Origin of the sequence: Oceanobacillus sp. M65, from assembly GCF_052246275.1 — a bacterium.
GTDB classification, from domain to species: domain Bacteria; phylum Bacillota; class Bacilli; order Bacillales; family Amphibacillaceae; genus Oceanobacillus_B; species Oceanobacillus_B jordanicus.
Map to the genome: position 1 here is coordinate 57,672 of NZ_JBQQCJ010000002.1, position 57,671 is coordinate 115,342.

The window sequence follows — 57,671 nt, forward strand, 5'->3', positions numbered from 1 at the left end:
TGCCAAGCGAAGCAATGCTTTAGTCGTGGCACCTAATGAGCTTGCAGAGTACTTAGGCAATAAAGGATTGAGGACACACCCCATGCATATAGGTGGGAAGCACACTTTTGAATTTGGCCAAGTAAAATTCACACAGGCATTCCACGGTTCTGCCTACACGCAAGAGGATGGATCAACCGTCTACACTGGTATGCCAGCAGGTATCTTATTAACAATTGATGGTAAGACCATTTATCATGTTGGGGATACAGGATTATTCTCAGACTTAAAATTAATTGGTGAAATGAACGACATAGATGTCGCATTTGTACCAATTGGTGATAACTTTACCATGGGACCAGAAGACGCATTGGTTGCAGCAAAATGGATAAACGCTAAGACAACAGTGCCAGTGCATTACAATACCTTCCCAGTGATCGAGCAAAATCCAGCCACATTTGCTGAGAAAGTGAGTGTAGGAGAAGGGAAAGTAATGAAAATTGGGGATGTTTTGGAGATTTAACTAGGTGCTATAAGAAAAGCCAGGGAGCAGGTGCTCTCTGGCTATTTTAGTTGATAGATATTATACCCTCCAGGAGAGAAGCATTGCTTAGCGGGGTCCAGAACTTTTAAATTAGAGTATAATGGTTTTTTAAACTCTGCCTCACCCTTAATACACATTGTACCTGCTCCCCATTCTGGGGTTATTGGACCATCAAATGTAGCATTACCTTCTACTATAATTATCGAGTTTTCTTGGAAGTGAAGCGATTTGTGGAATCGTGCGTCTCCTTTAATTTCCAATGTAGCATTCCCCATCATGTTAACATTGTTAAAAAAATCCCCATCTTTTCCTACCTTAAGGCTATTATTTTCTTGTAAGTTAAGATCCTTTTGAGACGAAAATGACCCATTAACATCCAAAGAGGCATTTCCCATAAGTTTTAAGCCGTTCTTAAAATTGGCATCTTTTCCGATTTGGGTAGTAGTGGACTCTTGTAATACCATATTTTCTTCAGCTATTAAATGACCGTCTATAGAAAGGTTACTTGCCCTCTTTATAGTTGCTGGACCACTGAGCTTAGCACTTTTCTTTACAATTAAATTGGCATTTTGTTCGAGGTTTAGCGATTGGTCGGTGAACAAATTATGTTCAACTGTAAATTTTATTTTCTGAAAGATAGATATGTTGTTAATAAACCAAGCACTACCGTCATGGACGGTAGGATTTAAACAAGAATTCCATTCACCTATTTGGTAACGGCTGAATTTAGTATTACCATAATAGTCACAATCTCCCTCTTCTCCAGGTGAATAATCTTCTTCGTCATTTTCTACATCATCAATATCATCGCTGTCTTTTAGTTGAATAGCTAGATTATAAGGCTCCGATTTGTTCCAAGTCGTTTCAGTTGTATATGTTTCATCGGTCTTACTTTTGACAGTTAGTTTAACCTGCATTGGCTTTGAATTATTAGCGTTTGTAAAACAACCATTTTCCTCTATTAATTCTTGATCACCATTTGTTAAGTTAATAGAAACTACTTCTAGGTCACCGTGTCTTCCGTCATAACAAATACTACGACCTTCCGTAAACTGATTTCTCATCTCATTAAGTAAAACATTGGTATTTTGTTTTAACGATATATTAGCACTTGCCTCTTTTTCACTGCCTAATAGTTGCGTTAAGACACCAGCAGATAATGTGATGACAATTGCTAATAAACCAAGTGCAGCAAGGAGTTCAACAAGTGTAATCCCTTTTTCATTATGAAGTTGTCGAAAATTCATATTTTCACATCCAATTAAGTGCTATAATAGGATAAAAGTCACACATGAGGCGTGAATATTGATATGTACAATAGAAATTTTAATAATAATAGTGGTTTTACCCTTATAGAAATTATAGCATCAATCGCCCTGATTGCACTAGTTATAACTTTACTCTTGCCAATATTACCACAAATTTCGCAGTGGACTAATAATACGGAGAATGAACTTACTTCTAGTAATTTAGTAGGTCAAGTGGCCTATGATGTTAAAAATGATAGAGTAGAAGATTGGTATCCTACCCCTGTCAAAGAGTGTAAAGGGGAGGAAAAGGGAGTTTCATATAAGACCTACACATTAAATAATATAAATTACCAGAGTACTATAGGTCTTTGTAAAGAGGCATCTGTTAATCTGTATCGCGCAGAAATAAAGGTTTATGGGGAAAACAATAACCTTATTAGTGAGTCTTATACATATATAAAAAGTGAGGAAAAACCATGAACTTGAAAGGTGAAAGAGGCGCGGCGCTAGTCCTAACTCTTTTAATGATTACATTACTGCTCTTATTCGTAACGTTGTTGTCTGGACAAGTTATTCAAACAACAAAACAAGTTACGACAACAGAAAAACGTATTGATGCAGAGTTAGTTTCGCAAATGGGGATAGATTATGTGCAATCTGTTTTAGAAACGTATGAATATAATGAGGTCCAAGATGTAATGGATTATTTGTCAACAAAATTGGATGAGTACTTGCAAATTTCAAAAACGGGAAATCCGATCCTTATATTGGATGAAGCCAGGCAGTTCGAAATTGAACTACCAGACCCTCTTCCTAAGGTTATTGAAGGAGAAGATTTAGAAGTTACCTATATAAGTATTGGTAGATCAATGGGTCAGACTATAGAAACTAACGATACTATTACGATAACCTTTGAAAGGGATGAATAATTTGATCACACGTAAACGTCTTGGAGACCTGCTACGTGACGCGGGACTGGTTACAGAACAACAAATAAACGAAGCGCTTGAAAATAAAAAAAGCAACCAAAAACTTGGTGATGCCCTCCTCGAGCATAGCTTTATAACAGAAAAGCAATTGATTGAAGTGCTGGAATTCCAGCTAGGCATTCCACATGTGTCGCTATATCGATATCCAATCGATGAAAATGTCCTGCAATTTGTAACAAGGGAGTCTGCTCAGCAAAATTTGATTATGCCATTGCAGATTAGTGGTACGGAACTAATGGTTGCGATGAAGGATCCAATGGATTATTTTGTTATTGATGATTTGGAAATGGAAACAGGTTTTAGCATTTCTCCTGTTATCGCTGCCAAGGATGATATCTTATTTGCGATCAATAAATACTACTACAAAAACGAACCGGAAATGATCGATAACAATAAAAATGGGGAAGCGGAAGCTCCGATTATTCAGTTGTTTGACCAGTTGCTTACTACTGCTGTTCAGTTAAAGGCGAGTGATATACATATCGATCCACAGGAAGCAGCCGTTCAAGTCCGTTATCGAATTGATGGGAAGCTACAAACAGAGAAGATTGTTGCCAAGCAGATGCAAAATGCCTTGATTGCCCGGATAAAAATTTTGGCAGACTTAAATATTACGCAGACGAGGTTGCCGCAGGACGGAAGAATTAGAACGACGGTTGGTCTAACACCAGTTGACCTACGAATCTCTTGTCTACCAACAGTGTACGGAGAAAAGGTTGTTATTCGAATACTGGATTTAAATCAAGCATTAAAGAAAGTTAATGAGTTAGACTTCTCGCAAAGCAACCTCAAAAAATATGAAGATTTAATAAGCCGTCCTTCAGGTCTTGTGCTCTTAACAGGCCCTACAGGTTCTGGAAAAACTTCGACATTGTATGCTGCACTTCATCAATTGAATTCAGAAGCGGTTAATATCGTGACAGTAGAAGACCCTGTGGAGTATCAATTAGAAGGAATTAATCAGGTACAAGTGAACAGTTCTGTTGGATTATCTTTCTCAAATGGCTTGCGTTCGATTTTACGACAGGACCCGAATGTAATCATGGTAGGGGAAATTCGTGACCAAGAAACAGCAGAAATCGCAATCCGCGCTTCCCTAACAGGTCACCTTGTTTTTAGTACCCTTCACACCAACAGTGCAGTTGATGCGATTCCGCGTTTAATAGATATGGGAATTGAACCATATTTAGTTGTGTCTTCTTTATCAGGTGTCGTAGCCCAAAGGCTTGTTCGCAAGCTTTGTAGAGATTGTTTAATAGAGCGGCCTGCAACAGATATGGAAAAGGAGATCTTTGAAAACAATGGAATGAGCGTAGAACACGTCTATGATAGTGAAGGTTGTTCCGTTTGTCATCAACGCGGTTATCGTGGAAGAATTGCAGTTCAAGAGGTGCTTGTAATCGATGATGCAATTCGCGGAATGCTATTGAATAATAGCTCTATGGCTGACATAAGAGCCTATATGAAAACGCAGGGAACAGCATTCCTGATGCAGGATGGATTTGAAAAAATTAAAGCTGGAAAGACGTCAATGGAAGAGATTATGCAAGTTTCCATCCGATTGTAAGGGGGAGAGAGAATGCGTAACAAAATTGAAGGATGGCTTACAGAAGCATATAACAACAATGCATCAGATGTGCATTTAACAATTGGGAAAGCCCCCGTTTTCCGAATAAATGGCAAGCTAGTTGAACAGGACAAGCCCCGGTTAAAACCAACAGAAACGACGCAAATTGTACAATCTATTATACCGGAAACTTTATGGGAAACGTTAGAGACGACGAGAGAGTTAGATTTTTCTTATGGCATTCAAGGAGTTTCCCGATTCCGGATAAATGCCTTTTATCAGCGCGGGGAGTTATCGTTAGCAATTCGAATTATTCCGAACCGTATTCCATCAATTGAGGAACTGAACCTTCCTTTAGTAACAAAGGAAATTGTTCAGGAACCACAAGGTCTTGTTCTTGTTACGGGGCCGACAGGGAGTGGTAAAAGCACGACACTTGCTTCCATGATTCATTACATTAATCAGACAATGCAAAAACATATCATTACATTGGAAGATCCGATTGAATATATGCATACTCATAATCAATCAATTATTGATCAACGTGAGGTTGGATTTGATACAAAGAGTTTTGTAAATGGCTTAAGGGCTAGCTTAAGGCAGGATCCGGATATCATTTTACTTGGAGAGATGCGTGACCTTGAAACGATCTCTACAGCTATAACAGCAGCGGAGACAGGTCATCTCGTTCTTGGAACGCTACATACAACAGATGCCGTTTCTACAATAGAGCGGATTATTGATGTGTTTCCACCAGCTCAGCAAACGCAAATACGTATTCAGCTGTCAACGATTTTAAAAGCGGTAATTTCTCAGCGTCTATTGGTCACAAAGGACCATACAGGAAGAAGGGCAGCAACAGAGGTGCTTCGAAATACTTCCGCTGTAAAGAACCTTATTCGAAATGAGAAATTGCATCAAATCCAAAATGTATTACAAACTTCAAAAGATCATGGAATGCATACATTAGATATGGAATTGAAGCGACTTCTGCAAGAAGACCAGATTTCCATGGAAGCAGCAGCACCGTTTATGCAAGGAAGGAGCTCCTAGTATGGACTTTCAATATGTCGGCAAACGGATGTCGGGTGAACGAATTAAAGGGAAAATTGATGCCGATTCAAAGCATCGAGCTCTTAGCGAATTAGAAAAACAAGGGCTTTTAATTACACGAATTGAAGAAACGAAACCGTGGAATAAAGATATTATTTTAATTAAGCGTGTAAAAAACAAAGACTTTGTTCTGTTCCTGAGACAATATTCCACACTGATTCATGCTGGGATTACCATAACGGATGCTACAAATACGATGTCAAAACAAACCGATAATTATGCGCTTCGTACGGCCTTAGATGATATGCTAAAACAATTAGAGCAGGGTGTCTCGCTATCTACTGCAGCAGAGAAACACTCCAATGTTTTTCCTAAACTACTTGTAAATATGATTCATGCTGGAGAAGTAAGTGGGAAACTAGATGAAATTCTAAGCCAAATGGCTGCTTATTACGAGAAAGAATATCGCAATAAGCAAAAAGTCGTCTCCGCATTGCTTTATCCAAGTGTGGTAGGTGTCATTACATTATTTTTAAGTGTGTTTTTACTAGTATTTATTGTCCCGCAATTTGTAACTATGTTTAATTCGTTTGGGGAAGAAATACCTCCGTACACGCAATTTATTTTAAGTCTTAGTGATTGGCTTGGCGTTTATTGGTGGAGCATTGCTCTCCTTATAGTATTACTAGTTTTTTTCGGGAAATATATGTTACGATATGATAGTTTTCGCTATCAGATAGATACATATAAGCTACGTTTTCCTTTTCTTGGGGTTCTTGCGCACAAGGGAGCACTGGTCCGGATGACGCAAACATTAAGCACATTGGTTAACAGTGCAGTTCCTATATTGGAAGCAGTAGAGATAACAGAAAAAGTTGTTGGGAACAAAGTGATACAAGAGGTATTGCATGATTCTAAGGAAAGCCTAAGTGAAGGTGAGTCGATCACAAAACCAATGAAAAACCACTGGGTGATTACTCCACTAATCATTCAAATGATGCAAATTGGTGAGAAAACAGGAACTTTGGATCAAATGCTAGCAAAAGCGGCTTCTTTTTATGAAGAAGAAGTAGAACAATTATCAAATAGAATTAAAACGTTAATAGAGCCGCTTATGATTATTGTTCTTACGTTCATAGTAGGTGGTATCATAACCGCTGTTGTTATACCGATGTTTTCTATGTTCGAAAATTTACAATAAAAATGTGGTAATTTGTAATTTTGTATAATATAATAGTACTAGGTAAATAGACGGATGCTATGAAGGATTATCTCTATTTGGGCACTTTGATAATCCGGAGCAAGTAGTGCAACCGACCTGACTGTGTTACTAAATATACATATTTAGAGAGGCGGGGATTTTTATGCTTACACGCATGAAAAAAATGTTGAAAAAAGAAAAAGGATTTACGTTGGTAGAGCTTCTAGCTGTTATTGCTATTTTAGCTATTATTGTGGCGATCGCTGTTCCTACGATTGGGAATGTGATTGATAATTCAAAAGCCGAAGCTACAACAGCGAATCAAGAGTTGGTTGAAAATGCTGCAAGGCTTGCTGATGTTTCGGGTGTTGGACCTGCTGATTCTGAAGCGGGTTATACAATGAAAGAACTAGTAGATGCAGGATTCCTAGACGTTGATCTTGAAGATTTTGAACTTAAAGGTAATGTGAAAATTACAACAAGCGATGATGGCGGAAAAACTTTTAAATACGAATAATTAATATAATTAAAATACAACAATGCAACGCCCTTGCCCCAAAGCAGGGCGTTTTCTTCAATTATAAACATCTTTAACATGAAGGAGTACATAAATGGAAAGTGTCATGATTCTGTTATTTTTTGCTTTAGGCTTGCTCTTTGGGTCTTTTTTTAATGTGGTCGGACTGCGGATTCCAAAGAAAATTCCTTTTGCGAATGACCGTTCCAGATGCCCAAACTGTGACCATCAACTGGCCTGGTATGATAATATACCGCTTTTATCATTCGCCTTACAGCGGGGTAAATGCCGATACTGTAGAAAACCGATTTCCACCATTTATCCAGTTGTTGAGGCACTGACAGGCGTGCTTTTTGCACTTAGTTACATACAAATTGGATTGGACAAGGAAATCGTTACAGCATTGTTGCTCGTTTCTTTGCTTATGATCATCCTTGTGTCAGATCTTGCTTATATGCTTATACCCAATAAGGTTTTATTATTTTTCTTGCCGTTCCTCGCTATCATACGCTTTCTTGAACCTCTGGAACCGTGGTGGGACAGTCTAGTAGGCGCTATTGCTGGTATGGTAATTATTGCACTAGTTATTATGATTAGCAGGGGCGGTATGGGCGCAGGGGATATGAAGCTTTTTGGTGTGCTAGGTATTGTGCTTGGGTTACAAGGCACTCTTCTAGCTTTCTTTCTATCCTGTATCATTGGAGCAATAGTCGGGCTGTTGTTAATCGTGCTAAAAGTAATCGACCGAAAGCAGCCGGTTCCCTTTGGGCCGTATATCGTGCTCGCTTCCCTGATAACTTACTTCTATGGTGAGAGATTAATAGACTGGTATATTACAATACTCTAATAAGGGCGTGACAGTATGGGATTTATGTCGAATGGCAGGGTTAATATCGTGATTACGAACCGAAAATTACGGTATACCTATCATAAAAGCAATAAAATGGAAGGGTTGCAAAAACACGGAGAGCTAGAGCTTCCTCCATCTGTCTTAGAAGAAGGCAAGATAATGGATAAAGCTTTATTTTCTGAGCTCATCAGACAGCTTGTACATGAGCATAAATGGAAAAGAAAAAAGCTTTTATTTGCGGTACCTGATGACACGGTCGTAATCAGGCAATTAGAAGTGCCAGCAGCTTTATCAAGAGAAGAAGCGAAAGGCTATATCGAGACACAGCTGGGAAATAGTATTTATTTACCTTTTTCCAATCCTGCTATCGCGATAGATTTTCTTGAAAAACAGGATGACAAGCAACATGTTTTACTGTTTGCTTATCCAAAAGAAAAGATAACGGATTATGTTGATGTTTTTGAACAGCAAGGACTGCGTCCCGTGGTGGCAGATTTGACCTCCTTGTCTGTATATCGGTATTACATGGCCACGAGGCAGGAAACAACACAACACCATATCCTTCTCGTTCACTGGAATGAAGATGCGCTTGTATTAACGGCCTTCAAAGAAAACAAGCCTGTATTTACAAGGAACATGAAAGTGGAACAAGCAACAGAGGAAGTAGATATTGAGCGAACTATTGATGAGTATTTAATTGAAATAAATCGCATCATTGATTTCTACCAATATTCCATTACAAAAGGGGATGCCCAAATAGAACTTCTTTTATTATCTGGTGATTATCCTGGTTTACCAATATTGAAACAAAGATATATAGAGTCAACCTTAGAGGTAGAGGATTTTACAAATGGCGAGCTACCTTCAAAATACACAGACGTTCTTGGTCTGGCAATGAAAAATGAGGTTTAAGCAACATGACTACGGAAATTAATTTTATTAAAAAGCAACCAAATAAGAAGCTATTCCTAATGCTTTCTACAGGTGTGTTTTTGCTTCTTGCCTGTTGTATATTGACCGCTTTATTATTCCAGAAAAATAGCGTGGAGAAAGAAATTTCTGCTTCTGAAACCTATCTAACAGGGTTGGAGATTAAAATTGCTGAGCAGCAACAAGACACTGCGGGAACAAGAGAAATGGAGCAACTGCTTAATGAGATACAAGGAATTAAAGGAGAAGCCACGCCTATAATACCTCTTTTCCACGTTGTGTACGGATTATTTGGTGGAGCCGAACAACTAGTAAGCTATGAAAATGTTTCTGCAAATTCATTTGTTGTGACAGCAAGTTATCCAAGTATGGACGATGTGGCAAAGTTTATCGCTGAGCTATCAGATTTAGCGTATGTGTCAGAAGTACAGTTAACGAGTGTCATCACATTGGAAGAAAACTATGAAGCTGTGTTAACAGTTCAATTGCAAGAAGAAATTCTAATGGAGGAGCTGGGCACACATGATGAAGTCATTGAATAAAAAGCATATATTTGTGTTGGTCGGCTCTCTAATTGTACTCGGCCTCGTATATTTATTAGGATATCAACTTATGGTTAAACCACAGAAAAGTGAAGCGGATAGTTTACATAGCCAGGTATCCATGTTTGAAAAACAAGTTACTGCCAGCAACGGTAAAACGGAAAAAGATGTAACGGAAGATTTTACGACTATTACTCAGTTGGTTCCTGATTATTTAGCAATGGATTCCTTATTACGCGAGATACAGAAGTTGGCAAATTCAAATGACATACGTATTGATTATATAGGTGCAATGAACGGAAATACGGAAGATACCGACGTTACGGAAGAAGAGACAACAGGGGTTGAGGAAGCTACCTATACGATGGAGGTCACTGGTAAAAGTGTGGAGAAAGTAAATCAGTTTTTAGATGCCTTACTTGAAGGGGAAAGATTAATTACAATCGAAACATTAAATTTGAACCAGGACGGAGATTCGTTATTTGCATCGATTTCCTTTTCTACTTACTATGCGGAATAGCCTCACAGAGGGCTATTTTTTTTAACCTTTTTTCACCGCTGCATCTAAGATTGATCAAGTTCTGTTTTGTGGTCTTTTTTCATACATTGGTCAATAGGAGGAGATACTATGCGAAACTATGCTATTTTAAGGCTATTGTTAGCGGGATTTTTGCTTTATTTTGCTTGGCCGGTAATTCCCTATGCAAACACGACAGTGGAAATGGTGTTTTGGGGAGGATGGCTCGGCTTTCTGTTCTTAGTTGTTGGAGCTAACTTTGCAACGTTTTTACAAATGACCAAACCACCAATTATGGAACAGCAAGAATCAGGGCGGCGCAAGTCCCATAATTATTGAGTTTCACTAGGAACAACTGTATAATAAAAGTTAAATATCGTACTAGTACAGTTGAAAGTTGGTGGGACACCATTGGCAACGAAACATGAGCAGATTATTCAGCATATCCTGTCCCTATCTGTTGGCCATAAAATTTCAGTCAGGCAGATTGCAAAAGAACTAGGTGTAAGTGATGGGACAGCATATCGTGCAATTAAAGAAGCAGAGAACCAGGGGATTGTTAGTACCATAGAACGTGTGGGGACCATTCGAATTGAAAGAAAAAACAGAGAGAACTTCGAAAGGCTTTCCTTTGCAGAAGTAATTAACATTATTGATGGACAAGTTCTTGGTGGAAAGACAGGACTACACAAAACATTAAATAAATTTGTTATCGGTGCTATGCAGCTTGACGCCATGATGCGCTATACAGAGGCTAACTCCCTATTAATCATCGGGAATCGTGTCGAAGCGCATGAATTGGCATTAAATGAAGGTGCTGCAGTATTGATTACCGGTGGATTTGATACAGAGGAACATATAAAGCGACTAGCAGATGAAAAAGAATTGCCGATCATATCCACAAGTTACGATACATTTACTGTAGCTGCCATGATTAATCGGGCCATCTATGACCAACTAATCAAAAAGGAAATTGTCTTTGTTGGGGATATTTTCACCCCTTATGAAGCATCTTGGTTTCTAAAGGCAGGGGACACAGTTGGCGAATGGTATGAGTTAAATGAACAATCTGGCCATACGAGATTTCCAGTTATTGATGATAGCAATAGGGTATTAGGAATGGTTACTTCAAAAGATGTGGTAGCCAAAGAAGCTAGTCTGTTAATCGATAAGGTTATGAGCAAGAACCCACAGGTCGTGCAGGCAAAAACGTCACTTGCCTCTGTTGCGCATATGATGGTATGGGAAGGCATCGAGGTCGTCCCGGTAGTTGACCAAGCCTCTCGTTTGCAAGGGGTTATCTCCAGGCAGGACGTTCTAAAAGCACTGCAGCAAATTCAGCGGCAACCACAGGTTGGAGAGACCATTGACGATATAGTGTCACGGACGTTAATTGATTCTGAGGAAGATAAACCGGTGTACCATGCAGATGTAACTCCGCAAATGACAAATCAACTTGGAACGCTCTCTAATGGAGTGTTTACTTCCTTAATCACAGAAGCGAGCAGTCGACTGTTAATGCATTACAAAAAAGGTGATTTAGTAGTTGAAAACCTCACCGTATATTTTTTAAAGCCAATGCAAATCGACAGCAAGCTTGTGATTAAACCAAAGTTGTTAGAAGCAGGCAGAATGTATGCGAAAATAGAAGTGGAAGTATACAATGAACGGAAAATTGCAGGGAAAGGCTTAATCATGGCCCAATTGATTGATCGTTAGTAATGTCCAAATTAAAAAGCTGACTCTATTCGTCAGCTTTATGACCTGCAGGATTTAACCGCCTGTATTCATTTTTATAATGTCTTGCTTCCTTAAACCCAGTGTAAAGTTGAAAACCGCCTAGTGCGAAGAATAAGATACCGATAAAAAGAGATAATTGAGTTTGATAATACACATATTGATTAACACCAAAGAATAACACGAAGCTACCTAGGCACATACGGGATCGTGCGTTAAAATAAACCTGTGTGAGACGATCCTTTGTTTTTAAGATCGCAACCTTGTAGTACACATAGAACACAACGGATAGGATGATAATAACCGGGAAAATAAACATGAAATCACTCCTAGAAAGTATGTATACGGATAAACCGTTTTACTTATTAAAATGCGACTAAACCAGATCCAGCCCGGTGGACTGACTGATGCATCTTTATATATTGTAACTTTTTTGTATCGGTTTAGCCAGAAAGAAATGAAAACTGTGGAGGTAACAAAATGTCGATTCAGCAAATTATAGACACAATTAAGGCCTATGACACTATCATAATTCATAGACACGTCCGTCCCGACCCAGATGCGCTAGGCTCTCAAGGTGGGTTAAAAGAAATCATTCAAGCATCCTTTCCAGAAAAAAAGGTATATGCAGTAGGAGAAGTAGACGCCTCCTTGGGATTTTTATTGCAAATGGATGTCATACCTGATGATACGTATAAGCAGGCACTTGTTATAACCTGTGATACAGCCAATACTGATAGAATAAGTGATTCCCGCTATAATCTCGGCGACAAATTAATTAAAATTGACCATCATCCTAATACAGATCCATACGGTGATCTACGCTGGATAAATACGGAAGCAAGTTCTACAAGTGAAATGATTTATGAGCTGTACCTACATGGAAAAGAGAAAGGCTTGCAACTGAATGATAAATCAGCAGCTTCTCTTTATGCTGGCATTGTAGGCGATACGGGAAGGTTCCTATTTCCGAGTACAACAAAGAAAACCTTTCAATATGCCTCTGACCTTGTAACGTATGATTTTGACAGAACGGCACTTTATGACGGAATATATAACGTTAAGCAGCATATTGCAAGACTCCGTGGCTATGTTCTCCAACGCTATGAACTATCACCAAATGGCTTAAGTACAATTAAACTAACCAAGGACAATCTAGACTCTTTTCAGGTGGAACCAGTTGAAACAGGGCAACTTGTAGGTATCCTAGGCGAAGTGGAAGGAATAAAAGCATGGGTGTTTTTTATTGAGGAAGAGGACTTAATCCGTGTAAGACTAAGATCTAAAGGGCCGATCGTAAACGAGATTGCCGCAAAATATAATGGTGGCGGTCATCCAATGGCTTCTGGGGCAACTGTATACAGCTGGGAAGAAGCAGAACAGGTTGTACAAGATTTAGAGGAAGTTTGCAAGGCATTTAAATCATAGACAGAACAATTAGGGGAAGCATATACTGCTAAGCCGAAATAAGCCAGACGAATTCGACTGTATCTGAAGTTCGAATACGTTTGGCTTTTCTTTGGAGTTTAAGTATAGTTACATTTTTCAGGGATGAGTGGAATAATCCAGCAGCCTTTTTGGGTTTCGTCATAGTGAACCCGTAGTTGTTCCTTTTCAATTCCGCGTTTTAGAATTCTAATAAGTTCGCGGGATTCAGCGTATGCAGTGTGGCCATTTCTTAATTGAGCTAGCTTTTCATCTCTCATTTTATAATAAGGCATGATGAGCATCTTATAACCATCCCCCTTTTAAGATTAGTATATGAAAAAGGATAGGTAAAAGGTGTCTCTCTCTTGATAATAAAACCAAATTGTATTCGGGGTGCTTCCTTTATCTCCAACATGAAGGTGGTTCGTCACGTTAAACTAGAGGTTAAGGCCCTGGCGTTCTTCACTTTGACTTTTAATTCACGGTTTCTGCTTCTAGAAAGACTTTGACTGTTTCAGATATAGTTAGTTTTCGAACGGTAAATTGGTAACGAAGATCATCTATGGTATATTCCTTATTTTCTATAGCTGAAATGAGGAGTTGGTCGATTTCGTCGACAATGGAGACACTTTGCCCCGTAATATGACTTATTTCATCCTTTACCAATTCTTCAAGTTTTGGAACAACTAGACTGTCCAATGAAATTTCCTCCGCATTTTCGATGGTTATATCTATCACCGAAACAGTAACGGGAGTTTTTAAGTTTTCCGTATCCTTTAAGAGTGCCTCGTTTTGATTTTTCAAGTCATTAACTTGGGAGGTAAGTTCAAGATTTTCTTTTAGCTGATTTTCATACATGGTGCCATACATAAAAATAAAAATAATGTATGCGATAATCCCGCCGACAAGTGCCCCTGCAAAGAAACGTTGCCATGTTTTCTTCTTATGGTAAGGTGGAATATGCATTAGGATACTTCCTCTTGGATGAGCCATTCAATGAGCATGACTGCAGTCTTAACGCCACCCATGGCGCATAGTATCAATACAATTTGTCGAAAGATATCCATGGTTGAACCATCAAAAATTCCTCTTTCAAAATTGCTAAGTGCATCAAATGTTCCCCCAATTGCTGCAGCGATTGCCCAAATACGCAGTTTTTTTGCAATAGTAGCGATAGCCGATAAAGGAGCATCCCCTGTAGCGAATTCCCCAATACTTCCGATAATAGATCCGCCTACCATTACACCAAAGGCGATAAAGAAGCAATGTATGGCAGTAGCGAAAAAACGTTCTTCCATGAAAACGACTCCTTCCGAAGGCATGTCCTTACCATTTTATGAGGAGATTGGAGACGTTATGATAAATAATCAGCATATACGTATGCATGTTCTATAGAGATTGTTATAATAGGAATGAGAGAATAGAAGGCGGGATACTATGTCATATACGCATTTGCAAGTTAGAAGTGGCTATAGTTTTTTTAATAGCACCATCACGATAGAAAAGTTAGTACAAAGAGCAAGTGAACTAAATTTTGATGCGATCGCGTTAACAGATGAGAATGCCCTTTATGGCACTATCCCTTTTTATAAGGCATGTAAGGAGAAGGGAATCAAGCCAATTATTGGGATGATCATACAAATAGAAGATGAAGAAAACAACCAGGAGCAATGTGTGTTGCTGGCAAAAAGTAATAAGGGTTATCAATCGCTTATTAAAATAAGCACCTGGATTCAACAACAAGACAAGGAAACGATCGATGCGGAAACGCTGCGCCATCTAGCGCAAGATGTTGTTGGGATATTCACGCTAAGTAACTCCACATTTAGAACACGTGTTGAAAACGAAACGTTTGAACAATTAGAGTCCTACATAAAAAAATGGGAGAGCCTCTTTGAAAAAGAAGACTTTTATTTAGGTATACAAGATATTCGAATTTCAAATGAAGAAAAAATGCATTCTGTTCTTAAGGCCCTAAATGAACGAGCTGGTGTAGCAGTTACTGCAATACATGACGTACGCTACTTACATGCACAGGATGATATTGTATTTGATTGCTTGCAGTCAATGAAAAATGGTGAGAGTTGGGAATGGGAAGGGAGCCAGAACGGTTCAGGCAACTCAGAGCGATATCTTACATCATCTGAGGAGATGGAAAAATCTTTCCATTCCTTTTGGCCAGAGGTTTTACTTGAGACAGAAGCGATAAAACAAAAATGTAATGTCTCGATACAATTTGGAAAGCCGCTGCTTCCATCGTTCCCAGTACCAGATCATACGGATGCGCAAACGTATTTAGAGACTAAATGCTTTGAAAACCTAAATAAGAAATATAACCCAGTTACAGAAGAAGTTAAAAATCGACTTGAAGATGAGTTACGCATTATTGCAGAGATGGGATTTAGTGATTATTTTCTGATCGTAGCTGATTTTATTCAATACGCCAAAGTTAATCGAATTATGGTTGGGCCGGGTAGGGGATCGGCAGCAGGTTCTTTAGTGGCCTATTTACTGGAAATTATCGATGTTGATCCGATAAAATATAACTTGCTGTTTGAAAGATTTCTAAATCCTGAAAGACGGACAATGCCAGACATCGATATTGATTTTTCAGATACGAGGAGAGATGAAGTAATTGAATATGTCCGAGGTAAATATGGAGATGACCATGTAGCACAAATTATTACATTCGGTACTTTTGCAGCAAGATCAATTCTTCGAGAAGTAATGAAGACGATGGAAATAGATCATCAGGATACAGCATATATATTAAAACATATCCCATTACAAGCTAAGTTACCGATCCCAGAGCTTGTAAAGCAGTCAGCGGAGCTTGTTTCCTATATAAAACAGTCTCCTCAATTAAAAACATTGTTTTCCATAGCGGCTAGATTAGAAGGATTACCACGACATGTCTCTACACATGCTGCCGGAGTTGTCATTAGTGAAGAAGCTCTTGTGGAACATATTCCGTTAAGACCTGGGACAGGCACCACAAAGCTGACACAGTTCCCAATGAATGAGCTTGAAGAGTTAGGACTGCTTAAAATTGATTTACTAGGTTTACGAAACCTATCTCTTATCGAGCGGGTAGTCCGGAGCATTCATTTTTCCTACAAAAAGCAGGTTGACGTACATAACCTGGAACTAGGAGATGCCAAGACTTTTTCCTTGCTTAGAAATGGAAAAACAAATGGCGTCTTTCAGCTTGAGTCACAGGGAATGCAACAGGTGCTACGTAATTTGCAGCCTACTTCTTTTGAAGATATTGTTGCCGTGAACGCCCTTTATCGTCCAGGTCCGATGGAGTACATTCCAACCTATATAAAGCGTAAGAATAACAAAGAACAGATTAGTTATCCGCATCCGGATTTAGCGCCGATTTTAGCAAATACGTATGGTGTCTTAGTTTATCAAGAACAGATTATGCAAATTGCCAATAAAATTGCGGGCATGTCCTTAGGCGAGGCGGATGTTTTACGGCGTGCTATTAGTAAAAAGCAGGAACATGTATTACAACAGCAAAAGGAAATTTTCGTACAAGGCTGTCTGCAAAACGGCTACGACAAAGCAGTTGGTGAGGAGATTTTTGCCTGGATTGTTCGCTTTGCAAATTATGGATTTAATCGTAGCCACGCTGTGGCATACAGTATAATATCCTATCAGCTTGCCTTCTTAAAAGCACACTATCCAGCTGCCTTTTTTACCGAGTTGCTGAGTTCTGTAGCCAATCAGCAGGAGAAAATGCATCAATATATTCAAGAAATTAAAGAGCTCGGAATACAGCTCGCAGCGCCATCTATTAACTTTAGCTTTGGTCGCTTTTCTGTAGAAGGTTCTGGTATCCGTATGGGACTTTCTTCTATTAAAGGGGTTGGCAATCAAGTTGTGCAGGAGATCATTCGTGTAAGGAAGGATGCCCCGTTTAAAGACTTGTTCGATTTTTGTCTGCGTGTGTCCCATAAAATCGTGAACAGAAAGACGTTGGAACTCCTTATTATGGCTGGAGCCTTTGATGAAACAAAAGCGAATAGAGCAAGTCTTCTAGCGTCAATCGATCGTGCGCTAGAGCAAGGAGAGCTTTTCAAAGAATTTCAAGACCAGCCGAGTCTGTTTCAAGATAAGATTGAACTCGAGGCAGATTATGTCGAAATAGAGGATTTTAGTCCGCTGAAAAAGTTGTCAGATGAAAAAGACCTTCTTGGAATTTATATATCCAGCCATCCTCTGCATACCTACAGGGATTCGCTTAGGAGAAATGGTTATTTGTCTATTTCTGCAGCATTAGCTCTAGAAGCTAAAAAAGAAATACAGTGTACCGTGATGATTCAACGCATCAAAACAATCCGCACGAAGCGTGGAGAAAATATGGCATTTCTTACGCTTAATGATGAAACGGGCGACATGGATGCAGTTGCGTTTCCAGAGCTATATCGAAACTCTATGAAATTAATGGAAGAAGAGAATGTGGTTATGGTTAAAGGAAGAGTGGAGGAGCGGAATGGAACGAAGCAATTACTGCTAAGTAACTTAACGTCTTTCGAAGAAGTAGCATTAGAGAAAACGGAGAAAGAAGAACGACTATTTATCCGTACAGCGGGCGAGGAAAATGAGGAAGACTTAAAAGCTATCCGGGAAATTGTGAAGGAGCACCCCGGTGCTGTACCCATCATTGTCTTTCGGCAAAAACAACGAAAATCTTACAAGCTTGATAGTGAATACTTTGTAGATCCCTCGTACAAATGCGTACAAGCTTTAAAACAATATTTTGGCGATGAAAATATTGTACTCGACAAATCAGCAAAATAAACTATACTTTACAGAGTTTTACCATCTGTTATAATGTAATGGTTAAGGGTGGTCTGACCACTTTACGGCAATTTCTACTGCTAACAAAGGAGCGATAATCTAATATGGCAAGCTTAAGAGACGAAGCATTGCATATGCACAAAGTGAACAAAGGGAAGCTTACTACCCAATCTAAGGTACCTGTTACAAATGCAGAGGAACTTAGTTTGGCCTATTCTCCAGGTGTAGCTGAACCTTGTAAGGAAATCTATGATCGCAAGGAAACAGTCTATGATTACACAATGAAAGGGAACATGGTTGCAGTAGTCAGTGACGGATCTGCTGTATTAGGATTGGGAAACATTGGACCAGAAGCTGCATTGCCGGTAATGGAAGGGAAATCAGTCCTTTTCAAAAGCTTTGCAGGGGTGGATTCATTTCCTATCTGCCTGGCGACACAGGATGTAGAAGAAATTGTTCAAACAGTAAAATTAATGGAGCCAACCTTTGGCGGGATTAATTTAGAAGATATCGCCGCACCGAATTGCTTTATTATTGAAGACCGGCTAAAGAAGGAAACGAACATTCCTATTTTTCATGATGATCAACACGGAACAGCAATTGTAACAGTTGCTGGATTAATTAATGCACTTAAACTAGTTGGAAAAAGTTTCTCCGATATCAAAGTCGTTGCGAACGGAGCAGGTGCTGCTGGGATTGCAATTATTAAACTTTTATATAATTTTGGTGTACGTAATATGATTATGTGTGATTCGCGTGGGGCTATATTTGAAGGGCGTTCCTATGGCATGAATGATATTAAAGAACGCGTCGCGACTTTTACAAATCAAGAAAAGAAAGAAGGCAGTCTAGAAGAAATACTAGAAGATGCCGATGTCTTTATTGGAGTCTCTGTTGCAGGAGCTTTATCAAAAGAAATGGTAAGTAAAATGAGTGATGATGCCATTATTTTTGCCATGGCAAATCCAGAGCCAGAAATTATGCCAGAAGATGCGAAAGCAGCAGGTGCTAGAGTAATTGGTACAGGCCGTTCTGATTTTCCTAACCAGGTAAATAATGTGTTGGCTTTCCCGGGGATCTTCCGTGGAGCTTTAGATGTTCGTGCGACTCGAATTAATGAGCGTATGAAAGTAGCTGCTGCTAATGCGATTGCTTCCTTGATTACCGAAGAAGAACTCAATGAAGATTATGTTATCCCTGGACCATTTGATTCCCGAGTGGCACCAATTGTTGCTAAATCAGTAGCGCAGGCTGCGATGGAGTCTGGTGTTTCCAGAATTGAAGTTGACCCAGAAGAAATAGCAGAAAAAACGAGAAGGTTAACGCAAATAGATAATAAATAGGCGGTAGAAGGAGTGGGTCAGGTCTGTGGCTATGTCATCGAAGCAAAAGGTATACCAGGGCGTGTTGCAGGAAATACGTCAATACATTGATCAACAACACTTAATGCCCGGTGATAAACTTCCTTCAGAAAGAGAGCTAGCTGATACACTGCAGGCAGGCAGATCCTCCGTAAGGGAAGCATTGCGAGCAATGGAACTGCTTGGTCTAATCGAGACAAAAAGGGGGGAAGGTACGTTTCTTAGTACGTATCGACCCTATCAAACTGTAGAGCTATTATCATCATTCATTTTAAAAGAGGCAAGAACAAGGGAGGACTTGTATCTAGCCAAGAAAATACTTGAGAAGGAAGCGGCAAAACTGGCGTTTAGCCGCATGAATGTGCAGGATTTGGACAAACTCGAACAGTTACTTTATGATCCAGTCATGGGACCAAACGATCGGCATGTTGCTTTCTTTAAATATTTATTTACAAAGTCGGAGAACCTATTGCTAGCCAGGGTTTGGCAGTTAATGGAAGAATTCTCCCATACGATTAACAAGCTATATTACAGCAAAGTATTTTACATAGAGCTAGTACAGCTGTATTCAACGAAAAATTATGAGTTAATTGAGCCTTTATTCGAGTCACTCGCAGTACAAGACGACGATCAATTTGAATAATTTTATTATATTTTTTATAAACGATTTGAATTCTATTAAAGACGTTCATAAAGCTGAGCAAGCTCGGCAAGCACTTGACAAGAAAATGGTATGATGCCAAGTGGTGTTGAAAAAGGAGGAATTACCTTGCTTAAAGATCTTTTTGGCAAGCGAAAGAAATATGCAACCATTCCAAATCACCAGGCGAAAACAGATGTGCCGGAAGGTTTAATGCAAAAATGCGATGGGTGTCATAAGATTTTTTACCGTAAAGAGATGAAGAAAAACTTAAATGTCTGCCCTAACTGCGGTCATCATCACCCACTATTAGCATGGGATAGAATTGAGTGCCTCTTTGATATGGAATCTTTTCAAGAATGGGATAAGGATTTAATTACAAGCAATCCTTTACAATTTCCAGGATATGATGAAAAAATGGAAAAGGACCGCTTGAAAACAGGATTGAACGAAGGCGTTATAACTGGAAAAGGCGTTATTGAGGGCCAACCAGCAGCAGTGGCTGTAATGGATTCAAGCTTTCGCATGGGAAGCATGGGTTCTGTAATAGGTGAAAAGATTGCAAGGGCAATTGAAAATGCTAGAAAAGAATCTCTTCCGTTTATCATCTTTGCTGCTTCTGGTGGGGCCAGAATGCAGGAGGGTGTTCTTAGTCTAATGCAAATGACCAAAACATCTATTGCAATCAAGCGATTCAGTGACGCAGGTGGTTTAATGATTTCCGTTATGACTCACCCGACAACAGGAGGTGTTTCAGCAAGCTTCGCCTCACTGGGAGATTATAACTTTGCTGAACCAGGTGCACTCATTGGGTTTGCCGGGAGAAGAATCATTGAACAAACGATAAGGGAGAAATTGCCAGATGACTTCCAAACGGCTGAATTCCAATTAAAGCATGGCCAGTTGGATAAGGTGGTTCATCGTCAAGAGATGAAAACCCTATTTATTACGCTACTTGACATGCATAAGGAAGGCGGCGAAATTTCGTGAAGCAAGTGATGGAATTTGAAAAACCAATTGTTAACTTAAAGGAAAAAATTGCCGAGCTGAAAAATTTCACGAAGGATAGTGAGATTGACTTATCAGAAGAAATAAGTACTTTGGAAAAAAGATTGTCCGTTCTTGAAGATGATATATATGGAAATCTTAAACCATGGCAGCGTGTACAAATGGCACGTCATCAAGACAGGCCTACAACGCTAGATTATATAGAAAAACTATTCCGTAATTTTATTGAGTTTCACGGCGATCGTTTATTTGGTGATGACGAAGCAATTGTAGCAGGTATCGCGTATTATAAGGACCGTCCTGTTACCGTCATTGGCCATCAACGAGGAAAAGATACAAAGGAAAACATAAGACGTAATTTTGGTATGCCGCATCCTGAAGGCTATAGAAAAGCACTAAGGCACATGAAGCAGGCGGAGAAATTTAACCGACCGATCATTTGCTTTATTGATACAAAAGGTGCTTATCCAGGAAAAGCTGCAGAAGAACGTGGTCAAAGTGAAGCTATCGCCAGAAACCTTATGGAGATGGCCGGGCTTAAAGTTCCGATTATATGTATTGTGATAGGTGAAGGAGGAAGTGGTGGCGCACTTGCCCTTGGGGTAGGAGATCATATCCACATGCTGGAGAATTCTACATACTCTGTGATTTCCCCAGAAGGAGCAGCCGCCCTTTTATGGAAAGATTCCGGCTTAGCACAAAAAGCTGCTGAAACAATGAAAATCACGTCCTATGATTTGAAACAGCTAAAGGTTATTGATAATATAATCCCAGAACCAAAGGGTGGGGCCCATAGAGATCTAGAACAGCAAGCAGACTATATGGACCATGTCATTGAACAATCGCTTAGCATGTTGAAAGAATACACTCCAGAGGAACTGTTAGAAAAACGCTGGGAAAAGTATAAGCAAATTGGGGACTTTACAACATTGTAAGGTTGGACTGTTCTTAGGTTATAATAATAATACTTAGAAGAGGTTGACTTTGAAGTCAACCTCTGATTACTTTCATTAGCACTGTGGAAACAGTATAATTAATTGCTATTTTTTCTATTTCCCATTATCTTTGATAGTGAAGAAATAATTAGCAGTGAGGACAGAGGTGGAACGAATATGAAAAGAATTGGTGTATTGACCAGTGGTGGAGATGCTCCAGGAATGAACGCAGCTATTCGAGCTGTCGTTAGAAAAGCCATTTACCATGATATTGAAGTATATGGCATAAAATATGGTTATCAAGGATTAATGGAAGGAAATATTGAAAAAATGGAAATCGGCTCTGTAGGAGATATTATTCACCGCGGAGGCACTATTATTTATTCAGCAAGAAGTGAAGAATTTAAAACAGATGCAGGCCAAGAAAAAGGCATTGAGCAACTTAAAAAGTTTGGAATTGAAGGATTAATCATCATAGGTGGAGATGGTAGTTTCCGGGGGGCTCAGAAGCTAACGGAGAAAGGCTATCCTTGTATTGGTATCCCAGGAACAATTGATAACGATATTGCTGGAACTGATTTTACAATTGGCTTTGATACAGCGTTAAATACCATAATTGAAGCGATTGATAAGGTTAGAGACACAGCTACTTCTCATAAACGGACTTATATCATTGAGGTAATGGGAAGAGACGCAGGAGATCTTGCTCTATGGGCGGGACTTGCTGATGGTGCAGAAAGTATTCTTATCCCAGAAGTAAAAGACGAATTTGATGAAGTGATTGAACGGCTAAAACGAGGCCATGATCGTGGGAAAAAGCACAGTATTATTGTCCTTGCAGAAGGTGTGGGCAGTGGCTTCGATTATGGAAAACGAATAGAAGAAACAACAGATTTGGAAACAAGGGTAACAGTACTAGGTTATATCCAACGTGGAGGTTCACCTACTGCTTCTGACCGTGTACTCGCAAGTCGACTTGGTGGCTATGCTGTTGATTTATTACGTAAAGGGGAAGCCGGGCGTATGGTTGGTATCCAGAATAATAAATTGGTAAACCATGATATTTTGGAAATCCTTGCACAGCCACATACTATCGATAAAGACATGTACCAGCTTTCAAAAGAATTATCTATATAGGAACATTAGGAGGTAACTAGAATGAGAAACACAAAAATCGTATGTACAATCGGACCAGCTTCGGAGACTATTGATAAACTGGAACAGTTAATTGAATCCGGAATGAACGTGGCTAGATTAAATTTTTCCCACGGTGATTTTGAAGAGCACGGAGCACGAATTAAAAATATAAGACAAGCTGCTGAAAACACAGGGAAAACAGTAGCTATTTTATTGGATACAAAAGGACCAGAGATCCGCACTGGGAAATTCCGTGATGGAGAAGCAGAGCTTATTCAAGGAGAAGAAGTATATGTTTCCATGAATGAAGAGCTTGAAGGTACTGCTGAAAGGTTCTCGGTAACTTATGGCGGTCTGATTAATGATGTTCACGAAGGCTCTAAAATATTATTAGATGATGGACTTATTGAATTGGAAGTTTTAAGTGTTGACCATGATAATAAAGAATTAAGAACAAAAGCCTTAAATTCAGGAACAATTAAAAATAAAAAAGGTGTTAATGTTCCAAATGTATCTGTGAATTTACCAGGTATTACAGATAAAGATGCCAACGATATTACGTTTGGTATTGAGCAAGGCGTTGACTTCATCGCAGCATCTTTTGTTCGTCGCCCATCTGACATTCTTGAGATAAAAGAATTGCTTGATACCCACAATGCTTCACACATTCAAATTATCCCTAAAATTGAAAACCAAGAGGGTGTCGACAATATCGATAGCATCCTGGAAGTAAGTGACGGGCTTATGGTTGCACGTGGTGATTTAGGAGTAGAGATACCTCCTGAAGATGTACCACTTGTACAAAAGCAGTTAATTAAAAAATGTAATACAGCAGGGAAGCCGGTTATAACCGCAACACAAATGCTTGATTCTATGCAACGCAACCCTCGTCCGACAAGAGCAGAAGCTTCCGATGTAGCGAATGCTATCTTTGACGGAACCGATGCAATCATGCTTTCAGGGGAAACAGCTGCAGGAATTTATCCAGTAGAATCTGTTCAAACAATGAGCAATATCGCAATAAAGGCAGAAACAGCGCTTAACCATGAATCAATTCTGAAAGATCGCTCTAAACATGTAGATATGACAATCACGGATGCAATTAGTCAATCTGTTACACATACAGCAATGAACCTGTCAGTGAGTGCGATTATTACTCCTACGGAAAGTGGTCATACTGCACGAATGATCTCCAAATATCGCCCGCAAGCACCAATTGTGGCAGTAACTTTTGCAGATCGTGTAAAACGTCAACTTTCTCTTGTATGGGGAGTACACGCTGTACCAGGAGAAAAAGCAAACTCTACTGATGAAATGCTTGATATTGCTATCGAAAAAGGATTGGAAACTGGCGTTGTAGAACATGGAAGCAGAGTAATTATTACTGCCGGTGTTCCTGTAGGACAAAGTGGCACTACTAACCTGTTGAAAGTACATGTGATTGGGGACGTTATCGCAAAAGGACAGGGAATTGGAAAACGCAGTGCTTATGGTAAAGCTATCCATGCAAAAAGTTCACAAGAAGCCATTGATAAGATGGATGATGGAGATATACTAGTAACATATGGCACAGAAAGAGAAATGATGCCTGCAATTGAAAAGGCCGGAGCTATTATAACAGAAGAAGGAGGACTAACCTCACACGCAGCTGTTGTGGGATTAAGTCTAGGGATTCCAGTTATCGTTGGTGTTAAAGATGTCTTTGATGTTATCACAGAAGGACAGGTAATTACCGTTGATGGTACAAAAGGGGATATCTATAAAGGCCATACAAGAGTCCTTTAATCCGTAAGAAAAAAGAAGGGGGAACCTTCTTTTTTTCTTATATTTTAAATTAAATTTATTTAAAAGGGAGGTACCGATATGCGCTGGTTGTTACTTAGCATGCTCCTATTATCTGGGTTGGAAATAGGAATGTTTATTTGGGTAGGTGGAATGATTGGCCCGTGGTGGGTGGCACTCTTAATTATCCTTACAGGAATTATTGGTGTTTCACTTGCAAAGCAACAAGGTATTGAAACATGGAACAAAGCGCAGCTGTCTATGCGTAATGGATCAGCCCCGACCCCTTATATCATTGATGGTATTTGTATTTTAATCGGTGGAATTTTTCTTTTTACACCTGGTTTTATTACAGACATCGCCGGTTTTATTCTCGTTATCCCATATACAAGAGCACCGTTCAAAGCATACATCGGTAAACTTATTACGAAGATGATGAGTAAAAACACCATTATTTATCGGAAATGGTAGTGGTAGGTTATCCTTTTGCAATGAATTGCCAAATCTTCTGAGGGATTTCAGCCTTATAAAACGCGTTAACAAGGATTAATAGTACAGGCGCAATAAGGAAGCCAAGCATGCCAAGCATTTGTACACCAACAAACAAGATAATAAGTGCTGCAAGCGGGTGTAACCCAATACTAGAAGCAAGTACTTTTGGTTCTAGGATCTGTCGTAAAATGACAATAATCATATAAATAACAATCAGGCCAATAGTTAGTGGGAAATTACCTGTCATATAAAGATAGAGAATCCAAGGGATAAATAGGATGCCTGTCCCAACATATGGCAAAAGATCCACACATGCTGCCAAGAAGGCAATGGTCAGTGGATGATCAACCTGGAGTACAATTAGGCCGATAAGTATGACGATAAATGTAATGAAGATAAGTGTTACCTGCGCTTTTATATACCCTGCAGTAGCTTTTTTTAGTTGAGTCATAATCCGTTGTCCTGAACTATTAATACGAACTGGAAGAAGGGATTTCATTTTCGTATTTAATAAATCCCAGTCATTTGTAATGATAAAAGAAGCCAAAACGATGAAGATAATAATGGTAACCGAATTTGGAAGTGTACTGACAAAGGCAGGTATGGATAACAGTAGCTGTTGCAGAAATTCTGCAGCAGCTATTGCCATATTATTTGCAAAATCCGTAACTTTTTCTTTAATTGTAATTTGCTGCTCCTCGTCTAATGTGTGAACAAGGGAAGCTAATTTTTGATAAAAGGGTAATAAGTAGCTGTTCGTAAGGTGGTCCAGTATCTGTGTGCCTTTGGCAAAGTAACCGGGAATCTTATCTGCAATAGATATGACACCATTAATAACTTCATTCACAATAAAAAAGATGAAGCTAATAAACGTAAAAAAGGCAGCAACAATGACGGTCAATGTTGCCGCAATCCGAGGAAATTTGAGACGTTTTTGTAAAAAAGTCACAGCTGGATGCATACCCAGTGACAGCATAATGGCAATGATTAGTGGATAGATGAATTTGGCAGTATAATGAAACACTAAGAAAATAATCGTACATAGTAAGATGACAATAAATAAGCGCAACAGTTGATAAGAAAGCTGCTTGTACATAAAATGACCCCATTCATTAAATTAATGACGTATACTTTTTATTTATGCTTCTAGGTGAAGGTTTAGACGTACCAGTTTAGGGCAATTTTGAATGGTGCAAATTAAGGAAGAAATTTACTTTTTTTAAAATTAATCTGTAATTTAATCGGTTTCAATTCACATTACATTCGAAATACTTTATAATTAGCCTTGGGGATGACAATATGAAACTATGAATATATTGTCGATTTTTAAATGGTCCTAATTGAATGGAACAATTAATAGAAAAAGGAGAGGTTTTCAATGACAACAACGAAAGGGCTTGAAGGCGTTGTAGCAACACAATCTTCCATAAGCTCCATCATTGATGATCAACTAACATATGTTGGTTACAAAATCGATGACTTGGCAGAAAATTCTAGCTTTGAAGAAGTAATTTATCTATTATGGAATCAAAAACTACCAAATAAGTCAGAGTTAGATGCTTTCAAAAAAGAGATAGCAGAAAATATGTCGTTGCCAGATGCAGTTATTTCTCATTTGCGTTCTTATGACCTGTCTACCGTTCATCCAATGGCAGCTCTACGTACAGCGGTTTCTTTACTTGGGCTGTATGATGAAGAAGCAGATGTTATGGACGAAGAGGCTAACAAACGGAAAGCGTTACGAATTCAAGCTAAGATATCAACAATTGTAACTGCTTTCGCAAGAATTCGTCAGGGTAAGGAGCCAGTACAGCCTAAGCATGACTATAATTATGCTGAAAATATTTTATATATGCTGAATGGCAAGGAACCTGAAGCAATCGAGGTTGAAGCGATAAATAAGGCGTTAGTTCTTCACGCAGACCATGAGCTTAATGCTTCCACTTTTACTGCCAGAGTGTGTGTCGCAACATTATCTGACGTGTATTCAGGTATTACGGCAGCAATTGGCGCATTAAAAGGACCGTTGCATGGTGGGGCAAATGAACGAGTAATGCAAATGCTCACAGAAATTGGCGAAGAAGAAAATGCGATCCCTTACATTAAAAGAATGTTAGATAACAAAGAAAAAATTATGGGGATGGGGCACCGTGTGTACCGCGATGGTGATCCACGTGCTAAATACTTGAGGGAAATGTCTAGACAGCTTACAGAGCTTACAGGACAATCCAAATGGTACAATATGTCACTCGAGATTGAAGATTATATTAAAGAGACAAAAGGTCTTCCTGCTAATGTAGATTTCTATTCTGCTAGTGTTTACCATAGCTTGGGAATCGACCATGATTTGTTTACACCAATCTTCGCAGTAAGTCGTACATCAGGATGGCTTGCCCATATTCTGGAGCAATACTCAAATAATCGACTGATTCGTCCACGTGCTGAGTACAATGGACCAAGGTCACCTAAATACGTTCCAATTGAAGAAAGATAAAAGAGATAGCTAGACACAGATAACGGGGAATACGTTATACTAGAATCGAGAAAAGAAACAGGAGGTTTTTTACGATGACACAAGGAACAAAAATTACAGTTGAAAACGGACAAATGAATGTACCAGACGTTCCAGTAATTCCATTTATTGAAGGAGATGGTACTGGCCCGGATATTTGGGCTGCAGCAAGCAGTGTAATTGAAGCTGCTGTTGAGAAGGCTTACAATGGCACGAAGAAAATAGAATGGTTAGAAGTATTTGCTGGTCAAAAAGCATTCGATCAGACAGGAGAATGGCTACCAAAGGATACTCTTGATAAAATCAATGAATACAAAATTGCAATTAAAGGACCGCTTACTACACCAATTGGTGGTGGTATTCGTTCATTAAACGTTGCTTTACGTCAAGAACTGGACTTATTCACATGCCTACGACCTGTACGTTATTTTGAAGGTGTTCCATCACCAGTTAAACGACCAGAAGATGTAGATATGGTCATCTTCCGTGAAAATACAGAAGATATCTACGCAGGAATAGAATGGCAAAAAGGTTCAGATGATGTTAAAAAGGTTATTGAATTCCTTAAAAACGAGATGAATGTAAGCAACATTCGCTTCCCTGAAACGTCTGGTATTGGTGTGAAGCCAGTATCTGAAGAGGGTACAAAACGTCTAGTACGTTCAAGTATTGAATATGCACTGAATGAAGGACGTAAGAGTGTTACTTTAGTACATAAAGGTAACATTATGAAATTTACAGAAGGTGCTTTTAAAGCATGGGGATATGAAGTGGCTGAAGAAGAATTCGGTGATAAAGTCTTCACTTGGGCTGAATATGATCGCATTGTAGAAAAAGATGGGAAAGATGCTGCAAATAAAGCACAAGACGAAGCTTTAGCATCAGGCAAGATCTTAGTTAAGGATTCAATTGCCGACATTTTCTTACAACAGATTTTAACTAGACCGAAAGAATTTGATGTTGTAGCTACAATGAATCTTAACGGTGACTATATTTCAGATGCCCTTGCAGCACAAGTTGGTGGAATTGGTATAGCACCAGGAGCAAACATTAATTACGATACAGGGCATGCCATTTTTGAAGCAACTCACGGTACAGCACCTAAATATGCAGGACTGGACAAAGTAAATCCGTCTTCTGTTATCCTATCTGCTGTATTAATGCTTGAACACTTAGAGTGGAGAGAAGCAGCGGACTTAATTACGAAGGCAATGGATAAAACAATCGCATCTAAAGTAGTTACGTACGATTTTGCTCGACTTATGGATGGGGCAAAAGAAGTTAAATGTTCAGAGTTTGGTCAAGAACTTATTAAAAACATGGACTAATTATAAGCTATAGAATCTCTGCACCCTCCTTTCATAAAGGAGGGTGCACTGCAAATATTGTAAAAGGGGACGTTAAAATGGCTATTAAAAGAAGTAAAATATCAGTAATCGGATCAGGCTTCACTGGAGCAACAACTGCTTTAATGTTAGCACAAAAAGAATTGGGCGATGTCGTGCTTGTTGATATTCCAAATATGGAGGATCCTACAAAAGGAAAGGCATTGGACATGCTTGAAGCAAGTCCAGTACAAGGTTTTGATGCGAATATTACAGGTACATCTAATTATGAAGAAACCAAAGATTCCGATCTTGTCATCATTACAGCTGGGATTGCTAGAAAGCCAGGCATGAGCCGTGACGATTTAGTTAATACAAATGCTAAAATAATGAAGACTGTAGCCAAGGAAGTCGTTAAATATTCTCCTGATACCTTTATCGTAGTGTTAACAAATCCTGTTGACGCCATGACGTATACTATATTTAAAGAGTCTGGGTTGCCAAAAGAACGCGTAATTGGTCAATCTGGTGTCTTGGACACAGCTCGTTTCCGTACATTTGTAGCCCAAGAATTAAATCTTTCTGTTAAAGACGTAACAGGGTTTGTATTAGGTGGACATGGGGATGACATGGTTCCATTAATCCGTTATTCTTATGCGGGTGGAATACCGTTAGAAAAGCTTATTTCCAAAGATCGCCTTGACGCCATTGTAGAACGTACACGCAAAGGTGGGGGTGAAATTGTAGGCCTTCTGGGTAATGGAAGTGCTTATTATGCTCCTGCAGCTTCCCTAACCGTTATGGCGGAAGCAATTCTTAAGGACCAACGTCGTGTTATTCCATCTATTGCTTACTTAGAAGGAGAGTATGGTTACAGCGATATATACTTAGGAGTGCCAACAGTGCTTGGCGGAAAAGGTATTGAAGAAATCATTGAACTTGATTTAACTGAAGAAGAAAGAACTGCGCTTGATAAATCAGCAGATTCAGTTAAAAATGTTCTAAGCATATTGGAATAGTTATGAAAGCCCTCTGCAGTTTCCAAACTGTGGAGGGTTTTTTTTATCATTAATTTTACTGTCTAGGTGAACAAATTCCTAACCGTATTTTCTGGCTATTTGCTGCCACCCTATTAGTCTCATAGGCTCTTCGCATTTGTTCTGGTAAAGTAAGAAAAGGTTTGGTATAATAGAAAGCGCTTACAAAACGGAGGTGGTTGCAATGTTAGGGAAGAAAAGAAAGCTTGGCATGACGTTGAAGGATATACAGATAGGGGAGACGTATACGGCAATCAAAGTTATTGAGGACAAAGAGTTATTGCTCTATCTAGGATTAACAAATGATGCGAATCCATTATATATTCAACATGATTATGCTTCACAGACTCCATATAAAGCTCCAATTGTTCCGTCAGTTTTGCTGTTTGGGATGGTATCCTCCATCGTATCAATGCATCTCCCTGGTCCAGGTAGCCATATTACACAGCATGAAATGACTTTTCCAAAACCTGTCCTACACCAGGCTGAAGTAAGATTTAACTTAGAAGTAATAGCTATTGATGAAAAAGATCATACTGTTTCAATCAATGTTACAGGGTACGATATGGATGGAGGTAAGGTCATTATTGGAAAGTTGCAAGTTTGCCCGCCATATAAACCAAATTCGTTAACAGCAACTTCATTGGAAAACTTTTTCTGATCAAGGAAGATACCTATTAAACCAGGTCGAACGGGCAACATGACGTTCGACATTTTCTTTTTCAAGTGGCTGTGTTGGGAAGTATTTTCAGTGTGTGGTATTCGGATTCTTCTACTCATTCTTTCACTACATTTTCATTATCTAGATCCCCAGTCTAAGATGTTTTTTGTAAATTTTAGTTAACAAAGTTTTTAATATGTTCACATTGTCACCTATTCATTGTAAGATGAGGGTAGGTCGAACGTAATTAAATGGTAATAGATACGATATTCTCTAGAGAAATGGGGATTTTGAATGAAGCAAAATATACTTATTGTAGATGATGAGAAGTCCATTGTGACACTTCTTAATTTCAATATTGAGAAAGCAGGATTTCAGACAGATGTAGCATATGATGGAGCCGAAGCGATTAAAAAGGCTGAGGCAAATGACTATGATTTAATCATTCTTGATCTCATGCTACCTGAAATGGATGGGATGGAAGTATGCAAGTACCTCCGTAATAACAAAATTGATACACCCATCCTCATGCTCACTGCTAAAGATGAAGAGTTTGATAAAGTACTTGGTCTTGAATTAGGCGCTGATGATTATTTGACAAAACCGTTTAGTCCTAAAGAAGTAATTGCCAGAATGAAAGCTATCCTAAGACGATCTAACAAGGTAAGCAAATCAACCTATTCCTCTTTAAAAATAGGGGAACTAATTGTCTACCCTGAGCGCTATGAGGCTGAAATTGCTGATAGGGTCATAACATTTACAAGAAAAGAATTTGAATTACTCCATTATCTGGCAAACAATAAAGGAAAGGTAATCTCACGTGATCAACTGTTGAGCGGTGTTTGGGATTATGATTTTGTTGGAGATACAAGAATAGTAGATGTCCATGTATCCCATTTACGAGATAAAATCGAACCGGACACAAAAAAACCTAAATATATTAAAACAGTACGCGGTCTCGGGTATAAATTGGAGGAGCCTACTACATGAAAGCACTCTTTAAGAAACCACTAGCTACTTATTTATTTGGCGTTTTCATTGTGGTTTTCGCCACAGGACTTGTCCTGTACCAAATTGTTGATAACATAGTTATTTTAGGGTCTGTTCTACTAACCCAGTTTATAATTTTAACATTATTTTTAATGCATCTTTATGAACGTTACATACGTCCGATAAAGAAAGCGACAAGTACCATTGAAGAAATAGTGAAGGGAAACTATCGTGCTAGATTCCATCATCCCAGCAATGATAGCATTGGTTTATTAAGTACAAAAATAAATTCCCTTGCTCGTAATATTGGGGAGTTCGCCAGGCACGAGAAGATGCAATCGGAGCAATTATCAACTGTAATTGATAATACACAAAGTGGTCTTATTCTAGTTGATGCAAAAGGATATATTCATTTTGTTAACCGGAAATTCATCCACATCTTTGGCGGTGTACCAAAGGATTATAAGGGGCACCTTTATTACGATATATTAGAGAATGAAATTATTCATGAAACGGTACAAAAGACATTCTTATATGAAAAAAATGTAAAAGAAGCGTTTACCCACTATAAAGGCATTGATAAAATCTATTTGGAAATAGTCGGTGCACCAATTTTTAATGAAAAAGGCATGCTAAAAGGTGCGGTATTAGTCATATATGATATTACAGAAATGAAAAAGCTGGAGTTAATGCGCAAGGACTTTGTTGCCAATGTTTCGCATGAACTGAAGACTCCTATTACATCGATTAAAGGATTTGCGGAAACTCTTTTGGATGGCACGATGGATGATAAAGAAGCTAGTAAGGAATTCCTCGGTATTATTTATAATGAGAGTGAACGTTTGCAATTACTAATTGAAGATCTCCTTATTTTATCTCGACTTGAAAAGGAAGATTTCCAGCTAGTATTATCTGAAATTAATTTAAAGCAAGTTGTAGCCGAAGTGGCCATGTTGATGAAACATAAAATGGATAAAAAGAAGCTTTCGCTATCCGTTAATATTAGTGATGAAGCAATAATAAAAGCAGATAAAGAGCGTTTAAAGCAAGTCATTATTAACCTTCTAGATAATGCGATCAATTATACCCCTGTCAATGGGCAGATCTGGATTAATGGTGAAAACACCAAAGATGAGGTTATGATAGAAGTGAGGGATACAGGAATTGGGATAGCCCAAGAAGCATTGCCACGCATTTTTGAACGTTTTTACCGTGTTGACAAGGCGAGGAGCAGAGATACAGGTGGCACGGGGCTTGGTCTAGCTATTGTAAAACATATTGTGGAAGTCCATAGAGGGGATATTCAAATCAGTAGTGACCTGAATAAAGGCACAACAGTGTCTGTTACTTTTAAAAAAGAACTGATCGATTAATATTATCAACAGTATATGGAGAATGGAAGAGGGTAGGACAAAAGAAAATTAAACAAGAAAAAACGGACCCTCAATCGAAGTATGGTAGAAAAAGTTTGAATGTTTCTGGATAGTTCTTAAGCTGTTTGTATCTTGATCACACTTTAGCGAAGGAAAATGCGGAGACTCCAATGGGAACAGCACGAGTCCGAAGACCCCACAAGAAGCGATTTTTGCTTCTGAGGAGTCTAAGGCCGTGCCCACGGAAAGCGGAGTATTTTTCGTAGCGGTAATTAAGCAGTTTTTTTCTTGTTTTATTGTTCGTGTTTTAAAAAAGGCTGGGACGTTATGTCCCAGCCTTTTTATCTATCCGGTGGCTCTATTCATGTATATATTTTTTCACTTTCATGATAGAGAATGATACTATAGGGGTAATGAAGATTCTGGAATGGAGGATAATTACGATGTCTGAAAAGCTTGTTTTAATAGATGGTAATAGTATTTTGTACCGTGCTTTTTTTGCACTTCCCTTGCTTAATAATGACAAAGGTGTTTATACAAATGCTGTGTATGGATTTACGACGATGTTACTTAGAATTCTGGAAGAAGAAAAACCAACACATATGCTTGTTGCGTTTGATGCAGGAAAGACGACGTTTCGTCACAAAACTTATAAAGAGTACAAAGGTGGTCGGCAAAAAACGCCTTCCGAGTTATCAGAACAATTTCCCCTTATAAAAGAAGTATTGGATGCTTTTCATATCCCGCATTACCAACTGGAAAACTATGAGGCAGATGATATCATAGGTACGCTTTCTAAAACGGCTCAACAAAATAAGTGGGACGTCACGGTTATTTCAGGGGACAAGGACTTATTACAACTTGTTTCCGATTCGGTAACCGTCCGCTTGACAAGAAAAGGCATTAGTGATGTGGAAGAATATAACCCAGCTTTCTTACAGGAAAAAATGGAGCTGCATCAAGATCAAATTATTGATCTAAAAGCACTTATGGGAGATAGCTCCGATAATATTCCTGGGGTCCCCGGTGTGGGACAGAAAACCGCCACTAAATTGTTGAAGCAATACAATACGTTAGAAGAACTCTATAACCATGTGGACGAGGTTAGTGGAAAGAAATTACAGGAAAAGCTGACTACATACAAAGATGATGCGTTTATGAGCAAAGAGCTTGTGACCATAGACCGGGAGTCTCCTATCACAATTAAGGTAGAGGACATTGCCTTTAATGGCTACCAACCAAGTGATGTTAGTGGGGTTTTTAAGGAGCTAGGTTTCCAGTCATTGTTAGACAAACTTGGAGGAAATGTATCAGCTGAAGAACCAACAGAAAGTGAATTACAGGACATTGATTTTCAAATTGTAGAAGAAATCGATGAATCCATGTTTCTTGGAGATGAATCCATCGTCGTGGAAACACTTGGTGAAAATTACCACCAAACGGAAATTGAGGGTTTTGGGGTATTTAATCGAGAGCAAGCCTACTTTATCCCAACAGAAATTGCATTATCTTCAGAATCATTTAAAGCATGGCTAGAAGACAGCAGTAAAAAGAAAGCAGTATTTGATGCGAAAAAAACATTAGTAACACTTCTTAGAAATGGGATTCACATAAAAGGAATTACGTTTGATACGCTGCTTGCGTCTTATTTGCTGAATCCAGCGGATAATAACCATGACATCCCTGCTATTGCAAATAGAATGGGAAAACAAGTTGTTCTCTTTGATGAGGAAGTTTATGGCAAAGGTGCAAAACAAAAGGTTCCAGAACAGCCAGTATTAGCGGAACACGTTGTTCGTAAAACAAAAGCGTTGTTTGAGTTAACAGATAATATGAATCAGCAGCTGATTGATAATGAACAGAAGGAATTATGTACAGAGTTAGAGATGCCACTTGCTTTAATTCTTGGTGAGATAGAACACTATGGTGTTGAGGTGGACGTTGAGCGACTTGAGGAAATGGGTATTGATTTAAAATCTAGGCTAGCTGAATTAGAAAAAGAAGTACATGAGCTTGCAGGTGAAACATTTAATCTTAACTCACCTAAGCAATTGGGGCCGATTTTATTTGAAAAACTACAGTTACCTGTTGTGAAGAAAACAAAGACAGGCTATTCAACTGCAGCGGATGTATTGGAAAAGCTGGAACACGAACATGAAATTATTCCAAAGTTACTTCTTTACCGCCAATTAGGTAAGCTTCAGTCTACCTATATCGAAGGATTATTGAAAGTAGTAAATAAAGACACAAATAGAATTCATACGCGCTTTAACCAGGCATTAACACAAACAGGTCGCTTAAGCTCAATTGATCCTAACCTGCAAAATATCCCGATTAGACTGGAAGAAGGCAGGAAAATTAGACAAGCTTTTATTCCTTCTAAGAAAGATTGGATCATGTTTGCAGCCGATTATTCACAGATTGAATTAAGGGTGCTAGCACATATAGCAAATGATGAGAAATTGGTGGCTGCCTTTAAAGAGGATTCCGATATTCATACACAAACAGCAATGGATGTTTTTCATGTAGACAAGGACGAGGTTACCGGAAATATGCGGAGACAGGCCAAAGCGGTAAACTTCGGTATTGTATATGGAATTAGTGACTTCGGATTATCACAAAATCTAGGTATCACCCGTAAGGATGCAAAAAAGTTTATTGAGCGTTACTTTGAGAGCTACCCTGGGGTTAAGGCTTATATGGACGAAATTGTACAAGATGCAAAGCATCAAGGATATGTCACCACATTAATGAAACGAAGAAGATATTTACCGGATATTACGAGCAGGAATTTTAATCTTCGTAGCTTTGCAGAAAGAACAGCAATGAATACACCAATTCAGGGAAGTGCAGCAGATATTATTAAGAAGGCTATGATTGACTTGCATGAAAAACTGCAGGAAGAGAAATTGCAGGCGCGTATTCTGTTACAGGTCCATGATGAATTAATTATTGAAGCTCCAAAAGAGGAATTAGACAAGTTAAAAGAAATAGTGCCGGAAATGATGGAAAACACAGTGGATCTCATTGTTCCGTTGAAAGCAGATTATGCTTACGGTTCCAGCTGGTTCGACGCGAAGTAAGGAGAGACGAAAAACATGCCTGAATTACCTGAGGTAGAAACAATAAAAAATACACTTAAACAATTTGTATTAAATAAAACAATTGAGCAGGTAGAGGTCTTCTGGCCAAATATTATAAAAGAACCAGATGACGTGCAGCAATTTCAAACACTGCTAACTGGACAGACGATTTCGGATATAACAAGAAAGGGAAAATTTTTACTTTTTCAGCTAGATGATTACGTTATGGTGTCTCACCTTCGGATGGAAGGGAAATATAGTGTAGAGCCACCGGGGGAAGCGGTTAAAAAGCATACTCATGTAATCTTCCGTTTTACAAATGGAGAAGAACTTCGTTATAACGACGTTCGGAAGTTTGGTACAATGCATCTATATCAGCGAGGCAAAGAGCTTCTTAATAAACCGTTGAATCAATTAGGTCCAGATCCATTTGATGCTACTTTTACATTTGAATACTTCTATCAAAAGTTGAAAAAAACAGAGCGGGTAATTAAATCGGCCCTCTTAGACCAAACCATCGTGACAGGTCTTGGCAATATTTACGTAGATGAAACATTATATAAAGCTGGTGTCCATCCTTTAAAAAAAGCTAGTAAGCTAACCAAAAAGGAAGTAAAGGCTATTCAGGAACAAGCTATTGAAACATTAGCTGAGGCAGTCGAACTAGGTGGTACAACCATTCGTTCCTATGTAAATGGACAAGGGCAAATGGGAATGTTTCAACAGTCCCTATATGTGTATGGACAAGAAAATAAACCATGTAAGAAATGCGGAAAACCGATTATGAAGATGAAAGTGGGCGGCCGTGGTACGCATGTTTGCAGTACCTGCCAAAAAAATAATTGAGGTGGGAGAATAGTGACGCTTAAAATTGGACTTACTGGAAGTATTGCCAGCGGAAAAAGCACCGTCTCTCTCATGTTCCATGATCTTAATGTACCGGTAATCGATGCAGACAAAATTTCTAGAGAAGTAGTAAATCCTCATGAGGATGCATACAATAAAATAGTGGATACCTTTGGTAACAGTATTTTGCAAGAAGATAAAACCATAGACCGGGCAAAGCTTGGTGAAATTATATTTAATGACCACGTGATGCGAGAGAAACTTAATAACATCGTGCATCCTGCAGTACGCGAAAGGATGCTTGCTAAAAGAGACGCCTATGTAAAAGCAGGTGTGCCAACTGTTGTATTGGATATTCCTTTACTATTTGAGAGTAACCTAACGCACCTTGTCGATAAGACGCTTGTTATTAGTGTGACAGAATCGGTCCAGCTAACTCGGCTGATGACTCGGAATGGCTATAATGAGCAAGAAGCAAGGCAACGCATACAGTCACAGATTCCTATTACGGAGAAAGTAAAAATGGCAGATGCCGTGATTGATAATAATGGTACAAAGCAAGAGACATATGAACAACTTGAACAGTTACTTCAACAATGGAGAGACCTAACTACTGAAAACTAAACTAAAATCCGAACCTGACAATTTTGTCAGGTTTTTCTTTTTAATAAGACACACTAATTAGTTTTTATGTTATACTTATTTTGAAATATCTCGATTAAAGTATAGCTTAACGGGAGGTTGTCTAAATGGGGAAGACAAAAATCGCGATAAATGGGTTTGGAAGAATTGGCAGAATGGTTTTTCGCCAACTGATATTGGACAGTGAAATTGAGGTGGTTGCAGTCAATGCTAATTATTCTGCAGATACATTGGCACACCTAGTTAAATATGATAGTGTACACGGTATTTTTTCCGAAGAAGTGAAAGCGCTTCAAAATGGATTGCAAGTAAATGAAAAGAAAGTAAAGATAGTAAATTCAAGGGAACCGGAGAAGCTGCCGTGGAAAAGCCTTGGGGTTGACATAGTTATTGAAGCAACAGGAAAGTTTAAAACAAAAGAAAGTGCGGGTAAGCATATAGAGGCAGGGGCCAAGAAAGTAGTTATTACAGCACCAGGAAAAGGGTTGGATAGAACCATCGTAATGGGGGTGAATGAGTCAGAATATGACCCCGACACGGATCACATTCTTTCCAATGCTTCCTGTACAACAAATTGCTTAGCGCCCGTAGTAAAAGTATTGGATGACCATTTCGGAATAAAGAATGGCTTGATGACAACCGTCCATGCTTTTACAAATGACCAAAAAAACATTGATAATCCACATAAAGATCTTCGACGCGCTAGAGGTTGTACCCAATCGATTATTCCAACCTCCACAGGAGCGGCCAAAGCGTTAGGTGAGGTTTTACCTCATTTGAACGGCAAATTGCATGGCATGGCACTAAGAGTACCTACACCAAATGTCTCGCTAGTCGACTTAGTCGTAGATCTTAACCATCAGGTTACTACAGAGCAGGTTAACAAGGCTTTTGCTGATGAAGCAGCCGGAAGTATGAAGGGGATTTTACATTATAGTGTAGAACCACTCGTTTCGATTGATTACACCACTACAAATTATTCAGCAATCATTGATGGACTATCCACCATGGTAATGGAAGGGAACAAAGTAAAGGTGCTTGCATGGTATGATAATGAGTGGGGATATGCAAAACGTGTAAGTGACCTTACAAAATATGTGGGGAAATATATGTATCGTACTTCTGCAGTGGTATTGTAAACTGCTTTCAAGCTATAATATTTTCGGGGGGCAACCAGTACGGCAATAGATAAAAAGATATAATAGAAGAATTAGAAAAGAGTGAAAGATTCTTATAAGAACATCAATTTTCAAACTTCCCTTTTTCGAAAAAAACGTGTTGCAAATCAAGCAGAAAACATATATACTTTTCGATGTACTTCCTGATTAAAAGGTTTATCCGCTTAAAGGGTTAGGACCTCATCGGACTAACTTTCCCCCGTGGCGGTGTTAGAAATCAGGAGGATCACCATAAATAAGGGGGATTTATATGGATACAATGGGAAGACACGTTATTGCCGAATTATGGGATTGTAATATTGATAAATTAAATGATATGGGATTGATAGAACGAATTTTTGTGGATGCAGCACTTAAAGCTGGTGCAGAGATTCGAGAGGTAGCATTTCACAAGTTTGCACCACACGGTGTGAGCGGTGTGGTTATAATATCAGAATCACATTTAACCATCCACAGCTTTCCGGAACATGGCTATGCGAGCATTGATGTATATACCTGCGGAGACATTATTGATCCAAATGTCGCAGCAACATATATTGCTGAAGCGCTAGAGTCTAAAACTTTCGAAAAAGTTGAAGTTCCACGTGGTATGGGGCCGGTAAAAGCAGGAAAATTCCAAAGCGTATTATAATATAAGAACAGGTTGACTAATTCAGTGATCAAACACTGCTAACTAGTCAACCTTTTATTTTCCCCTAAGCATAGCCACTCTTATGATGTTCAGTCTAGAGGAATTCCCTGAAACATGTTAAGATTAATAGTAATCTATTAAAGATGTAGTTATTACATAGCGATCAGAATTCTTATATTTAAGTTTGAGAATATATTCATGATGAGGTGTGCGATATGGGTGTTCGCAATACGATTGGAAAATATTTAAGTAATCATGCTGAAACTAAGGAAAATCACTGGGACGAGTCACTTAACACACATTATTATAAAACATCAAAAGACAAGGGACTACGTGCCCTTGAAGATATCATTAAAAATTCACCATCCTATGAATTAAACGCTGTTTCAGCAGAACATGGTGAGATTAGCATGTATGTAAAAAAGGGGAAAAAGGCATTTGTTGTAGCGACCGTTATTATGGTTAGGCCCTATCAGACAGCCATTGATTTTTCCGTTACTACAGAGTCAGCCTTACCGTTTGATTTGGGCTATAGCTCAAAGTTAATCAAAACATTATACAATGAACTTAACAAACATCTGCAGCTAATTACGGATAAAAAATAGATTTCCTTCATGAAAAGACATAAAGGAGGGACACCACGACATGAGATGCTCCAATTGCCAATATAAAAGTACAAAAGTATTGGATTCGCGACCAATAGAAGAGGGCCGTTCCATACGAAGACGAAGAGAGTGTGAAGCCTGTGGTTTTCGCTTTACTACCTTTGAAAGAATTGAGGAAGTACCGTTAATCATTGTGAAAAAGGATGGAACAAGGCAGGAATACAGCAGAGAAAAGCTTATTCGAGGCTTAATTAAGGCGTGTGAAAAACGACCCGTTCCGCTTGAAAAAATTGAAGCGGTAGCGATAGATGTTGAGAAAGAACTGCGAAACACTGGCATGTCTGAAATTGACAGCAACGAGATAGGAGAAATGGTGATGGACAGGCTTTCCGAAGTAGATGAAGTGGCATATGTCCGCTTTGCATCTGTTTATCGTCAGTTTAAGGATATTAGTGTGTTTTTTGATGAGTTAAAAGATCTCATTAAAACAGATAAGAATGACGGTACACGTTCAAAACCGTAGTAAATTGGGTTAAGCGAAAGGGTTAATCACGATGAATTTTATTGGTAAAATTTTGCCTATTGAAGGCTATTATGTGGTGGTGAAATCACCTTTACCTGTCGACTATGCAAAATCATTGACCCATTTGTATCAGCCGCTGATTGGAATCCAGGCTGTTACATTGTATTTGACATTATTGCATGAAGTAGAATTACAAAAGGAAGATTCACCTCAGACACATCATACATTAATGAATTATTTAAATCTCCCTCTTGATGAAATTTACCAGGCACGATTAAAGCTAGAGGGAATTGGGCTGTTAAAAACATACGAGAACAAGGGTGAAATGCAAAACTATTATACCTATGAGATCCAAAGCCCGTTCTCTGCAAAAAGCTTTTTCTTAGATGGTATGCTTACACAATTACTCTACCATCACATCGGCAAGGATAAATTTGAACTATTACAGGAACATTATACGAAACAACCTGTCACAAAAGGGTCAAATATAACGGCTTCCTTCAATGAAGTGTTTCAAACCTTTCAGCCACAGGCTCCAGCCAATCAGGTGAAGCAGGACGAGAAACCAGCTTCAAGTGAAGCAGTATTTGATTTTACTTGGATGGAACAGATGCTTAGGCAACGCATGATACCAGCAAAGCGTGTGCTAACTGGTGAGAATAAGCGACTAATCATTCAAATGATGCAGTTATATGATTTGGAAACATTTGAAATAGAAAAGTCCCTTTTATGGGCACTTACTGAGGATAATGTGCTTAACTCTGAAGAATTTAAAACAGCGTGCCATGATTTATTTAAATCAAAGTACAAGGAAACGGATATACAGTTAACCGAAAAACAATCGAGTCCAACACAGATATCGTCCCAAGAAGTCGTCACGAAGGAAGATCAATTAGTTATGGAACTTGAAAAGATCTCTCCCAAACAGTTATTAGAGGATCTATCAAGTGGTAACCATGCTTCTGATCAGGATATGAAAGTCATCAGAGAAGTTATGACATCACAAGGACTTCCTTCTCCGGTCATGAATGTATTAATTCATTATGTGCTGCTCCAGACTAATATGAAGTTATCCAAGGCCTATTTAGGAAAGATCGCCAGCCATTGGTCGAGAGCCAATTTAAAGACTGCGAAGGAAGCGATGGCTTTTGCAAAGAGAGAAACAAAGAATTTCCAAAAAGGGAACCAAGCAGCTTCTAGCTATAGAAAACCGGCGTCGAAAGAAATTATTCCGGATTGGTTCAAGGAGCGGAAGAAAAAGCAACCCTCCACTTCAAAGGAACAAAATGTAGATAAAGAAAAAGAGCAACAGGAAATTGAGGCATTGCTGCGCCAATTTTCAGGTGAAAATAAATAAAAATAATCATTTGCAAGGATGATTGAGATGAAACCAGTACAATCTGAATTAAAACGCTGGATGGAGCAAAATGAAAATTTCCAGGAAAACTATAACCGTACGAGACAGGAAGTATTAACTGATCCGGAAATAAAGGAATTTTTAGCTGCACATCCCGAATTAAAAAAGAACGAGATTAATAAGAGTTTAATAAAGCTCTACGAATATAAGACACAGTCGAAACAATGTGATCGTTGTAAGTCTTTTGGTGGTTGCCAGAATATGCTACAGGGCTATTCGCCAATTCTACACGTGGAAGATAACGAAATTCATCTTTCCTATGAAAAATGCCATAGTAGAGTTGATTATGAGAGGCAACAAAAGCAGCATAAACTAATCAAAAGTCTATTTATGCCTAAGGAAATCATGCAGGCAACGATCGCCGATATTGACAGTGACCCCGAGCGAAGTGAGGCTGTTAGACAGCTATTACATTTTGTGGGACAGGTTAAAGAAGGATTACCTAAAAAAGGAATCTACTTTTACGGGCCATTTGGAGTAGGAAAAACGTATTTTCTTGGTGCTTTAGCAAATCAGTTGAAGGAGAAAAACATTTCCTCGACACTAATCTATATGCCTGAGTTCGTAAGGGAAATAAAAGCTTCCTTTAAGGATGACTCGATTAATGATAAAATTGATTACTTTAAAAAAGCAGATGTCTTAATGCTTGACGATATTGGGGCAGAACTTCATTCAGCCTGGTTCCGTGATGAAATTCTTGGGTCTATTTTACAATATCGCATGATGGAGGGGCTGCCGGTCTTTTTTACATCCAACTACAGTATGGATCAGTTAGAGGGTCATTTGGCTACAACACGTGGTGGCGTAGAGGAAGTGAAAGCAGGTAGAATTATGGAACGAATAAAACAAGTAAGCAAAGAAGTGCGAATTGCTGGAGGAAATCGAAGAGACATCTAGCATCTGTGGGCCTGAAACTAGTTAGGTTAACAAGAAGATCTCCATTTTACTTAAAAAAAGCTGGTGATAGAGTTTAGGAACTCTGTTACCAGTTTTTTCTTTTTATTTACTATATTGACTAGTTTCAGTTGTTTATTCATTTTTTGCTCTCCTCGTCCATATAATGTAACAGTTTGGTGTTGGGTGAGGGTGATGATGATTGCTTGAAGTATATTTTGAGTCAGATAAAGAAGTAATCCGATTCTGTGAACTGCTTTTTCGCTACAATAAGGGAATCGAGTTACACTGGAAAACCAATAAAGATTGGGGGAATCATATATTATTTGAAAAAGAGATAAAGTCAAATGAACTATTTGATGCCATTTCGAAGGCGATGGTTGAAGTATTTGTTACCCACCGTTTAACAGCAATGATAAACGCCATTATTGAAGAATATTATTATTATACAAACCAAGATGAAATGGAAAAAATACTTGAATTAACACAATGGATATTTGCAGGGGAAGACGAGGACAGTCGCCGTGTCAGAAAAGACAAAGATCCTAGGCAACTCTTAATGTCGCTTTTTATGGCAAATATAAAAAATACGCCTACGGTACACTATGATTCTATTGTAAAGTTTCGTTTAAACGTTTTTAAAGACAAGCTAGTTCATTATGTAGGATTGGCAATAGATGAGTTCAAACGGGAAGAGGACCATCAAGAATTTGTTTATTTACTCCGTGAATACATTGCAAAAAAAGAGCCTAGCTTTAAAATTATTCATATTTTACAAGGCGATCCCTTTTCCTTTTTTAAGCAGAATGGAAAAAGGTTGTCTAAAATGGAATTACACTTGCTCATGCAAAAGGAACCGTTATATATTGTTGGGCTTGATGAGGATGAACTTAATTTGGCACCGCTTGTAGCCATGGCTCCAGAGAAAATTAAAATTTATGGAGATCATCCATCAGAGCCAAAAACACTAACAGTTATTAATGTTTTTCAGGAAAGAGTAGACTTTGAACCATACAATAATTTTCCTTTTGCCTTCTACTTAAACAATCGCCAAAAATAGGGCTTGCATTTCTGTATAGCAACAGATATAATACTGATTATAAATTATCTCAACTTAAAGGTTTTGAGAAGGACATGATTTGTTGAACTGAGTTAGTACAGAGATGGGAGCCTTGGCTGTAAGCTTCCTCTATACCATCAACTAATTACCCCCTTTGAACCCTGCTGTGGAAATGAAGTAAATAGCAGCGTATGATCTGCGTTAAAGATGTTATAAAGCCGTAATAAATTGTTGCGGAAACTTGGGTGGAACCACGACGTGTCAGCGCTCGTCCCTTTGCAAATTAGCAGAGGGATGGGCGCTTTTTAATTGTAGAGAAGGAGTGAGCAGAAATGTCGGAAGCAGTAACCATTATTTTTCCTGACGGAGCTGAAAAACAGTTTCCAGCAGGATCAACAGGAGAAGATATTGCAAGTTCTATCTCCAGTGGACTAAAAAAGCAAGCAGTTGCAATTAAACTGGATGGTGAACTAGTTGATTTAAAACGTGAGCTTTATCACGGTGGCAAAATAGAAATCGTCACCTATAAAAATGATGAAGGTATTGAAGTAATGCGCCATTCTACAGCTCATTTGATGGCACAAGCAATCAAGCGCTTGTATGGTGACGTTAATTTTGGAGTAGGTCCAGTGATTGAAGAGGGATTCTATTATGATATCGAAATGGATCAATCTGTAACACCAGAAGACTTACCAAAAATCGAAAAAGAAATGAAGCGTATTGTGGATGAAAGCTTAGAAATTAAAAGGATAGAAGTATCCCGTAACGAAGCAAAGGAAATGTTTAAGGACGATCACCTCAAGCAAGAATTAATTGATGCCATTCCTGAAGAGGAACAAGTGACAATCTATAAACAAGGTGAATTCTTTGATCTTTGTCGCGGTATTCACGTTCCATCTACGAATAAAATAAAGGCATTTAAATTGTTAAGCATCTCTGGGGCATATTGGCGTGGAGATAGTAATAATCAACAACTACAACGTATCTACGGAACAGCTTTTGAAAAGCAAAGCCAAGTGGATGAGTATTTGCGCATTTTGGAAGAACGTAAAGAACGAGACCACCGTAAATTAGGCAAAGAGCTTGAGATATTTACTGTCTCACAAAAAGTTGGACAAGGGCTGCCTCTGTGGCTTCCAAAGGGTGCTACTATTCGCCGTAACATTGAACGTTATATTGTAGACCTTGAGGAACGCTTAGGTTATGACCATGTATACACCCCAGTACTGGGTAGTGTCGACCTATATAAAACAAGTGGCCACTGGGATCATTACCAGGATGACATGTTCCCTGTAATGGAAATGGATAACGAAGAATTAGTTCTTCGTCCTATGAACTGTCCACATCATATGATGGTGTATAAAAACCAACTATATAGTTACCGTAACTTACCTGTAAGGATTGCAGAGCTTGGAACGATGCATCGTTACGAAATGTCAGGAGCTCTAGCTGGCTTACAGCGTGTCCGTGCGATGACATTGAATGATGCTCATATTTTTGCACGTCCTGATCAATTGAAGGATGAATTTATCCGGGTAGTAGAGTTAGTACAAAAAGTATATGAAGACTTTGGTATCGAAGATTATTATTTCCGTCTATCCTATCGTGACCCAGAGGATAAAGAGAAGTATGTAGATAACGATGCAATGTGGGAAAAAGCACAAGCCATGCTGAAAGAAACAATGGAAGAAATGAATGTAGAGTATGTAGAAGCTGAAGGAGAAGCAGCATTTTACGGACCAAAGCTTGATGTTCAGGTGAAAACGGCTCTCGGCAAAGATGAAACACTTTCCACAGTTCAATTGGACTTCCATCTGCCAGAACAATTTGATCTAACTTATATTGGGGAAGATGGAAAAGAGCACCGACCAGTGGTTATTCACCGAGGTGTTGTTTCTACAATGGAACGCTTTGTTGCATTCTTAATTGAGGAATACAAAGGAGCATTCCCAACCTGGTTAGCTCCCGTTCAAGTAAAAGTGATTCCTGTATCTCCACAAGTCCATCTGGAATATGCCAAAAAAGTGGCCGACGACCTCCGTTTAGAAGGGGTGCGTGTATCCCTTGATGAAAGAGACGAGAAAATTGGGTACAAAATACGGGAAGCACAAACACAGAAAATCCCATTTGCACTCGTTCTTGGTGATAATGAGATTAATGAAGATGCCGTAAATGTAAGACGCTACGGTGAAAAAGCTTCCAACACCTTATCTTTTGAGGCATTTAAACAATTAATTAAAGAAGAAATAACAAGTAAAACATTATATACAAAATAAATATCTAAAGGGTAAATCCGTTTTCAAAGGATTTACCCTTTTTAAATGGAGATATCTATGATAGAATAGATTTTGGTTAAGAACTCATTGTTGTTTACCATGTGTTGACAGCAGTATTTTTAAATGATATGATAATTAAGTTGAAAACATTATATGATCTTAAGACAAGAAGAAGCACCCGCTTCTCACCTGATCGACGCTCTATTGCAGTTGACTGGTTCCGAACTTTTTTAAACGATTGGAGACGTGTGGGTGCATTTTGTACCGACGCTTTTTTAATGTATATGATTCGCTTGTCAATAGAGATCAGAAACACGCAAAATAACTTTGGAGGTGGCTGGCTATTAGCAAAGATATGAATGTTAATGAGAAAATCCGTGCTAGGGAAGTACGTCTTATTGATTCAAACGGTGATCAGCTTGGAGTGAAATCACGCCAGGAAGCACTTGAAATCGCACAAACAAGAAACCTAGATTTAGTGTTAGTTGCACCGAATGCGAAACCGCCTGTTTGTCGGATTATGGATTACGGTAAATTCCGTTTTGAACAACAGAAGAAAGAAAAAGAAGCACGTAAGAAACAAAAAATCATTAATGTTAAAGAAGTACGCTTTACTCCAGGAATTGGCGATCATGATTTTGAAACAAAACTAAAGAACGCTAGAAAATTCCTAGAGAAGGGTGATAAGGTAAAAGCAGCAGTCCGTTTTCGTGGACGTGCTATTACCCACAAGGAGCTTGGACGTGAGGTGCTAGATCGTTTCGCTGAAGAAGTGAAAGATATTGCAACCGTTGAAACCAAGCCGAAAATGGAAGGTCGTAATATGTTTATGATGATCGCTCCAGTTAACGAAAAATAATATTTGGACAGCTTACGAGGAGGAAATAACTATGCCAAAAATGAAGTCCCATAAAGGTTCTCAAAAACGTTTTAAGAAGACTGGAACTGGAAAACTTAAACGCGCACATGCTTACACAAGCCATATGTTCGCAAACAAATCTCAAAAACAAAAACGTAAACTTCGTAAAGGTACTGTTGTATCTGCAGGAGATTTCAAACGTATCAAAACAATGCTTCCATACAAATAAGTTAAGAAGCACATACGAATAAAAAGACTACTATGAGATGTATTTTAGGAGGGAATTTATATGCCACGTGTAAAAGGTGGAACAGTAACGCGTCAACGTCGTAAACGCGTCCTTAAATTAGCAAAAGGTTATTATGGTTCAAAGAGAACGTTATTTAAAACAGCAAAACAACAAGTAATGAAATCAGGTCAGTATGCTTATCGTGACCGCAGACAGAAAAAACGTGATTTCCGTAAACTATGGATCACACGTATTAATGCTGCAGCTCGTTTGAACAACCTTTCATACAGCAAATTAATGTACGGTTTAAAAGTTGCTGGTATTGATATCAACCGTAAAATGCTTTCAGATCTTGCTATTAATGATGAGCAAGCATTCGCTCAATTAGCAGAAAAAGCTAAACAAGCTGTTAAGTAAAAAACGTTTAGGTACATCCGTTTCTAGTGGAGCTAAGTCTCCATCTGATTCGGCCCTAAATGGTAGAAGGCCAAATCTTTTATTTTATAAGAGATCTGGTCTTTTTTACACTTTAGGAAAGTATAAAATTCCAGCAAGGAAGCAAAGTCGATGCAGTTGAAATTTTGAGGTTCCAAGTATAAGAAAAACGTACACATTTGCTAAAGGACGAGCGAATGTGAGTTTTTCTAAAATAGCATAATACATAGTCTATCATTTAAAATTATCAAGTAGTTACAAGAAGGAAGGTATTCCAATGGACGAGTTGAATGGATTGCTGCTATATCTTCTAGGCGTTAATATCATTGCATTTATTATGATGGGTTTAGATAAGCAAAAAGCAAAAAAGAGACAATACCGTATACCCGAAAGGACGTTCTGGCTTTTAGCGATTGTTGGTGGAGCTCTAGGGGCGATTATTGGAATGCAACGATATAGACACAAAACCAAGCATAAAACATTTGTATGGGGTATGCCTATCTTGCTATTAGTCAATATAGCTTCCGTTGTGTATCTGCTTTATTCCATTTAAAACTTTACATAACGCTCTATTAGGGCATAATCCGACAATGACCATCATATAATGAGGTGAGGAGGTGGGCAAAGAGGCTTGAGCAGGCTCTGAAGCGAGGAGGTTTGTTATGGAGCTGTTTGGAAATTACCTGATGGCGTTTATTGAAACAGGAGGATTTTTGGCACCGTTGTTATTCATCAGCTTTCACTTATTAAGGCCGTTATTTTTCCTTCCAGTTGTTTTCATTTGTATCTCCGGAGGGGTGCTGTTTGGTGCGGTTGCTGGCAGTGTTTATTCATTAATTGGTATTACGTTATCCAGTATTATGTTCTACTATGTAATTCGTTGGATGCCCGGAACGTTTAACAAATTAGTCCGTGTCAAACATAAATTAATCGGAAAGCAGACCTCGTTCACACCATCTCAAATTGCATTACTTAGGCTTGTGCCATTTATCCATTTTCACTTACTTTCCCTATGTTTAATGGAAATTTCAGCTGGCTTTAAGGATTATACAAAGTCTGCACTTATTACCAACATTCCATTAGCCTTTGTTTACACATCCATTGGTCAATGGATTTCTAATTTAACCCCACTTCATATCTTCATTTTCCTAATGGCTCTGCTTCCTTTATTATACTTATTGAGACGAAAAGAGATAATAATTAAATGGAATGAATTCTTCCACCCAGCGACATAATTTAATGAATAAACCACTCATCTGATGATGAGTGGTTTTTAGTTTGTTTTATAATATTTACTCAATGCTTGTAAGAAGCAGCTGATTTATTGGATGCTTCCATTCAATACTTGCATATGGATATCGCATTAAAATTTCTTTCTCCATAAAATAAAGATCATCTCTCGTAAGCCCTCTTAGTTCAAGGGGATCTCGTACCGTAACATGGATGTTCACTACTTCAAATGCATCCTCGGTTGTACCTAAATACTTTTCTCCTTCAAATAAACAACCTTTATAGACAAACTGCACATTTTTTTTACTGTTATTTGGTTCGTCAAGAAAGAAAAATTCATTTGCTACCTTGGCCAGACGCAGCCGCCGTGAAGGATTGCGATAGTATTGTATTAATGTATAAACGAGGAGTACCAGTGCGATGATAACGAGTACGCGAAATAGAATCACAATCATAAAGATACACGTCTCCCTGCAGATTAATACTCGTTATACGTATACCAAGGGAGGAAGGTTTCACTTTTTGTCTAAAAAATAATTTCATGACTTTAATAATGTCTTGTTTAATATTAAAGGTCCAATCATGTTAAAATGAAATGATTGTAATGTTGATTAAGAAAAGAAGAACAAGTGCATCGCTATCGCGCACACATATTGTAGCTAGATGGAAATAGGGGAGAGGTTGATTTCATGACATATACATTAAAAGTAAAATTAGTTGATGAGGAAGCAACATTACCATTCCGCGCAAATGAAGGGGATGCTGGGATGGATTTATTCTCAATTGAAGAAAAAACAATTAAAGCAGGCGAGTCAGCTTTAGTAAGAACGGGAATTCAAATTGAGTTACCACAAGGAACAGAGGCACAGGTAAGACCTAGAAGTGGGTTAGCGTTAAAGCACTCTGTTACGGTTCTGAATAGTCCCGGAACAATTGATGAGGGGTATCGGGGGGAGATAAAAGTAATCTTAATTAACCATGGGAAAGAAGATTTCCAGGTTTTGAAACAAATGCGAATTGCCCAAATGGTTGTCGCGCCTGTCGCACAAATAAATCTTGTTGAAACAGTCATTATGTCTGAAACTGCTAGAGATAAAGGGGGATTTGGTTCCTCTGGAAAATAAATGAGGATGCCTTTTCAAAACTACGTTTCTGTTTTGTTATTTTTCAAAAAACGGTTATACTGTAAGGGAACATTATATTATAGGAGGTACTGGTACATATATGGCAAAACTAGATGAAACATTAACAATGCTGAAGGATTTAACTGACGCTAAAGGGATTTCTGGGAATGAAAAAGAAGCAAGAGAGGTAATGCATAAATATATCTCTCCATATGCAGATGAGGTGTATACCGATAATCTAGGGAGTTTAATTGCTAAAAAAGCTGGCGATGAAAATGGACCAAGCATTATGGTTGCAGGTCATTTGGATGAGATTGGCTTTATGGTAACACGGATCGATGAGAAAGGCTTCGTTTATTTTCAAACCATTGGCGGATGGTGGAACCAAGTTATGCTCGCACAACGTGTAACGATTATGGGAACTAAAGGAGATGTAACTGGTGTAATTGGTTCAAAACCACCACATATTCTCTCTGCAGAAGCACGTAAGAAACCTGTAGATATCAAGGATATGTTTATTGATATTGGCGCTTCTAGTAAGGAAGAGGCAAAAGAATTTGGTGTAAAACCTGGAGATTCTATTGTCCCTTATTTTGAGTTTACCCAAATGAATAATGAGAAGTTGCTAATGGCAAAAGCTTGGGATAATCGTATCGGATGTGCTATCGCAATAGAAGTGTTAAAACAGTTAAAAGATACAGATCACCCTAACGTTGTATATGGAGTGGGAACTGTTCAGGAAGAAGTCGGACTGCGTGGTGCTAAGACAGCTGCACATACGATAAAGCCAGATATTGGTTTTGGTGTTGATGTAGGAATTGCTGGAGATATGCCAGGTGTATCAGACAAAGATGCTGACAGTAAGCTAGGAGAAGGCCCACAGATTGTTTTATACGATGCTTCTATGATATCTCACAAAGGAGTTAGAGATCTTGTATTAGCAACTGCTGATGAGAACAACATTCCTTATCAGTACACTTCTATCGCGGCTGGTGGTACGGACTCAGGTTCTATTCATTTAACTGCAAATGGTGTACCGTCATTATCTATCACGGTAGCTACTCGCTATATACATTCTCATGCAGCAATTTTGCATCGTGATGATTTTGAAAATGCTGTGAAGATCATTGTAGAAACCATTAAAAAACTGGACGCAGATACAGTAAAAGACATTGTACTAAGTTAAGCAGGGATAAGGAAATACCTTGCATAGACTAAAGAGTATAGAATAAAGAAACGCCGAACGAGATTTGAGCTCTAAAAGAGTTACAATAACGTTCGGCGTTTATATGTCCACATTTTTTTGTGAAATTATGCTAAGTAGCTGTTCATAACCTTTGTTACATAATTTTGTGTTTCTTTAAATGGTGGAATGCCTTGATGTTTGTCAACATTACCTGGACCAGCATTATAGGCAGCAAGTGCCAATTCCATATTTCCGTTATATCGACTAAGCATCTGACTTAAGTATTTTGCTCCACCTTCTATGTTTTGCTGTGCGTCAAATGGATTTGTTACTCCAAGCCCTCTAGCTGTAGCGGGCATCAGTTGCATTAGACCTTGGGCACCAGCAGTACTACGTGCGTTTTGGTTATAATTGGATTCATTTTTAATAACCGCATGTATAAGTTTTTCATCCAAGCCATACTTTGTCGCTGCTTCTTGTACATATGTATTATATTGTGAAGTAGCACCAGTTGCCTCTGTTGTGAAAGACGGTGACGGGCTGGATTGTATTGCAGTATAAAGAGTATTCATATTTGAAACATTTTTATTTAAATCAGCACTCTGAGTTGTTGCTTGGTTTATTCTTTCCTGCAGCATTTGTTTAAATGCTAATTCCATCATGGGGGAACCATTAGAGTAAGGACTTGAGCCAGAAGATGAAGTCAACGTAGCCATTGCCTGATATTGAATCATTTGTTGTAACTCACTTATCTCCATAGTAACTGCCCCCTTTCTCTTTTAAAATAGCTTACAGGATTATTTTACTATAATCTATCTATTATGCAATATAAATTTAAACTGGAATAATAGACTTACCTGCTTCTTCAAGTAAGTTTTTATAAAAAGGATCTTCTCCGATACAGACAATTCGATCACATAATGAAATAATTTCATCCATATCATGGGAAGTGTAAATGATAATTTTGCCTTCATCTTTAGCTAATCGTTGTAAATAGGTGCCGATCTCTTTGCGCGATTTAAGATCTATACCTACTGTAGGCTCGTCAAGCAACAGTAGATCCGGATCATGAATTAAACTGATTGCAATGTTTAATTTACGCTTCATTCCACCAGACAAGGACTTAACTGGGTCCTTCCATCTATCGAGCTTCATATTCAAACAGAGTTGTTTTAGCTGGGTTTTAGTTCTATTGCTCCAAGCCAGCTTTTCAAAAAAGACCATATTTTCCTCTACGGTAAATTCATCCCATAAGGCTATTTCTTGGGGGACAAACCCAATCTGTTTCCGAAGTTTCTTTTTATCTTCAAAATTTCGTTCATACAGTGAAAGGCTACCAATAGTGGGTTTTTGCAAGGTGGCAAGGATCTGCAGCAGAGTAGATTTCCCTGCACCGTTTTCCCCAACCAATCCGATGACTTCTCCTGGGTTAACGTTGAAACTAATGTCTTGTAATACTTTTCGCGTTCCGTAATTTTTTGATAGGTTATGCACCTTTAACATTTCTCTTCTCCTTTCGCACAAACCATATTGCAATTAGGATAACCAATAATATATTCCATCCATATCCAATTTCTTTAGAAAGAAAGGGTGCTAGTGGATTTCCTAATTGTAGCCATGGATAGCGACTTATTAATCCTTCAGTCGGAAGAATCGCACCACTTATAATGGCGATCAAAAGTGTGAGCACAAACGAGAAACCATAATAGATGGGTAATTTATTAATCCATATGGCTAGTAAAAAAGCCCCCATTAAAATGGTAAGTCGAAAGGAGAGGACTGCAAAAATGAGTTCCAGCGTTACAGCTTCCCCCAATGATTTGTAAAATACTGCAATTGTTACGGTGTCTACAATGATAAATAACAGGACATAGACCACAGCATTACGCAGTAGATAGGATTTAAGTGCTATTCGCATAAAGAAAAAACGTGGCGATAAGCTCTTGCGTCGTTCCCGTATAATCCAATCCATTACCATAAAGGTCGAAAGGATTGAAAAAATGGCCCATAATCCCCAGGGATTAAATAAAACAAATCGGTTTGCATCCTCTTCAGTTTGCGCGTTTAAAAAAGTAAAGGAAGTCTGTAGTAAGTTTTCTTCTGCTTCTACTGCCTTACTTTTGTCCACAATTTCTTCCCATGTCCAATTTCCCCCTGTATTTGCATATTGTTCACTAAGTTCCTGAATAGTGAGCACTGCTTTCGTTCTACCGTTATCCTGCTGGACGTAGGACATCACCATTTCCGCAATAGGAGAGTAAGCAAAGGATAGGTCTGAACGATAACTCTTGATCAGACGGTTTCTACTTCCTTTTTTTATTTGTTCCTCATAGCCTTCCCGTATGATAAATACACTATCAAGCTGGTGTTGTTCCAGCTGAGTTAAAGCTTCATCTTCAGATAGTTGTTCAACTCGAATGATAGGCGTCTGTTTGATAGAATCAACCAAGTCCAATGCCATAGGGGTGGTCTCTTCTACGACAATTCCTACTGGGACTTTGCTATCTTGTTGTAGAGAATTTGTTAACCCCATAATGGCCAGAGTCGCAATAATAGGAAATAGGAGCCAAAAAAGAAGCGATCCCCAATGCTTTTTTAAATGGATGAAGCGTGTTTGAAGAATTGCTTTCATTCCTGAATTCGCTCCTTTCCAATAGCTGTCCCTATAAAAATAAGAGTAGTAGCAATCGTTAGAAGCAAGAGTGGAATATAGTCAACAAATACTCTGTTATTTAAAACAATTTCTTGCACCCAATGGTGTGCCTCCACAGAGGGAACATAGTCTATAAATTTTTGGATGACGACTGGAAAATAAATTGTCGGAATAAGTGCACCACTTATTAGAAGGTAAACACCGCTTAATATACTTTGGGTTAGCATACGTAATTTTTGCGAGAAAATTATTATTTCTACCATCCCGAGAGCAAAGAGAAATTGAGTACTATAAAGCATGCTAAGCAGTAAGACCCGTCCATAGTCTTCTATCGTCATATCCCAATCAAGTAATGAATGGAAAAGAAAAAGGGCAATTGCGGAAAATAACGTAGCTACTATAAGCGTAACGCTCATTTTGGCAAATGTCTGCTGTAACTCGGTAACACCATATAATTTCATCCGCTGCTTAAGTCGCACAGTGTCTTCCTTAGATAAAAAGTTATAAATAACAAAAAGCCATAATGTTACAAAAGTAAACCAAAAAGACAAGCTATAATAATTCAGTGGGTTAGATGTAGCCGCATTGCTAATTTCACTTTCATTTACTATTCTGTCTTTTCCGATTGTGTAGAAAAAGTATTCCTTGAATTGTTCAAAGAGTAGATCGCTTCTTGTTTCACTATCTATATCCAACTGCTTCGCATAATAATTAATAGTCAGAATATTAGCCTGTGAAGCACGTATGTGTCGTGTCACGCTTTCAATTAACTCTCTTACTAATTGGCTTTGTGCCGGTTGTGTTGGATTACCTACGATTGGAAACTCTACTGATCGACCTTGATAGAGGTCTTCTGTAAACCCTTTTGGGATGACTAGATAAGCACTCAAGCTGTCATCTTCTATTCGTTCAATCGCTTGCTGCTCTTCCATCCCTCTAAGTTCGAGGAAAGAGCTCAGCGGGGTCTCTTCAATTAATTGACTCACGAGTTGTGTTTCTTCCGATTGGTCTTGATCAACGATCCCGACTTGAACAGGGGCATGCTCATCGTTAATAAAAAACTGAAGTATAATAAATAGCACAAGACCTGTTAATAAGATCGGAAAAAGCAAAAGAAGAGGAAGTGAGAGCCACTTCCTCCTAAACTGTAATACATTATTTTTAACAAATAATCTTACATTCCTCATGAAATGCATTCTAGCACTTCCATTTCTTTAAAGATTAAAAGCCTGCTCCTCCGTAAAGAAGGTTTGAAACCCATTGCTGAAATTGTGGTGTTACCTCAGTATTGAAGTATTGTGACAATTCATCCATGCTCATACTTCCTATGTCTTTCACGTTGTCCTCGTTTGGTAGCTCGACACTATCAATTGTTTTCCCTTCAACAGCAGCATGTAAGGCGAACATGTCTTGACTCATATCTGGCGTGTTCACAGAGAAGGAATGTTCAGAAGTCATTTGGTCACCTTCATAATTTGCATTTCCAGACCAGATCAAGCTTCCTTCACCATTCATTGGATCTTCAAACGAGAATGTCCGCTCAAACTCACGCGCGGTCCCATCAAGGGTTTCTTCTCCATTATAAGAAAGAACCGTATCAGCGAAGGTTAATGCTAGTGAATCAGTTGCTTGATTATCTTTCCAAGAAAGGTCACCTGTTAAGTTCATTGTACCCTCGGTATACCCATCGTCATAACTAAAATCATAGTTAAAGGATTGATTTGCATCTTCGAGTAGTTGCGAACCTTTTACAGCCAAGGAAACGGTATCCTCATTTTCTGTTGAACCTAATTTTACAGAAAAATCTCGCTGGGCAATTAAATCATCTTTGACCCAAATTGTAGAATTTAACCCATCTGGGATGCTTACTTTATCTATTTCATTAATTCCTTCTTCTAAACCAGTTTCAAAATCGGCAATAAATTGGTCGGCATCAGGTGACATTGCTGTACCACCAAACTGTTGTAAAGCCATTTGCTCACGAATCATTTCTTTCAGTTTTTCATCGTCTTTCATTTTCTCTAATGTCTTGACAATAAGGTCCTTAACCTGATCTTCAGAAAGATGAAGACTAAGTTTCTCTGTGTCTAAAGATTGATCTTGAACCTTGATAGATTCTTCCGTTTGTTCAAATGCATCTTCAGGTAACTCATCAAAAATCATCTTTCCATATTCTTCTTTAAAGTACTCTAAATCTTCCGAGTTTGTTCCTTCAAATAATTGTTCTAGATTCATAGATTCCTCACCTGTGAAGGTTTCCGGGTCTACTTCTTTTAATAAAGGTCCAAGGTCTTCATCTTTTAGTTGTAATATTTCATTGATGAATGGTAGGCCAAGAAGAATCTTCTCTGCTGTCACGTGGAATTGAACCCCATCTATCTCCATTTCACCGAATGATGCAGCTAGTTCTGTGGATATTTGTTTTTCTTCCATGTCAGCAGCAGTTGTTAAGGTGATAGTAGAGTTATTAATGATCTGGCTAGGATCCAATCCCATTCCGTATCCCATCCCACCGTTTGGGTCATTATATTCAGCTGATAACTCAACTGTTGACTCTGTAGGATTTTCTTCTGATGTTTCTAACCACTCCATCTCTGGTTGATATCGATCTTCAAATTTATCACCTATGTAATCAAGTGAGTTTTTCTCTGCTAAAAAATACTGAGCCTTAGCCGAATTTTCTAATAATACAAAGGCAGCTACACTACCTCCTATCACCAAAACTGCGGCAACAATGATTGCAATAAGTCCTTTGGATACTCCTTTCTTTTTCTCTGGAGTATTGTTTACAGTTTCATCCATTATCTTGCTCCTCTCCTTTGTCCTTTATCATTATTATATATGCTTAGAGTAAAAATACATAACGACAAAGTATCTTCATTCTTTTTATCAGATTAAAAAAATATAGTCAAATGGTTTCACAAAGGTAGGTAAATAGATTGTCATATCAAGGGTTATAATACTTTGACTTCAAGATAATTATAGGGGTAATTAGACCTTGTTTTATTACAAATAGTGGAAATATAATTGGTAATTTCAAGAAATTGTATCGATGTGCATAGGTCTTTTTCTTTATTTTAAAAAAATAGATGCGAATCGCATCTATTTTAGTATCGGTCTATTTATTTTCTTAAATGACCAAACGTTCTTAGTTCTTCGTTTAGCACCGAGCGCCAAAAACGTAAACTTACTTACCTTTTTGCACTTTTATTAACTAGCAGTTTCCTTTTTGACACCTTGTTCAAGGGCGTCGATCATTTCTTGTTTTTCTTGTTCATCTGATGCTTTCCAAATTAATTCAAATAGCACGCCCAAACCCGGTAGCATTTTTTCTTCTCCATCCTGGATTGCATCCACAATGGTTGCTTCTAATTGAGATTGGTCATTAGTCGCGATATTTGTTAGTATTGCTTTCCGTAAATTTAAATCCATTTCTTTTCACCTCTTTTAGAAAATTAAAGCTAGGGATAGTTTGACCCGGAAGTAAAATAATATGTATGATAATAAAAATGGATTTAATTGATACAAGGACTATTAATGCAAACTAATATTACTCAGATGTTTTAACCGATTTTAATTTTAATATGAAGGATGAAAAGTCTATGATTACCTCAGCAAAAAACGAAAAAATAAA

General features: G+C 38.4%; 60 protein-coding genes, 1 riboswitch and 1 other annotated feature (2 of these 62 cut by a window edge). Of the genes, 47 read left to right on the plus strand and 13 right to left on the minus strand.

Going from position 1 to position 57,671, the window contains the following annotated elements; genetic code table 11:
* Positions 1-502, plus strand: the 3' portion of a protein-coding gene (locus ACTWPF_RS07825) for a metal-dependent hydrolase (protein ID WP_106897157.1). Its footprint begins 179 nt before the window's first position; only the last 502 of its 681 coding nucleotides appear in the window; its start codon lies off the left edge, out of view; the stop codon is at positions 500-502.
* A 41-nt stretch (positions 503-543) separates the two neighbouring features.
* Here ACTWPF_RS07825 and ACTWPF_RS07830 read toward each other — a convergent pair whose 3' ends face one another.
* Positions 544-1,770: a prepilin-type N-terminal cleavage/methylation domain-containing protein gene (locus ACTWPF_RS07830; protein ID WP_443148900.1), complete on the minus strand. Its 1,227-nt coding sequence runs from the start codon at positions 1,768-1,770 to the stop codon at positions 544-546.
* A gap of 51 nt (positions 1,771-1,821) precedes the next feature.
* Between ACTWPF_RS07830 and ACTWPF_RS07835 the strand changes: the two genes are divergently transcribed.
* From ACTWPF_RS07835 to ACTWPF_RS07890, 12 genes are all read left to right on the plus strand, one after another.
* The gene (locus ACTWPF_RS07835) at positions 1,822-2,253 is read left to right on the plus strand and encodes a type II secretion system protein (RefSeq protein WP_443148901.1); all 432 of its coding nucleotides are present in this window, start codon (positions 1,822-1,824) and stop codon (positions 2,251-2,253) included.
* Positions 2,250-2,702 (plus strand): hypothetical protein, encoded by a 453-nt coding sequence (locus tag ACTWPF_RS07840; protein ID WP_106897154.1) that lies wholly within the window; start codon positions 2,250-2,252, stop codon positions 2,700-2,702. The genes ACTWPF_RS07835 and ACTWPF_RS07840 overlap by 4 nt, the downstream gene beginning before the upstream one ends.
* The gene (locus ACTWPF_RS07845; protein ID WP_106897153.1) at positions 2,695-4,329 is read left to right on the plus strand and encodes a GspE/PulE family protein; all 1,635 of its coding nucleotides are present in this window, start codon (positions 2,695-2,697) and stop codon (positions 4,327-4,329) included. Before ACTWPF_RS07840 ends, ACTWPF_RS07845 begins: the two co-directional genes overlap by 8 nt.
* A 12-nt stretch (positions 4,330-4,341) precedes the next feature.
* Positions 4,342-5,382, plus strand: a complete 1,041-nt coding sequence (locus ACTWPF_RS07850) for a type IV pilus twitching motility protein PilT (RefSeq protein WP_106897152.1) — start codon at positions 4,342-4,344, stop codon at positions 5,380-5,382.
* A gap of 1 nt (position 5,383) precedes the next feature.
* Positions 5,384-6,583, plus strand: a complete 1,200-nt coding sequence (locus ACTWPF_RS07855) for a type II secretion system F family protein (protein WP_443148902.1) — start codon at positions 5,384-5,386, stop codon at positions 6,581-6,583.
* 44 nt (positions 6,584-6,627) lie between these two features.
* Positions 6,628-6,710: riboswitch (cyclic di-GMP riboswitch) on the plus strand.
* Positions 6,711-6,746: 36 nt separating this feature from the next.
* Positions 6,747-7,100, plus strand: coding sequence for a prepilin-type N-terminal cleavage/methylation domain-containing protein (locus ACTWPF_RS07860; RefSeq protein ID WP_106897150.1), 354 nt, complete (start codon positions 6,747-6,749; stop codon positions 7,098-7,100).
* Between the two features lie 94 nt (positions 7,101-7,194).
* A complete protein-coding gene (locus tag ACTWPF_RS07865; protein WP_443148903.1) occupies positions 7,195-7,947 on the plus strand; it encodes a prepilin peptidase in 753 nt (250 codons plus the stop codon).
* Between the two features lie 15 nt (positions 7,948-7,962).
* On the plus strand, positions 7,963-8,862 hold the full coding sequence (gene pilM / locus ACTWPF_RS07870; RefSeq protein ID WP_443148904.1) for a type IV pilus biogenesis protein PilM: 900 nt from the start codon (positions 7,963-7,965) through the stop codon (positions 8,860-8,862).
* 5 nt (positions 8,863-8,867) lie between these two features.
* Positions 8,868-9,422 (plus strand): hypothetical protein, encoded by a 555-nt coding sequence (locus ACTWPF_RS07875; RefSeq protein WP_238020541.1) that lies wholly within the window; start codon positions 8,868-8,870, stop codon positions 9,420-9,422.
* Positions 9,403-9,942 carry a type 4a pilus biogenesis protein PilO gene (pilO, locus tag ACTWPF_RS07880; protein ID WP_443148905.1) on the plus strand — a complete coding sequence of 180 codons (540 nt, stop codon included), beginning with the start codon at positions 9,403-9,405 and terminating at the stop codon, positions 9,940-9,942. Before ACTWPF_RS07875 ends, pilO begins: the two co-directional genes overlap by 20 nt.
* A gap of 108 nt (positions 9,943-10,050) precedes the next feature.
* The gene (locus tag ACTWPF_RS07885; protein ID WP_161465734.1) at positions 10,051-10,278 is read left to right on the plus strand and encodes a hypothetical protein; all 228 of its coding nucleotides are present in this window, start codon (positions 10,051-10,053) and stop codon (positions 10,276-10,278) included.
* Between the two features lie 72 nt (positions 10,279-10,350).
* The gene (locus ACTWPF_RS07890; protein WP_238020538.1) at positions 10,351-11,658 is read left to right on the plus strand and encodes a DRTGG domain-containing protein; all 1,308 of its coding nucleotides are present in this window, start codon (positions 10,351-10,353) and stop codon (positions 11,656-11,658) included.
* Between the two features lie 25 nt (positions 11,659-11,683).
* Here ACTWPF_RS07890 and ACTWPF_RS07895 read toward each other — a convergent pair whose 3' ends face one another.
* Complete coding sequence (locus ACTWPF_RS07895) at positions 11,684-11,995, minus strand: YtpI family protein (protein WP_161465009.1); 312 nt, start codon at positions 11,993-11,995, stop codon at positions 11,684-11,686.
* 161 nt (positions 11,996-12,156) lie between these two features.
* Between ACTWPF_RS07895 and ACTWPF_RS07900 the strand changes: the two genes are divergently transcribed.
* Entirely contained in the window at positions 12,157-13,104 is a 948-nt protein-coding gene (locus ACTWPF_RS07900) for a DHH family phosphoesterase (protein WP_443148906.1), read from the plus strand.
* 98 nt (positions 13,105-13,202) lie between these two features.
* On the opposite strand, the gene ACTWPF_RS07905 is transcribed toward ACTWPF_RS07900, so the two are convergent.
* The 3 genes from ACTWPF_RS07905 to ACTWPF_RS07915 all read right to left on the minus strand — a co-directional run bounded on the left by ACTWPF_RS07905 (position 13,203) and on the right by ACTWPF_RS07915 (position 14,402).
* Positions 13,203-13,406: a hypothetical protein gene (locus ACTWPF_RS07905; RefSeq protein WP_161465011.1), complete on the minus strand. Its 204-nt coding sequence runs from the start codon at positions 13,404-13,406 to the stop codon at positions 13,203-13,205.
* A 172-nt stretch (positions 13,407-13,578) separates the two neighbouring features.
* Positions 13,579-14,070 (minus strand): sporulation membrane protein YtrI, encoded by a 492-nt coding sequence (gene ytrI / locus ACTWPF_RS07910; protein ID WP_443148907.1) that lies wholly within the window; start codon positions 14,068-14,070, stop codon positions 13,579-13,581.
* Entirely contained in the window at positions 14,070-14,402 is a 333-nt protein-coding gene (locus ACTWPF_RS07915; protein WP_036572123.1) for a YtrH family sporulation protein, read from the minus strand. The genes ytrI and ACTWPF_RS07915 overlap by 1 nt, the downstream gene beginning before the upstream one ends.
* A 139-nt stretch (positions 14,403-14,541) precedes the next feature.
* On the opposite strand from ACTWPF_RS07915, the gene dnaE reads away from it, so the two are divergent.
* From dnaE to ACTWPF_RS07955, 8 genes are all read left to right on the plus strand, one after another.
* Positions 14,542-17,913: a DNA polymerase III subunit alpha gene (dnaE, locus tag ACTWPF_RS07920; RefSeq protein WP_443148908.1), complete on the plus strand. Its 3,372-nt coding sequence runs from the start codon at positions 14,542-14,544 to the stop codon at positions 17,911-17,913.
* Positions 17,914-18,017: 104 nt separating this feature from the next.
* Positions 18,018-19,256 (plus strand): NAD(P)-dependent malic enzyme, encoded by a 1,239-nt coding sequence (locus ACTWPF_RS07925; RefSeq protein WP_036572126.1) that lies wholly within the window; start codon positions 18,018-18,020, stop codon positions 19,254-19,256.
* A 31-nt stretch (positions 19,257-19,287) separates the two neighbouring features.
* On the plus strand, positions 19,288-19,917 hold the full coding sequence (locus ACTWPF_RS07930; RefSeq protein ID WP_249226163.1) for a FadR/GntR family transcriptional regulator: 630 nt from the start codon (positions 19,288-19,290) through the stop codon (positions 19,915-19,917).
* Between the two features lie 126 nt (positions 19,918-20,043).
* Positions 20,044-20,904, plus strand: coding sequence for an acetyl-CoA carboxylase, carboxyltransferase subunit beta (gene accD / locus ACTWPF_RS07935; protein WP_106897136.1), 861 nt, complete (start codon positions 20,044-20,046; stop codon positions 20,902-20,904).
* 8 nt (positions 20,905-20,912) lie between these two features.
* Positions 20,913-21,857: an acetyl-CoA carboxylase carboxyl transferase subunit alpha gene (gene accA, locus ACTWPF_RS07940; RefSeq protein ID WP_249226162.1), complete on the plus strand. Its 945-nt coding sequence runs from the start codon at positions 20,913-20,915 to the stop codon at positions 21,855-21,857.
* A 177-nt stretch (positions 21,858-22,034) separates the two neighbouring features.
* A complete protein-coding gene (pfkA, locus tag ACTWPF_RS07945; protein ID WP_106897134.1) occupies positions 22,035-22,994 on the plus strand; it encodes a 6-phosphofructokinase in 960 nt (319 codons plus the stop codon).
* Between the two features lie 21 nt (positions 22,995-23,015).
* Positions 23,016-24,779 (plus strand): pyruvate kinase, encoded by a 1,764-nt coding sequence (gene pyk, locus ACTWPF_RS07950; protein WP_106897133.1) that lies wholly within the window; start codon positions 23,016-23,018, stop codon positions 24,777-24,779.
* A 78-nt stretch (positions 24,780-24,857) separates the two neighbouring features.
* Complete coding sequence (locus ACTWPF_RS07955) at positions 24,858-25,247, plus strand: FxsA family protein (RefSeq protein ID WP_443148909.1); 390 nt, start codon at positions 24,858-24,860, stop codon at positions 25,245-25,247.
* Between the two features lie 7 nt (positions 25,248-25,254).
* On the opposite strand, the gene ytvI is transcribed toward ACTWPF_RS07955, so the two are convergent.
* A complete protein-coding gene (gene ytvI, locus ACTWPF_RS07960; protein ID WP_443148910.1) occupies positions 25,255-26,364 on the minus strand; it encodes a sporulation integral membrane protein YtvI in 1,110 nt (369 codons plus the stop codon).
* Between the two features lie 282 nt (positions 26,365-26,646).
* On the opposite strand from ytvI, the gene citZ reads away from it, so the two are divergent.
* From citZ to ACTWPF_RS08070, 22 genes are all read left to right on the plus strand, one after another.
* Positions 26,647-27,762, plus strand: a complete 1,116-nt coding sequence (gene citZ, locus ACTWPF_RS07965) for a citrate synthase (RefSeq protein WP_443148911.1) — start codon at positions 26,647-26,649, stop codon at positions 27,760-27,762.
* A gap of 74 nt (positions 27,763-27,836) precedes the next feature.
* Positions 27,837-29,108, plus strand: a complete 1,272-nt coding sequence (gene icd, locus ACTWPF_RS07970) for an NADP-dependent isocitrate dehydrogenase (RefSeq protein ID WP_238020532.1) — start codon at positions 27,837-27,839, stop codon at positions 29,106-29,108.
* Between the two features lie 77 nt (positions 29,109-29,185).
* A complete protein-coding gene (mdh, locus tag ACTWPF_RS07975) occupies positions 29,186-30,124 on the plus strand; it encodes a malate dehydrogenase (protein ID WP_106897129.1) in 939 nt (312 codons plus the stop codon).
* A gap of 202 nt (positions 30,125-30,326) precedes the next feature.
* Positions 30,327-30,803: a MaoC family dehydratase gene (locus tag ACTWPF_RS07980; protein ID WP_106897128.1), complete on the plus strand. Its 477-nt coding sequence runs from the start codon at positions 30,327-30,329 to the stop codon at positions 30,801-30,803.
* A 294-nt stretch (positions 30,804-31,097) separates the two neighbouring features.
* A complete protein-coding gene (locus tag ACTWPF_RS07985; protein WP_036572145.1) occupies positions 31,098-31,793 on the plus strand; it encodes a response regulator transcription factor in 696 nt (231 codons plus the stop codon).
* A complete protein-coding gene (gene pnpS / locus ACTWPF_RS07990; RefSeq protein ID WP_443148912.1) occupies positions 31,790-33,166 on the plus strand; it encodes a two-component system histidine kinase PnpS in 1,377 nt (458 codons plus the stop codon). Before ACTWPF_RS07985 ends, pnpS begins: the two co-directional genes overlap by 4 nt.
* A gap of 443 nt (positions 33,167-33,609) precedes the next feature.
* On the plus strand, positions 33,610-36,249 hold the full coding sequence (gene polA, locus ACTWPF_RS07995; protein WP_443148913.1) for a DNA polymerase I: 2,640 nt from the start codon (positions 33,610-33,612) through the stop codon (positions 36,247-36,249).
* Positions 36,250-36,264: 15 nt separating this feature from the next.
* Positions 36,265-37,095, plus strand: coding sequence for a DNA-formamidopyrimidine glycosylase (mutM, locus tag ACTWPF_RS08000; protein WP_443148914.1), 831 nt, complete (start codon positions 36,265-36,267; stop codon positions 37,093-37,095).
* Between the two features lie 12 nt (positions 37,096-37,107).
* Complete coding sequence (gene coaE, locus ACTWPF_RS08005; protein ID WP_443148915.1) at positions 37,108-37,719, plus strand: dephospho-CoA kinase; 612 nt, start codon at positions 37,108-37,110, stop codon at positions 37,717-37,719.
* 125 nt (positions 37,720-37,844) lie between these two features.
* Positions 37,845-38,876: a glyceraldehyde-3-phosphate dehydrogenase gene (locus tag ACTWPF_RS08010; RefSeq protein WP_443148916.1), complete on the plus strand. Its 1,032-nt coding sequence runs from the start codon at positions 37,845-37,847 to the stop codon at positions 38,874-38,876.
* Positions 38,877-39,165: 289 nt separating this feature from the next.
* Complete coding sequence (gene speD / locus ACTWPF_RS08015; RefSeq protein WP_106897122.1) at positions 39,166-39,546, plus strand: adenosylmethionine decarboxylase; 381 nt, start codon at positions 39,166-39,168, stop codon at positions 39,544-39,546.
* A 215-nt stretch (positions 39,547-39,761) separates the two neighbouring features.
* Positions 39,762-40,151 (plus strand): cytosolic protein, encoded by a 390-nt coding sequence (locus ACTWPF_RS08020; RefSeq protein WP_106897121.1) that lies wholly within the window; start codon positions 39,762-39,764, stop codon positions 40,149-40,151.
* Positions 40,152-40,191: 40 nt separating this feature from the next.
* A complete protein-coding gene (gene nrdR, locus ACTWPF_RS08025; RefSeq protein ID WP_036572161.1) occupies positions 40,192-40,674 on the plus strand; it encodes a transcriptional regulator NrdR in 483 nt (160 codons plus the stop codon).
* 31 nt (positions 40,675-40,705) lie between these two features.
* Positions 40,706-42,031: a replication initiation and membrane attachment family protein gene (locus tag ACTWPF_RS08030; protein WP_106897120.1), complete on the plus strand. Its 1,326-nt coding sequence runs from the start codon at positions 40,706-40,708 to the stop codon at positions 42,029-42,031.
* Between the two features lie 27 nt (positions 42,032-42,058).
* Positions 42,059-42,988 (plus strand): primosomal protein DnaI, encoded by a 930-nt coding sequence (gene dnaI, locus ACTWPF_RS08035; RefSeq protein ID WP_106897119.1) that lies wholly within the window; start codon positions 42,059-42,061, stop codon positions 42,986-42,988.
* A 199-nt stretch (positions 42,989-43,187) separates the two neighbouring features.
* Positions 43,188-44,045 (plus strand): putative sporulation protein YtxC, encoded by an 858-nt coding sequence (gene ytxC / locus ACTWPF_RS08040; RefSeq protein ID WP_106897118.1) that lies wholly within the window; start codon positions 43,188-43,190, stop codon positions 44,043-44,045.
* A 332-nt stretch (positions 44,046-44,377) separates the two neighbouring features.
* Complete coding sequence (gene thrS, locus ACTWPF_RS08045) at positions 44,378-46,321, plus strand: threonine--tRNA ligase (RefSeq protein WP_443148917.1); 1,944 nt, start codon at positions 44,378-44,380, stop codon at positions 46,319-46,321.
* Between the two features lie 160 nt (positions 46,322-46,481).
* Positions 46,482-46,604 (plus strand) — a sequence feature (ribosomal protein L20 leader region).
* Between the two features lie 72 nt (positions 46,605-46,676).
* Positions 46,677-47,180 carry a translation initiation factor IF-3 gene (gene infC, locus ACTWPF_RS08050; protein WP_036572171.1) on the plus strand — a complete coding sequence of 168 codons (504 nt, stop codon included), beginning with the start codon at positions 46,677-46,679 and terminating at the stop codon, positions 47,178-47,180.
* Between the two features lie 31 nt (positions 47,181-47,211).
* The gene (gene rpmI / locus ACTWPF_RS08055) at positions 47,212-47,409 is read left to right on the plus strand and encodes a 50S ribosomal protein L35 (RefSeq protein WP_106897116.1); all 198 of its coding nucleotides are present in this window, start codon (positions 47,212-47,214) and stop codon (positions 47,407-47,409) included.
* Positions 47,410-47,469: 60 nt separating this feature from the next.
* Entirely contained in the window at positions 47,470-47,826 is a 357-nt protein-coding gene (gene rplT / locus ACTWPF_RS08060; RefSeq protein WP_106897115.1) for a 50S ribosomal protein L20, read from the plus strand.
* Between the two features lie 295 nt (positions 47,827-48,121).
* On the plus strand, positions 48,122-48,397 hold the full coding sequence (locus ACTWPF_RS08065; RefSeq protein WP_106897114.1) for a DUF1294 domain-containing protein: 276 nt from the start codon (positions 48,122-48,124) through the stop codon (positions 48,395-48,397).
* 109 nt (positions 48,398-48,506) lie between these two features.
* A complete protein-coding gene (locus tag ACTWPF_RS08070) occupies positions 48,507-49,079 on the plus strand; it encodes a TVP38/TMEM64 family protein (RefSeq protein ID WP_036572178.1) in 573 nt (190 codons plus the stop codon).
* 57 nt (positions 49,080-49,136) lie between these two features.
* Here ACTWPF_RS08070 and ACTWPF_RS08075 read toward each other — a convergent pair whose 3' ends face one another.
* Entirely contained in the window at positions 49,137-49,529 is a 393-nt protein-coding gene (locus tag ACTWPF_RS08075; RefSeq protein WP_106897113.1) for a sigma-w pathway protein ysdB, read from the minus strand.
* A 234-nt stretch (positions 49,530-49,763) separates the two neighbouring features.
* On the opposite strand from ACTWPF_RS08075, the gene dut reads away from it, so the two are divergent.
* Entirely contained in the window at positions 49,764-50,198 is a 435-nt protein-coding gene (gene dut / locus ACTWPF_RS08080; RefSeq protein WP_106897112.1) for a dUTP diphosphatase, read from the plus strand.
* A gap of 100 nt (positions 50,199-50,298) precedes the next feature.
* Positions 50,299-51,384, plus strand: a complete 1,086-nt coding sequence (locus ACTWPF_RS08085) for a M42 family metallopeptidase (protein ID WP_106897111.1) — start codon at positions 50,299-50,301, stop codon at positions 51,382-51,384.
* Positions 51,385-51,509: 125 nt separating this feature from the next.
* On the opposite strand, the gene ACTWPF_RS08090 is transcribed toward ACTWPF_RS08085, so the two are convergent.
* The 6 genes from ACTWPF_RS08090 to sspI all read right to left on the minus strand — a co-directional run bounded on the left by ACTWPF_RS08090 (position 51,510) and on the right by sspI (position 57,469).
* Positions 51,510-52,142, minus strand: coding sequence for a lytic transglycosylase domain-containing protein (locus ACTWPF_RS08090; RefSeq protein WP_443148918.1), 633 nt, complete (start codon positions 52,140-52,142; stop codon positions 51,510-51,512).
* 76 nt (positions 52,143-52,218) lie between these two features.
* On the minus strand, positions 52,219-52,887 hold the full coding sequence (locus tag ACTWPF_RS08095; protein WP_106897109.1) for an ABC transporter ATP-binding protein: 669 nt from the start codon (positions 52,885-52,887) through the stop codon (positions 52,219-52,221).
* Complete coding sequence (locus tag ACTWPF_RS08100) at positions 52,871-54,016, minus strand: ABC transporter permease (RefSeq protein WP_443148919.1); 1,146 nt, start codon at positions 54,014-54,016, stop codon at positions 52,871-52,873. Before ACTWPF_RS08100 ends, ACTWPF_RS08095 begins: the two co-directional genes overlap by 17 nt.
* A complete protein-coding gene (locus ACTWPF_RS08105; RefSeq protein ID WP_443148920.1) occupies positions 54,013-55,224 on the minus strand; it encodes an ABC transporter permease in 1,212 nt (403 codons plus the stop codon). Before ACTWPF_RS08105 ends, ACTWPF_RS08100 begins: the two co-directional genes overlap by 4 nt.
* Before the next feature lie 34 nt (positions 55,225-55,258).
* Positions 55,259-56,839, minus strand: coding sequence for a hypothetical protein (locus ACTWPF_RS08110; RefSeq protein ID WP_443148921.1), 1,581 nt, complete (start codon positions 56,837-56,839; stop codon positions 55,259-55,261).
* A 408-nt stretch (positions 56,840-57,247) separates the two neighbouring features.
* On the minus strand, positions 57,248-57,469 hold the full coding sequence (sspI, locus tag ACTWPF_RS08115) for a small acid-soluble spore protein SspI (RefSeq protein ID WP_106897105.1): 222 nt from the start codon (positions 57,467-57,469) through the stop codon (positions 57,248-57,250).
* 170 nt (positions 57,470-57,639) lie between these two features.
* On the opposite strand from sspI, the gene ACTWPF_RS08120 reads away from it, so the two are divergent.
* Positions 57,640-57,671, plus strand: the start of a protein-coding gene (locus ACTWPF_RS08120; protein ID WP_443148922.1) for a TrmH family RNA methyltransferase. 706 nt of this gene lie beyond the right edge of the window; the window shows 32 of its 738 coding nt (coding positions 1-32); it begins with the start codon at positions 57,640-57,642; the stop codon falls past the right edge of the window.

Coding starts and splice junctions, on each gene's coding strand:
- pfkA (WP_106897134.1), top strand. CDS start 22,035: ATGAAAAGAATTGGTGTATTGACCAGTGGTGGAGATGCTCCAGGAATG.
- dnaE (WP_443148908.1), top strand. CDS start 14,542: ATGTCATATACGCATTTGCAAGTTAGAAGTGGCTATAGTTTTTTTAAT.
- ACTWPF_RS08095 (WP_106897109.1), bottom strand. CDS start 52,887: ATGTTAAAGGTGCATAACCTATCAAAAAATTACGGAACGCGAAAAGTA.
- ACTWPF_RS07855 (WP_443148902.1), top strand. CDS start 5,384: ATGGACTTTCAATATGTCGGCAAACGGATGTCGGGTGAACGAATTAAA.
- thrS (WP_443148917.1), top strand. CDS start 44,378: ATGTCGGAAGCAGTAACCATTATTTTTCCTGACGGAGCTGAAAAACAG.
- mdh (WP_106897129.1), top strand. CDS start 29,186: ATGGCTATTAAAAGAAGTAAAATATCAGTAATCGGATCAGGCTTCACT.
- ACTWPF_RS08090 (WP_443148918.1), bottom strand. CDS start 52,142: ATGGAGATAAGTGAGTTACAACAAATGATTCAATATCAGGCAATGGCT.
- ACTWPF_RS08020 (WP_106897121.1), top strand. CDS start 39,762: ATGGGTGTTCGCAATACGATTGGAAAATATTTAAGTAATCATGCTGAA.
- dnaI (WP_106897119.1), top strand. CDS start 42,059: ATGAAACCAGTACAATCTGAATTAAAACGCTGGATGGAGCAAAATGAA.
- dut (WP_106897112.1), top strand. CDS start 49,764: ATGACATATACATTAAAAGTAAAATTAGTTGATGAGGAAGCAACATTA.
- pilO (WP_443148905.1), top strand. CDS start 9,403: ATGATGAAGTCATTGAATAAAAAGCATATATTTGTGTTGGTCGGCTCT.
- citZ (WP_443148911.1), top strand. CDS start 26,647: ATGACAACAACGAAAGGGCTTGAAGGCGTTGTAGCAACACAATCTTCC.
- ACTWPF_RS07985 (WP_036572145.1), top strand. CDS start 31,098: ATGAAGCAAAATATACTTATTGTAGATGATGAGAAGTCCATTGTGACA.
- ACTWPF_RS07865 (WP_443148903.1), top strand. CDS start 7,195: ATGGAAAGTGTCATGATTCTGTTATTTTTTGCTTTAGGCTTGCTCTTT.
- nrdR (WP_036572161.1), top strand. CDS start 40,192: ATGAGATGCTCCAATTGCCAATATAAAAGTACAAAAGTATTGGATTCG.
- ACTWPF_RS07830 (WP_443148900.1), bottom strand. CDS start 1,770: ATGAATTTTCGACAACTTCATAATGAAAAAGGGATTACACTTGTTGAA.
- pilM (WP_443148904.1), top strand. CDS start 7,963: ATGGGATTTATGTCGAATGGCAGGGTTAATATCGTGATTACGAACCGA.
- ytvI (WP_443148910.1), bottom strand. CDS start 26,364: ATGTACAAGCAGCTTTCTTATCAACTGTTGCGCTTATTTATTGTCATC.
- rplT (WP_106897115.1), top strand. CDS start 47,470: ATGCCACGTGTAAAAGGTGGAACAGTAACGCGTCAACGTCGTAAACGC.
- ACTWPF_RS08110 (WP_443148921.1), bottom strand. CDS start 56,839: ATGGATGAAACTGTAAACAATACTCCAGAGAAAAAGAAAGGAGTATCC.
- polA (WP_443148913.1), top strand. CDS start 33,610: ATGTCTGAAAAGCTTGTTTTAATAGATGGTAATAGTATTTTGTACCGT.
- speD (WP_106897122.1), top strand. CDS start 39,166: ATGGATACAATGGGAAGACACGTTATTGCCGAATTATGGGATTGTAAT.
- ACTWPF_RS07955 (WP_443148909.1), top strand. CDS start 24,858: ATGCGCTGGTTGTTACTTAGCATGCTCCTATTATCTGGGTTGGAAATA.
- ACTWPF_RS07980 (WP_106897128.1), top strand. CDS start 30,327: ATGTTAGGGAAGAAAAGAAAGCTTGGCATGACGTTGAAGGATATACAG.
- icd (WP_238020532.1), top strand. CDS start 27,837: ATGACACAAGGAACAAAAATTACAGTTGAAAACGGACAAATGAATGTA.
- ACTWPF_RS08070 (WP_036572178.1), top strand. CDS start 48,507: ATGGAGCTGTTTGGAAATTACCTGATGGCGTTTATTGAAACAGGAGGA.
- ytrI (WP_443148907.1), bottom strand. CDS start 14,070: ATGCATATTCCACCTTACCATAAGAAGAAAACATGGCAACGTTTCTTT.
- ACTWPF_RS08100 (WP_443148919.1), bottom strand. CDS start 54,016: ATGAAAGCAATTCTTCAAACACGCTTCATCCATTTAAAAAAGCATTGG.
- ACTWPF_RS07900 (WP_443148906.1), top strand. CDS start 12,157: ATGTCGATTCAGCAAATTATAGACACAATTAAGGCCTATGACACTATC.
- ACTWPF_RS07895 (WP_161465009.1), bottom strand. CDS start 11,995: ATGTTTATTTTCCCGGTTATTATCATCCTATCCGTTGTGTTCTATGTG.
- ACTWPF_RS07915 (WP_036572123.1), bottom strand. CDS start 14,402: ATGGAAGAACGTTTTTTCGCTACTGCCATACATTGCTTCTTTATCGCC.
- ACTWPF_RS08065 (WP_106897114.1), top strand. CDS start 48,122: ATGGACGAGTTGAATGGATTGCTGCTATATCTTCTAGGCGTTAATATC.
- ACTWPF_RS08010 (WP_443148916.1), top strand. CDS start 37,845: ATGGGGAAGACAAAAATCGCGATAAATGGGTTTGGAAGAATTGGCAGA.
- ACTWPF_RS08075 (WP_106897113.1), bottom strand. CDS start 49,529: ATGATTGTGATTCTATTTCGCGTACTCGTTATCATCGCACTGGTACTC.
- rpmI (WP_106897116.1), top strand. CDS start 47,212: ATGCCAAAAATGAAGTCCCATAAAGGTTCTCAAAAACGTTTTAAGAAG.
- accA (WP_249226162.1), top strand. CDS start 20,913: ATGGAATTTGAAAAACCAATTGTTAACTTAAAGGAAAAAATTGCCGAG.
- ACTWPF_RS07845 (WP_106897153.1), top strand. CDS start 2,695: ATGAATAATTTGATCACACGTAAACGTCTTGGAGACCTGCTACGTGAC.
- pyk (WP_106897133.1), top strand. CDS start 23,016: ATGAGAAACACAAAAATCGTATGTACAATCGGACCAGCTTCGGAGACT.
- pnpS (WP_443148912.1), top strand. CDS start 31,790: ATGAAAGCACTCTTTAAGAAACCACTAGCTACTTATTTATTTGGCGTT.
- ACTWPF_RS07840 (WP_106897154.1), top strand. CDS start 2,250: ATGAACTTGAAAGGTGAAAGAGGCGCGGCGCTAGTCCTAACTCTTTTA.
- infC (WP_036572171.1), top strand. CDS start 46,677: ATGAATGTTAATGAGAAAATCCGTGCTAGGGAAGTACGTCTTATTGAT.
- ACTWPF_RS08085 (WP_106897111.1), top strand. CDS start 50,299: ATGGCAAAACTAGATGAAACATTAACAATGCTGAAGGATTTAACTGAC.
- ACTWPF_RS07905 (WP_161465011.1), bottom strand. CDS start 13,406: ATGCTCATCATGCCTTATTATAAAATGAGAGATGAAAAGCTAGCTCAA.
- ACTWPF_RS07860 (WP_106897150.1), top strand. CDS start 6,747: ATGCTTACACGCATGAAAAAAATGTTGAAAAAAGAAAAAGGATTTACG.
- ACTWPF_RS07930 (WP_249226163.1), top strand. CDS start 19,288: ATGTCATCGAAGCAAAAGGTATACCAGGGCGTGTTGCAGGAAATACGT.
- mutM (WP_443148914.1), top strand. CDS start 36,265: ATGCCTGAATTACCTGAGGTAGAAACAATAAAAAATACACTTAAACAA.
- ACTWPF_RS07850 (WP_106897152.1), top strand. CDS start 4,342: ATGCGTAACAAAATTGAAGGATGGCTTACAGAAGCATATAACAACAAT.
- ACTWPF_RS08030 (WP_106897120.1), top strand. CDS start 40,706: ATGAATTTTATTGGTAAAATTTTGCCTATTGAAGGCTATTATGTGGTG.
- sspI (WP_106897105.1), bottom strand. CDS start 57,469: ATGGATTTAAATTTACGGAAAGCAATACTAACAAATATCGCGACTAAT.
- ACTWPF_RS08105 (WP_443148920.1), bottom strand. CDS start 55,224: ATGAGGAATGTAAGATTATTTGTTAAAAATAATGTATTACAGTTTAGG.
- ACTWPF_RS07925 (WP_036572126.1), top strand. CDS start 18,018: ATGGCAAGCTTAAGAGACGAAGCATTGCATATGCACAAAGTGAACAAA.
- ACTWPF_RS07875 (WP_238020541.1), top strand. CDS start 8,868: ATGACTACGGAAATTAATTTTATTAAAAAGCAACCAAATAAGAAGCTA.
- ACTWPF_RS07885 (WP_161465734.1), top strand. CDS start 10,051: ATGCGAAACTATGCTATTTTAAGGCTATTGTTAGCGGGATTTTTGCTT.